This is a genomic window from Streptomyces sp. NPDC005648 (genome assembly GCF_040605395.1).
Lineage (GTDB): Bacteria > Actinomycetota > Actinomycetes > Streptomycetales > Streptomycetaceae > Streptomyces.
In genome coordinates this window covers 57672-115190 of sequence record NZ_JBEXCS010000013.1, presented here as the reverse complement: position 1 = coordinate 115190, position 57519 = coordinate 57672, and the positions used below count along the sequence as shown (strand labels likewise).

Here is a 57519-nt window from a genome sequence, read left to right as displayed (position 1 = left end):
GTCCACACGACCGTCCAGATGAAGTGCGACCAGAAGCGGTCGTACGAGAGCGGACCGAACAGGATGTCCTTGTAGTTGTCCAGCCCGATGAACTTGTACGTGGCGTCGATGTGGTTGACGCCGATCGTGCGCGCGGTGTTGAGGCTGTTGGCGTCGGTGAGGGTGAGGTAGAGGCCGTACACCAACGGGTAGAGCACGAGGACGCCGAGGACGACCGCGACCGGGGCGATCATCGCGTACGCGTACCAGTGCTTCTGGTAGCTGTGCTTGAGGCGTTGGCCCAGCCCGGGCCGCGGCGCGCGGTCACCGTACCGTTTGCCGGTGGCGCGGTCGATGGCGACTGTCATGTTCGACACCTTCTGGAAGTTCTGCGGCTCTGAGAAGTGGCTGGGCACAGACCGGTGACCGCCGGTTCCCCTCCCCCCATGTCCGGAGGGGACCCGGCGGTCACTCGGGGCTCACTTACTGAAGTCCGGCACCAGCTTGGCGATGGCGAGCTCAGCGTTGCTCAGGCCCTGGTCCAGGGACTCCTTGCCGCCGGCGATCTTCGGCAGCTCGGTGTCCAGCGGGCCCCACAGGGAGCTGTACTCGGGCAGCGCGGGGCGCGGCTGGGCGGCGGCCAGGACGCTCTGGAAGCCGGCGATGCCCGGGTCGGCCTTGACCTCGGCGGTGTAGGCGTCGTCGCGGGTGGGCAGCGTGGAGTTCTTCAGGGCGATCTGCGTCTGGGACTTGGCGGAGGTCATGAAGTTGACGAACTTCAGCGCGGCGGCCTGGTGGGCCTTGTCCGAGCCGGCGTAGACCGAGAGGTTGTGACCGCCGGTGGGGGCGCCCGACTTGCCGGTGGAGCCGGCCGGGACGGTGGCGATGCCGAGGTTGGACTTGTCCTTGAAGGCCGAGCCCTTGTAGAAGTTCGTGATCTCCCACGGGCCCTGGATGATGGCGCCGACCTGGCCGTTGACGAACGCGTCCTGGATGTGGGCGTACGCGTCGGCGGTGACGTCGGCCTTGTGCAGGCCCTGGCCCTTGAAGAGGCTCAGCCAGGTGCCGTAGGCCTTCTTCGCGGCGTCCGAGTCCACGGTGATCTTCTTGGCGGAGGCGTCGACGGTGTCGGTGCCCTCGCCGTAGAGGAAGGTCTGCGCGTAGTAGGCCTGGGTGGAGCCCCAGTAGCCGTAGACGTGCTCCTTGGCGTCGATCTGGAAGGCGTCGGCCTTCAGCTCGTCCCAGGTCTTGGGCGGCGTGGTGAAGCCGGCCTTCTGGAAGATCGCCTTGTTGTACACGAGCGCGAGGGTGTCGGTGACCAGCGGGACGCCGTAGGTCTTGCCCTCGTACTGGGCCTGGGTGATCAGGCTGGGCTGGAACTTGTCCTTGTCGGCGAGGGCCTCGGTGCCGTCCAGCGGCAGGAAGTAGCCCTTCTTGGCGAAGGCGGGCGTCCAGCCGACCTCGGAGCGCAGCACGTCCGGGGCGCCCTTGGAACCGGCGGCGGTGTCGAACTTGTTCTGCGCCTGGTCGAAGGGGACGTTGACGTACTTGACCTTGATGTCCTTGTTGGCGGCCTCGAACTGGCTGACCAGGGCCTTGTACGTCGGCGCCTCATTGGTGGCGTTGGAGGTGTCCCACCAGGTGATGGTGACCGGACCGTCGGCCTTGTCGCCGCTGTCGCTTCCGCCGCAGGCCGTCGCCGCCAGGGCGAGGGACGCCACCAGCGCGGTGGCCGCTATGCCACGCCGCATGAGTTCTCCTTGAGGGTGAGCCCGTGTTACTGCCGACAGCGCCGTCGCGGCGGCCGGGCGTCAGGGAACGTAACAGCGATGCAAGCGTTGCGAAAGACCTTGCAGAAAAAAACCGCAAGACATGGGGGAAGTTACTTCGCCGTGACCCCTTGTCGACCCCCGCGAGATCGCAGTTCTGGGCGGTGAGCGGTCTCGGGCGGCTTATGCAAGACTCTGCAAGCTCTTGCCATCCAGCTCCGGCACAGGAATCATCCCCTTGCGGGACAAGATGCACCGACCAGAACAGAGGGACCGCGATGACGATACGGCCGGTACAGTCCGGTGCCGTGACCACACGGCTTGCCGACATCGCCGTCCAGGCGGGGGTGAGCGAAGCGACCGTCAGCCGCGTCCTCAACGGGAAGCCGGGCGTCGCCGCCACCACTCGCCAGTCCGTGCTCGCCGCGCTGGACGTGCTCGGCTACGAGCGCCCCGTCCGGCTGCGGCAGCGCAGCGAGGGCCTGGTGGGCCTGATCACCCCGGAGCTGGAGAACCCGATATTCCCCGCCCTGGCCCAGGTCATCGGCCAGGCGCTGACCAGGCAGGGCTACACCCCGGTCCTGGCCACCCAGACCCCGGGCGGGTCGACGGAGGACGAACTCACCGAGATGCTCGTCGACCGCGGGGTCGCCGGGATCATCTACGTCTCCGGACTGCACGCCGACACCACGGCCGACATGGAGCGCTACGAGCGGCTGCGGGCGCAGGGCGTGCCGTACGTGCTGGTGGACGGCTTCTCGCCTAAGGTGCAGGCGCCGTTCATCTCACCGGACGACCGCGCGGCGATGACGCTCGCGGTGACCCACCTGGTCTCCCTCGGTCATACGCGGATCGGTCTCGCCCTCGGCCCGAAACGGTTCGTCCCCGTCCAGCGGAAGATCGAGGGTTTCGTACGGTCGATGCAGGACCAGCTCGGCCTGCCCGCGGAGAAGGTCGAGGCGGACCTCGTCCAGCACTCGCTGTACACCCTGGAGGGCGGTCAGGCCGCCGCCACCGCCCTGATCGGCCGTGACTGCACGGCGGTCGTGTGCGCGAGCGACATGATGGCGCTCGGCGCGATACGCGCCGCCCGGCAGCACGGTCTGGACGTGCCGAAGGACGTCTCGGTGGTCGGCTTCGACGACTCGCCGCTCATCGCCTTCACCGATCCGCCGCTGACCACGATCCGCAAGCCGGTGCCGGCGATGGGACAGGCCGCGGTGCGGACGTTGCTGGAGGAGATCGGGGGGACGCCCGCGCCCCACAGTGAGTTCGTGTTCATGCCGGAGCTGGTGGTGCGGGGTTCGACGGCTTCGGCGCCTGGGGAACGGAATCGGCCGTGACTCGTCCGCAGGGCGGAGATTCCGGGAATTCGCGCAGTGCTTCGGGAGTAGGCGCGGGAGTGCGTCCGTTGTAGAAAGTGCGACCTGAACCCGACCGAGGGATGATCGGTGGCGGAAGGCATTTCTGGCAGACTTTGTGCCTATGGGTGACACGACCGTGACCAGTCTGGAAGACCGTGAGAAGACGGCCGTTCCGGACCCCGGCACGGCCTCGGAAAGCCCCCGCCTCCTACGGCGGCTGCGCACTCCGCGCCGCCCCCGGCTGTGGTTCGAGATCCTTCTCATCGCGGTCAGTTACTGGACGTACTCGCTCATCCGCAACGCGGTCCCGGAACAGCGCGGGCAGGCGCTGCGCAACGCCGACTGGATCTGGAAGGTCGAGCACCATCTGGGCATCGCCGTCGAGCAGTCGGTCAACCACGGGATCAACTCGGTGACTTGGCTGATCGTCGGGATGAACTACTACTACGCCACGCTGCACTTCATCGTGACGCTGAGTGTGCTGGTGTGGCTCTACCGCAGTCATCCGGGGCGTTACGCGGCGACCCGGCTGGTGCTGTTCGCGACCACGGGTGTGGCTCTGGTGGGCTACTACCTGTATCCACTCGCGCCTCCGCGTCTGATGAACGGCAGCCACTTCATCGACACGGTCACGGTCCATCAGACCTGGGGTTCGATGGCCTCCGGCGACCTCAAGCACATGTCCAACCAGTACGCCGCGATGCCGTCGATGCACATCGGCTGGTCCCTGTGGTGCGGGCTGACCATCTTCGCGCTGGCCAAGGTGCCGTGGGTGCGGGTGCTGGGGCTGCTGTACCCGGTCGCGACGCTGACCGTCATCGTGGCGACGGCCAACCACTTCTGGCTCGACGCGGTCGGGGGCATGCTGTGCCTGGCCTTCGGGTTCACGGTGGCGCGGGTCTGGTACGGACGGCTGCCGTACGCGTTGCCGCAGATGGTGCCGTAGTCGGGGGCTCAGTCCCCCCTGTGCACCACGTGACCGCCGGTCACCGTCAGGCGTACCTCCGCCTCCGCCAGCTCGTCGGCCGGGGCCTTCACCGGGTCCAGTGCCAGGGCCGTGAGGTCGGCCCGGTGGCCGACGGCGATGCGGCCCGCCAGGTCCGTCTCCCCCGCCGCCCGTGCCGCGTGGCTCGTGCAGCCCTCCAGGGCCTCCAGACCCGAGAGACCGGCCCGTCCTGACGCCGCGCCCTTCGGTGTCCGGGCCGTGGCCAGTACCGCGCGGACGTCGTAGGGGGCGATCGGCCAGTCCGAGCCGAGGGCCACCGTCGCACCCGCGTCGCGCAGGTCCCGCAGGCGCCAGGCGTGGGAGGCGCGGTCGGGGCCCAGGCGGCGGCTCCACTCGTCGGTGCCGTCGGCCCGGGTGTACGCGGTGTGCGGGGGCTGCATGGAGGCCGCCACACCGAGCTCGGCGAACCGGGGCAGGAGGTCGTCCGGTGCCGTCTCGATGTGCTCGATCCGGTGCCGGTCCCGGGCGTCCGGCCCCAGCCCCGCCACCACGTCCAGGACGTGCCGCACCGCCGCGTCCCCGATGGCGTGCGTGGCCGTGCGGACGCCGGCCGTGTGCAGACGCCGTACGGCGGCCCCGTACGCCTCGGGGTCCGGCCAGAAGGCGTCGGTGCCCTGGCCGTGGCAGTCCGCGTGCTTCAGCCACGCCGTGCCGCCCTCCACGGTGCCGTCCATGAAGAACTTCACCCCGCCGACCACCCAGTGCCGGCCCCCTCGGCCCTGGAGAGCGATCAGCTCCTCCAGGCCGGCCGCGTCCGCTCCCGGCATGCACCAGGGCGCGAACCGCAGCCGCACCGGAAGCACCGTCTCCCGCGCGACCGAGTCGACCAGCTCCACATCCCCCGCGTCCATGACATGCGCCCCGGTCAGCCCGGTCGCCGCCATCGCCGCGAGGAGCTCGACGAGGCGGGTGCGGCGGGCCTCGTACGACGGCCGGGGCACCACCTCCGCCAGCAGGTCCATCGCCGCGTGCTCGACGAGATGCCCCGTGGGCCGGCCCGCGGCGTCGCAGACCACCTCCGAGCGCTGGGCGAACGACCGCGGCCCGGTCACTCCCGCCGCGGCCAGCGCCGCGCCCGTGGCGAGCGCGGAGTGGCCGTCGTAGAGGCGGAGGAAGGCCGGTGCGCCGGACAGGACGTCCTCGACGAGCGCGCGGTCGATGGGGCGGCCCTCGAAGGCGTTGTGGTCGAGGCCGTACCCGATGACCCAGCCGTCGATCCGCTCGGCCCCGGCGACGGCCGCCCGCAGCCCCGCCAGGTCCGTCACCCCCGACAGATCCAGCCCGGTGGCCATCTCCAGCCCCCACACGGGGTGACTGTGCGCGTCCACGAGCCCCGGCACGAGGTGCGCGCCCGCCAGGGTCACGACCTCCGTGCCCGGCCCGCGCCATTCACGTACGTCCGTCTCGTCGCCGACCGCCGCGATCACCCCGTCGCGCACGGCGACCGCGGTGGCGTACGGGCGTTCGGGGTCGAGGGTGCGGACCTCGGCGCCGGTGAGGATCAGGTCGGGGGTGGGCATGGTTCCACGAACTCCCTTGCTCGGTGGGGCTATTCGGCGGGCTCGGCGGCGAACTGGGCGTACACCTCGGGCCGTTCGCGGCGCAGCCACCACGCCAGGACCAGGCCGATGAGGAAGACCGCGGGCGCGATGACGATCAGGACGGTGTTGATGACCGTGGAGGCGCCGGTGAACAGGTCGATGTGGGTGATGACCAGCCCTATCGCCGCCGCGAGCAGGATCGCGGCCGCGATCGGCGCGACGACCGTGCGCAGGACGCCCTCCTGGTGGCTCACCCTGCGGAAGTAGCAGGGCACGGCGATCGCGGCAAGGAGCTGGAGGATGAACAGGGCGATCATTCCAGGGGTGTTGACCCACAGAAGCAGCTGTTGGTAAGGGTCGGCGCCGGCTGCCCAGAAGGCGATGACGATGACCGCGCCGAGGACGGTCTGGGCGATCCCGGCGACGTACGGGGAGCGGTGGCGCGGGTGGATGCGGCCCAGCGACCTGGGCAGGACGCCTTCCTCGGAGAGCGCGAGGGCGTACCGGTTGATCGCGTTGTGGAAGGCGAGGAGGGAGGCGAGGACGCTGGTGACGATGAAGATGTGCATCAGGTCGGCCGCCCAGCCGCCGACGTAGGTGGTGATGGCGGAGAAGAACAGGCCGCCGGGGTTCTTGGCCGCGGCCGCGATGACTCCGCTGTCGCCGAAGGCCTGGATGACGATCCAGACCATGAAGGCGTAGAAGAGGCCGAGGAAGCCGATCGCCACATAGGTCGCGCGGGGCACGGTGCGTTCGGGGGCGCGGGCCTCACGGCGGTAGATGACCGTCGACTCGAATCCGGTGAACGCGGCGAAGGCGAAGGCCAGGACGACCGCCGTACCGGAGACGAAGACGTGTCCCGGCGCGAAGGAGGTGACGGACAGCCCGTGCGCGCCCCCCTTGACCAGCACCCCGCCCGCGAGCAGCACGAGGATGCCGGTCTCGGCGACCAGGAGCACACCCAGCACCTTGGCGCCGAAGTCGATCGAGCGGAAACCGCCGTAGCCGATGAGGAGGAGGCCGGCGAGGGAGATCGGCAGCCAGGGGACGTCGGCGGAGAAAAGGGCGTGCAGGGTGTCCTTGGCGGCGAAGGCCAGAAGGCCGTAGACGCCGATCTCCATGCCGTAGTAGCCGATCAGGGCGAGCAGGGCGGCGCCGATGCCGACGGGGCGGCCGAGGCCGCGGGTGATGTAGGCGTAGAAGGCGCCGCCGCTCTTCACATGACGGCTCATGGTGGTGAAGCCGACGGCGAAGACCGCGAGGGTGATGCCGGCGATGAGGTAGCCGGCGGGGGCGCCGATGCCGCCGAGCAGGATCGCGAGCGGGGCGACGCCGGCCATGACGGTGAGCGGGGCGGCGGCGGACACCACGAAGAACGCGATGTCGGCGGTACCGAGGGAGCCTGAGCGGAGTGTCGCGGCGCCGGGTGGCGTGCTCTCCGCGGAGGCATCGGGGGTGGTGACGGACATGGGCGAAGCCCTTCGAGCGCGGCGGACGGGGAGGGTTCCGGGCGTGCGGGATGGCCGGCGTTCCCGGGGCGCACGGTGGTGACGTGGTGACCCGGGCCCATAAACCTAAAGGCTTTCGGTTTTGGCAATGTAGCCTCCTCCTGGACATCCGGGAAGACCTGTCTCGCAACCAAAGGGGAGAAGACACGCATGGGACGGCCGCGCACACCGCTCCTCGACCGTGAGCGCATCACGGCGACGGCACTGCAACTCGTCGATGAGCAGGGCGATTTCAGCGTGCCGCAGATCGCGAAGCGGCTGGGCGCGCAGACCGGCTCCGTGTATCACCATGTGGACGGCAGGGAGGGCATCGTGGAGCTCCTGCGGGAGCGGGTCGCGTCCACGATCGACCCCGGGACGCTGGACCTGACCCCGTGGGACACGGCCCTGGAGGCCTGGGCCCGCTCCTACCGGGCGGCGTTCGCGGCCCACCCGAAGGCGATCCCGATGCTGATGACCTCACCCGTACGAGCGCCGGGCGTCCTGGAGCAGTACGAGCGCGCGGTCACCCTCCTGCTGGACGCGGGCTTCGCCCCGGCCGAGGTGATGCCCCTGCTGATCGCCCTGGAGAACCTGATCCTGGGCTCGGCCCTGGACCTGGCGGCACCGGAGACGATGTGGGAGCTGACGGAGGAGGTGGCCACCCCCCGGCTGGCTCAGGCCCTGTCAGCGGTGGGCGAGGGCCGGGCGGACCGGGCGTTCGAGGTGGGGCTGGCCGGCTACCTCCGTCACGCGCGGGCACTGCACCAGGCCTACGCCCCGTAGAACAGCGTCTCCACGACCCCCCGAGCCCTCCGCGCCGTCCGCCGGTAGGCGTCGAGCATGTCTCCCACATGCCCGTCGGCGTACCCCAGGTAGCGGCCCACCGCGGCCACCTCCCGGCCGTCCGACGGGAAGGTGTCGCCCGCCCTTCCCCGCACCAGCATCACCGCGTTGCGCACCCGGGTGGCCAGCACCCATGCCTCGTCCAGGATCTCCGCGTCCTCGCCGGAGATCAGCCCGGCCGCGTGCGCCGCGGACAGCGCCGCCCGGGTCCGGGTGGTCCGCAGGCCCGGCTCGGCCCATCCGTGCCGCAGCTGCAGCAGCTGCACGGTCCACTCCACGTCGGACAGGCCGCCCGGCCCCAGCTTGGTGTGCAGCTTGGGGTCGGCGCCGCGCGGCAGCCGCTCGGACTCCATCCGGGCCTTCAGCCGCCGGATCTCGCGTACGGCGTCGTCGGCGAGCCCCTGTGCCGGGTAGCGCAGCGGGTCGATCAGCTCGATGAAGGCGCGGCCCAGCTCCTCGTCCCCCGCGACCGGTTCGGCCCGCAGCAGCGCCTGTGACTCCCAGACGAGCGACCAGCGGCGGTAGTACGCCTCGTAGGACTTGAGCGTCCGCACCAGCGGCCCCGACTTGCCCTCGGGCCGCAGATCGGCGTCGATCAGCAGCGGCGGGTCCGCGCTCGGGAGCTGGAGCAGTCGCCGCATCTCGGAGACGACCTTGTTCGCCGCCTCGGAGGCCTCCTGCTCGCTCACGCCGTCCCTGGGTTCGTGCACGAGGACGACGTCCGCGTCGGAGCCGTAGCCCAGCTCGTGCCCGCCGAAGCGGCCCATGCCGATGACCGCGAACCGGGTCGGCAGTTCGTCGCCCCAGCCGTCGCGCACCACCGCCCGCAGGGTGCCGGCCAGCGTCGCCGCCGTCAGGTCGGAGATCGCGCCCCCGACCCGGTCGACGAGCGCGCCCTGGTCGGCCTCGGCGGGCTGGGTCTCGGTGCCGTAGGAGCCGACGATGTCCGCGGCGGCCGTACGGAACAGCTCCCGGCGCCGCACCCCGCGCGCGGCGGTCACGGCCTGCGTCGCGCCCTGGGCGCGTCCCACCGCCGCGAGGATCTCCTGCTCCAGGTGCTCGCGCTCGCGCGGCTCCAGACCCCCGCCGTCCCCGTCGCCGAGCAGGGCCACCGCTTCCGGCGCCCGCATCAGCAGGTCGGGGGCGAGCCGTCCGGCGGACAGCACCCGCGCGAGGTTCTCGGCGGCGGCGCCCTCGTCCCTCAGCAGCCGCAGATACCAAGGGGTCTTGCCCAAGGCGTCCGACACCTTGCGGAAGTTCAGCAGCCCCGCGTCCGGGTCGGCGGAGTCGGCGAACCAGCCGAGCAGCACGGGCAGCAGAGTGCGCTGGATCGCGGCCTTGCGGGTGACCCCGGAGGCGAGGGCCTCCAGGTGGCGGAGGGCGGCGGCCGGATCGCCGTAGCCCAGCGCGACCAGCCGCTCCCGCGCCGCCTTCGGGCTCAACCGGGCCTCGCCGGGCGCCAGTTGGGCCACGGCATCGAGCAGCGGCCGGTAGAAGAGCTTCTCGTGCAGCCGGCGTACGACGCTGCCGTGCCGCTTCCACTCGCGGTTCAGCTCGGCGACGGGATCGACGCGCAGCCCGAGGGACCGGCCGATGCGCCGCTGGTCGGCCTCGTCCTCGGGGACGAGATGGGTGCGCCGCAGCCGGTAGAGCTGGATGCGGTGCTCCATGGACCGCAGGAAGCGGTACGCGTCGTCGAGCTGCACGGCGTCCTCACGGCCGACGTAGCCGCCGGCCGCGAGTGCCTGGAGCGCGTCGAGGGTGGTGCCGCTCCTGAGTGAGGTGTCCGCCCGCCCGTGCACCAACTGCAGGAGCTGTACGGCGAATTCGACGTCCCTGAGGCCGCCCGGGCCGAGCTTCAGCTCGCGGTCGATCTCGGCGGCGGGGATGTTCTCGACGACCCGGCGGCGCATCTTCTGCACGTCGACGACGAAGTTCTCCCGCTCGGCGGCCTTCCAGACGAGGGGTTCGAGCGCGGTGACGTACTCCTCGCCGAGCTCGATGTCGCCGGCCACCGGGCGGGCCTTGAGCAGCGCCTGGAACTCCCAGGTCTTGGCCCAGCGCTGGTAGTAGGCGAGATGGCTGGAGAGGGTGCGGACCAGCGGGCCGTTGCGGCCCTCGGGGCGGAGGTTGGCGTCCACCGGCCAGATGGAGCCCTCGACGGTGGTCTCCGAGCAGACCCGCATCATGTGCGAGGCGAGCTTGGTGGCGGAGCGCAGGGCCTTGCCCTCGTCGGCGCCGTCCGTCGCCTCGCCGACGAAGATGACGTCCACGTCGGAGACGTAGTTGAGCTCATGGCCCCCGCACTTGCCCATCGCGATCACCGCGAGGCGGCACGCGGCCGCGTCCTCGGGCGCGGCGGCGCGGGCGATGGCGAGGGCGGCGCGCAGGGTCGCGGTGGCGAGGTCGGCCAGCTCGGCGGCGGTCTCGGCGACATCGGTGGTGCCGCAGACGTCACGGGCGGCGATGGACAGCAGACAGCGGCGGTAGGCGACGCGCAGCGACACCGGGTCGGCCGCCTCGGCGAGACCCCGCTCGAACTCCTCCACCCCGGGGTGCAGGTCCCGGGGCTCGTACATGACGAGCGCCTCCCAGTCCCGCGGGTGCCGGGCGAGGTGGTCGGCGAGCGCCACGGAGGCGCCGAGCACGCCCAGCAGCCGGTCCCGCAGCGGCTTGGCCGCTATCAGCGTGTCGAGCAGCTCACGGCGGGCCGTGGGGCCCGGCTGTGCTTCGAGCAGTCGTACGAGACCCAGCAGTGCCTGGTCGGGGTCGGCGGTGGCGCCCAGGGCCTCCAGCAGCACCGGGTCGCTGCGCACGGGCATCAGCTCGGTGCTGTCCAGGAGCCGCTCGGCGGCGGAGGGATCGGTGAAGCCGTGCCGCAGCAGCCGTGAGAAGGTGCTGCTCCTGCGCCCCGGCACCGTCATCCCCGGCCCTCCCGTCGGTCCACCGTCGTACGGCCGTCGGATCAAGGTCGTACTCGCCCGAGCCTAACCGCAGCCACGGACAGAAGCGCCTGGGCAGGCATCGACGAGTTCTCGGTGGCGCACCGGACCGTTTTCGGCTTCGGTAGGGGGAGCTGTTGGGCCAGACGCGGGGGCGGTTCGTACGACGTCCGCCCGGCGCACGACGAAGGAGTCGTTTTTCATGGACCTGAGCCTCGAAGTGATCCTGCTGCCGGTCTCCGACGTGGACCGGGCGAAGGAGTTCTACCGGGACAGGGTCGGCTTCCATGTCGACCTCGACGGTGAGGTGATGCCGGGGGTGCGGATCGTGCAGCTGACGCCGCCCGGATCGGGCTGTTCGATCGCCCTGGTCGACGGCCTCCAGGTGCCCACGGGCACCCCGCGGCCGGGCACCTACCACGGCATGCAGCTGTGCGTCACGGACGCGAAGGCCGCCTACGACGAGCTGACCGCGCGGGGTCTGGAGGTGAGCGAGCCGCAGCAGTTCGCGCCGCAGGACGGTGCGACGTTCATGTACTTCAAGGACCCGGACGGCAACGGCTGGGCGATCCAGGAGTACCGGCGCCGGGCGACCGAGCCGCTGCACCAGGTGCTGGCCCAACAGGCCGCCGACCGACAGTAGTTCATCCGATCTTCACCGTCCGGGTTGGACAGGGCGGGGCGGGGGCATCTTGGCGTGTGCATGCTCTGTCCGCACCGCACCCCCGCCCCATCCCCCCATCCGGAGGTTGATGTGTCCGGCAGTTCTGCTCGTGCTGGCCGTTCGACGAGACGGCGCGGTCGCGCCGCCGTCGCGTCCACGCTCGCGTTCACGGCCGCGGCCGTCGGTCTGTGGACCGGCCTCGGCGGCTCCTCGTCCGCCGCGTCCGGTGTGCCGACCCCGGACCACGTGGTCGTCGTGGTCATGGAGAACCACGCCTACAGCCAGGTGATCGGCTCCTCCAGCGCCCCGTACATCAACTCGTTGAAGACCGGCGGCGCCAACCTGACCCAGTCGTACGCGATCACCCACCCGAGCCAGCCCAACTACTACGCCCTGTTCTCGGGCTCCACCCAGGGCGTCACCGACGACAGCTGTGTCACCCCCGGCTTCTCCTCGGCGGCCAACCTCGGCTCCGAGCTGATCGCCGCCGGGAAGACCTGGGCCAGCTACAACGAGTCGCTGCCCAGCCAGGGCTCGACCACGTGCAGCAGCGGCAACTACGCCCAGAAGCACGACCCGTGGTTCGGCTTCGGCAACGTCCCGACCTCGTCGGCGAAGACCTTCACGCAGTTCCCCACCGACTACTCGACGCTCCCCGACGTCTCCTTCGTCACCCCGAACCTGTGCAGCGACATGCACGACTGCTCGGTGTCGACCGGTGACACCTGGATCAAGAACAACCTCGGGGCGTACGCCACCTGGGCCAAGACCCACAACAGCCTCCTCGTCATCACCTTCGACGAGGACAACCGTCTCTCCGGCAACCGCATCCCGACGGTCCTCTACGGGCAGCCGGTGACCGCCGGATCGTCCAGTGCCACCACGTACAACCACTACAACCTCCTGCGCACCCTGGAGGACTCCCAGGGCCTGACCTCCCACGCGGGCAACGCGGCCTCCGCGTCCGACATCACGGGGATCTGGGCCTCCTGACCCGTACGTCGCGGACAGCCGCGCGAGCAGTCCCGTCGCACCGGCGTCCGCGGCGTTCCTCCGGCACCCGACCGGGCTCCCCACCGCCCGCCCCACCGCCGCCCAGGAGGCGACCGTATGACCGTCCGCAACCGCCTTCTCGTCCTCCTCGCGGCCGTGCTCGCCCTCGCGGCGGTCGCGGTGGCGTCGGTCCTGCACGCGTCGGCCCGCGCCGAACGCCGTGACCAGACCCAGCCGGGCGGTCCGAAGGTGACGCCGGGGGTGGTCGACCTGACGGCGGGCGGCCGGATGATCTTCCGCAACATGGCGTGGGGCCCGCACCGCGACGAACTCACCACGGTCCCGGCGTCCGACCCGTCGGGCCCGAGGACCGCCTCGGGCGTGAAATGCCTGCGCTTCTACGCCGCCTCGGGCACGGGGGTCTGCCTGCAGGCCGTGCACGGCGCCGTCTCGGACACCTACCGGGCAGTGATCCTCGACGCCCGCCTCGAGGTGAGGTACCGCTACGACGTCCCCGGCATCCCCTCCCGCGCCCGGGTCTCCCCCACCGGCCACTACGCGGCCTGGACGGCGTTCGTCGGCGGCGACTCCTACGCGGGCACCGACTTCTCGACGCGGGCGGCGATCGTGGACGTACGCACGGGAAAACTGACGTCCACCCTGGAGGCGTACCGCGTCGTCAAGGACGGCCGCGCCTACCACGCGGCGGACGTGAACTTCTGGGGGGTGACGTTCGCCGCGGACGACCGGACCTTCTACGCGACGATGGCGACCAAGGGAAAGACGTACCTGGTCAGAGGCGATCTGCGGGCGCGCACGGTCACCACGCTGCACACCAACGTGGAATGCCCGTCCCTCTCCCCCGACGGCACACGCATCGCCTTCAAGAAACGGGTGCCGGGCCTGTCGAAGGACGCGCCGTGGCGCCTGTACGTCCTCGACCTGCGAACGATGCGTGAGACGGCCCTGGCGGAGTCACGCAGCGTGGACGACCAGGCGGTGTGGAAGGACGACCACACCCTCGTCTACGCCCTGCCGGGAGACTACGGCGCCGATCTGTACTCGGTGCCGGCGGACGGTGGGGGGACGGCACGGCGCATCAGCACCGCGGCCGTCTCCCCTGCTTTTGTCCGCTGAGGTTGTGGTTGCCTTCGTCCGCTGAGGTCGGCTTCGTCCGCTGAGGCGGAGGCGCGTCACTCAGACCGTTTCCAGCGCCTTGAGCAGTTCGACGCCGACGGGCACCCCGAAGCCGGTCACCGCGTCGTAGCCGCTGCGGACCTTGTAGCCCCGGCCCGGGAAGGGGAACGAGGCGTTGTCGTGGCCGGTGTCGATGTCCCGGCAGATGTGCCGGCCGAGCGGCGTGCCGTCGGTACCGGTCCGGTACAGCAGCGGTGTGAGGAACCGCTGCTGCTTGCTCGCGGGGAGCAGGGCGTTGACGCGTGCGACGAGGGCGGCCCACAGGGGCGCGGAGGCGCTGGTGCCGCCGTTGGGCTGGGAACCGCCCGCGAACGTCAGGTCGTAGAAGGGCGGCCCCGCCAGCGCGGCGACGTCCGGGACGACCCGTCCCTTGATGGCGCCCGGGTTGAGGGAGTCGACCTGGACGGTCTGCCAGGCGGGCCGCTTGAAGACGTCGCTGACCCCGCCGCCGGTCGCTCCACCGCCGCCCCGGCGGTCACCGGGCGAGACCCACCAGGACTTCTCCACTCCCGGGCTGACGATGACGGTGCCGCCGACGCTCAGCGTGTGGGGGCTGGACGAGGGGAAGTCCACATGGCAGTCGTGGTCGTCCATCTGGTCGCCGGAGCCGTCGTCGCCCGAGGAGATGCAGACGGTGATGCCCTTGGCCGCCGCGCCGGCGAGGCGCTTGTTGATCTCCGTCAGCCCCAGCAGCGACCAGTCGGGGTGGTCCTCGGCCAGTCCGTAACTGATCGACACCGAGACGGGCTTCTCGAGGATGACCCGGTCGAGCAGATCGATCCAGCCCTTCTGGTCCCACTCGGCGAAGTACACGGAGATGTCGGCCTCGGGGCACAGCCCGATCAGGATCTCCACGTCCATCATGACCTCACCCGCCACCTCGAACGCCAGGCGCCGTGCCTGGAGGGGAAGCTGCTTGAGCTCCTGGAGGCTGCGCGGCGGGATGTATCCCACCGGCACGACCTCCACGGCCGGGGTGTTCAGCCCGTGGTTCTGGCAGAAGATGTCGATGTCGTCGTCGAAGAGGGCTCCGTTGAATTCGAGGGTGACGATCTTCTGGCCTTCACCGGCGCCTTCCGGGAACTGGTACTGCTCCTCCAGGTCCGCGGGCGTGAACGATCCGTGATCGCCGGAGCCGGGGAACACCTTGCGCCGGGCCACCCGCCGCTTGTCGAGTCCGAAGACTCCGGCGACGATGCCGTCGAGGTCGGCGGGGATCCCGAGTTCCCCTTCCCGTCCCCGGAACTCGCCCTGCCGCTCCCCGTGATAGAGCTTGAGTTCGGTCTGGAAAGCGGTGTTGAGGTCCTTCGCCTTCCCCTTCATCTCGATGCTGCCGACCTCGAGACGCTCGTCGGTCACCCGGAGCCCGTAGCGCCCGAGGGATTCCTTCACCTTCTCGGCGTCCGCCCGGCGCCGCTCCGGATGCTCGTTCTTTCCCGCGTCGCGCAGGGAAACGGTGACCGCGATCTCCTCTTCCGGATCGACGGCCTTCGCGAGCGGCGCGGACCCCGTGGGGTGGGGCCGCTTGCTTCCATCGAGGAGGACATGCTGCTGCTCGGGCATGAGGGACCCCTTTCCACGAGATCACACACTCAGGTGGGCATAGTCATCACAAGGGGACGCCGCTGAAGTGGTCGGCACGGGGACGCGGCCGTAGTGGTCGGCACGGGGATGCGGCTCAAGTGGTGGGAACGCGCGGCACATCGGACTCTTCCGGTGCCGTGCCACTCGCCATCGCTGCCCGGCCCAAACGCCTCACTTCCATGCAATCACCGGCCCGGTGATGCCGCCAGTCGAGGGGGCGGATCATGCCGGGCGGCGCCCAACCGCACTGCGGTACGAGGCGGTTGACCTGAGGCCCGGACGGCCCGGAACACACGGACGGGGCCGGCGGTCCACGACCGCCGGCCCCGTGTCGATCCGTGTCGACCCGCCCCTACAGCACCGGCAGGTTCTTCCGCAGCTCGAACGCGGTGACCTCGCTCCGGTACTCCTCCCACTCCTGGCGCTTGTTGCGCAAGAAGAAGTCGAAGACGTGCTCGCCTAGGGTCTCGGCGACCAGGTCGCTGCGTTCCATCAGGGTCAGGGCCTCGCCCAGGTTCTGGGGCAGGGGCTCGATGCCCATGGCGCGGCGCTCGGCGTCCGAGAGGGCCCAGACGTCGTCCTCGGCGCCCGGCGGGAGTTCGTAGCCCTCCTCGATGCCCTTGAGGCCGGCGGCGAGGAGGACGGCGTAGGCCAGGTACGGGTTGGCGCCGGAGTCCAGGGAGCGGACCTCGACCCGCGCGGAGCCCGTCTTGCCGGGCTTGTACATCGGGACGCGGACCAGGGCGCTGCGGTTGTTGTGGCCCCAGCAGATGTAGGAGGGAGCCTCACCGCCGGCGCCGGCCGTGCGCTCGGAGCCGCCCCAGATGCGCTTGTAGGAGTTGACCCACTGGTTGGTGACCGCGGAGATCTCCGCCGCGTGCCGCAGCAGGCCCGCGATGAAGGAGCGGCCGACCTTGGAGAGCTGGTACTCGGAGCCGGACTCGTAGAACGCGTTCCGGTCGCCCTCGAAGAGGGACAGGTGGGTGTGCATGCCGGAGCCGGGGTGCTCCGAGAAGGGCTTGGGCATGAAGGTCGCCTGGACCCCCTGCTCCAGCGCCACCTGCTTCATGACCAGGCGGAAGGTCATGATGTTGTCGGCCGTGGAGAGCGCGTCGGCGTAGCGGAGGTCGATCTCCTGCTGGCCGGGGGCGCCCTCGTGGTGGGAGAACTCGACCGAGATGCCCATCGACTCCAGCATGGTGATCGCCTGGCGGCGGAAGTCCATGCCGATGTTCTGCGGGGTGTGGTCGAAGTAACCCGAGTTGTCGGCGGGCGTCGGGCGGGTGCCGTCCAGCGGGCGGTCCTTCAGCAGGAAGAACTCGATCTCCGGGTGGGTGTAGAAGGTGAAGCCCAGGTCGGAGCCGCGGGTGAGGGCGCGCTTGAGGACGTAGCGCGGGTCGGCGAAGGACGGGGAGCCGTCCGGCATGAGGATGTCGCAGAACATACGCGCGGTGCCGGGGGCCTCGGCGCGCCAGGGCAGGACCTGGAAGGTCGACGGGTCCGGCTTGGCGATCATGTCGGACTCGTACACCCGGGCGAATCCCTCGATGGCCGAGCCGTCGAAGCCGATGCCCTCATCGAATGCCTGTTCCAGCTCGGCGGGGGCCACGGCGACGGACTTGAGGAAGCCCAGCACGTCCGTGAACCACAGCCGTACGAACCGGATGTCGCGCTCCTCCAGTGTCCGGAGCACGAACTCCTGCTGCTTGTCCATCTTCCGCTTCCCCATCCTTGCTGGTCAGGCCGCCTGTCTCCTTGTCCCAGAGGAGGCGGTCGGGCACCTGAGCATCACACCACAACAGCATTTCATGCGCGTTGCGGACCATGATCGGCCGTCCGACTCCGGTCTGAACGCCTCACCAACGGCAGGTGCACTGCTCACCGCCCATCTTGCCTGCTCGCACCGACATCCGTAATGGGCGGCCCGGCAGAAGGACCTACGGCCCTCCATTCCGTCCGGCGGTCCTACTAGGATCAGCGGGCCCAGCAGTCCCTTTTCCCCCAAGAAGGACACCCGATGGCCACCGGCAACAAGACCAGCAACGCGGCGCGCAAGGCGCGTATAGAAGAGATGCGGCGCGCCGAGCAGGCCCGTGAGCGGCGCAACCGCATCCTGGTGATCGCGGGCAGCGTGGTCGCCGTGGCGGCGCTGGTGGCCGGCGGGGTGTTCGTCGTGAAGTCGCAGGACGGCAAGAAGGACGACACGGCGAGCGACTCGAAGAGCTCGGGTGACTCCGGTCACTGGTCCGCGGCCAAGGACGGCGTACGGACCTGGACGGGCAAGCTGTCCCGCACCCATGTCGAGGGCACCGTGAAGTACCCGATGCACCCGCCGGTCGGCGGCAACCACAACCCGGTCTGGCTCAACTGCAACGGCAACGTGTACACCAAGGCCGTCAAGGACGAGAACGCGGTGCACGCGCTGGAGCACGGCGCCGTCTGGGTGACGTACACGGACAAGGCGTCGAAGTCCGACGTGGACACGCTCGCGGCGAAGGTGAAGCAGACGCCGTACTCGCTGATGAGCCCGTACGCCGACCAGAGCGCGCCGATCGAGCTGTCGGCCTGGGGGCACCAGCTGGGCGTGACGAGCGCGAAGGACCCCGAGGTCGCCAAGTTCTTCGAGACCTATGTGCAGGGCGACCAGACCCCCGAGCCCGGTGCCTCCTGCACCGGCGGGACGATGTGACATGAAGAAGCACATCGGCTGGGTCGCGGGGGCCGCGGCGGCGGTGCTCGTCGCGGCCGGCGCGGTCACCTACGCGGTCGCCGAGGACGACGGACCGGGCGCCGTGCGGACACCGACCGCCGACTCCGCGGACGCCGGGTTCGCCCGGGACATGGCGGTGCATCACCAGCAGGCCGTCGAGATGTCGTACATCGTGCGCGACCGCACGAAGAACGAGGAGGTACGGCGCCTCGCGTACGACATCGCGCAGACGCAGGCCAACCAGCGGGGCATGCTGCTGGGCTGGCTGGACCTGTGGGAGCTGCCGAAGGTGTCGGCGAAGCCGCCGATGTCCTGGATGGGCATGGGCGACATGCCCGAGCGCGGGAACGGCTCACTGATGCCCGGCATGGCGACGGACACCGAGATGAAGAGGCTCGGCACCCTCAACGGCAAGCAGGCCGAGGTCTTCTACCTCCAGCTCATGACGGACCATCACAAGGGCGGTATCCACATGGCCGAGGGCTGTGTCGCCAAGTGCACGGTCGGGGTGGAGAAGCGGCTCGCGCAGGGAATGGTCGACGCACAGCAGTCCGAAATTCAACTGATGGCCGGGATGTTGAAGGAGCGGGGCGCGAAAGCGCGTTCCTGACAGGGCTTGTTACAACGCCGTAAGAACGAAAGCCGCAAATCGCCCCGCCTGACGGTTACTTGGGTTTCTCTTGGTGTGCGGTTTCCCCTGGCATGAACGGTTCATCGCAAGAGTGGCCAGCATCGCTTGATCCAGTGCCCGCGCCTCCGCCGCGGAGCGGGTTGTCTACGCGGATCACGGCGACGACCGACCACACGTGCGAAGAACCGCATCGCAGGGGGTTCAATGAGATCCAACCGCGCCAGACTGCGTGCCACGAGCATGGCGGCAACTCTGCCCATGCTCGCCGGCGCGCTGGCGCTCGGCATACCCGCGGCGCACGCCGCGGACAACCCGGGCCGGGACGCCCTCGCGGGCACCAAGCCCGCGTGGGCCACGGCCAAGGCGGACAAGGGCGACGCCTCGAACGGCGCCCAGGTCCACCTCCGGGTCTACCTCGCGGGCAAGGACGCGGACGGCCTCGCCCGTTACGCGAAGGCCGTGTCCGACCCGAGCTCGCCGCTGTACGGCAAGTACCTGAGCGCCAAGAAGGCGCAGGCCGCGTTCGGCGCGACCAAGGCACAGGTGGCCGCGGTCAAGTCGTGGCTGACGTCCAACGGCCTGAAGGTCACCGGTGTCTCGCAGCACTACGTCTCCGTCACCGGTGACGTGGCCGCCGCCGAGAAGGCGTTCGGCACCCAGCTGCACAACTACACCAAGGGCTCGAAGACCTACCGGGCGCCGTCGAAGACGGCCTCGGCGCCGGACAGCCTCAAGGGCGCCGTCCTGACCGTCACCGGCCTGGACAACGCGCCGCACAAGGCGAACCACGACGACCAGCTGCCGCCGCCGGAGACCGTGTTCCGCAACTCCGGGCCGTTCTCGTCGTACTTCGGCTCGAACATCGCGAGCACGCTGCCGGACGCGTACGGATCGAAGATCCCGTACGCGATCCAGGGCTACACCGGCAAGCAGCTGCGCGCCGCCTACGGTGCCGGCCAGTACACCGGCAAGGGCGTCAAGGTCGCCATCACGGACGCGTACGCCTCGCCGTACATCGCCTTCGACGCGCAGACGTACGCCGGCAAGCACGGTGACGCCAAGTGGTCGACGAGCCAGCTGCACCAGGTGCTGCCCAAGAAGTACACGAACACCACGGACTGCTCCGCCGCCGGCTGGTACGGCGAGGAGACCCTGGACGTCGAGGCCGTGCACGCGGTCGCGCCGGCCGCGGACGTGACGTACGTGGGCGCGGCGTCCTGCATGGACGACGACCTGCTGGACGCGCTGAGCAAGGTGGTCGACAACCACCTCGCCGACATCGTGTCCAACTCGTGGGGCGACATCGAGGCCAACCAGACCCCGGACCTCGCCGCCGCGTACGACCAGGTGTTCCAGTTCGGCGCGGTCGAGGGCATCGGCTTCTACTTCTCCTCCGGTGACAACGGCGACGAGGTCGCCAACACCGGTACGAAGCAGGTCGACACCCCGGCCAACTCGGCGTGGGTGACGGCGGTGGGCGGTACCTCGCTGGCGGTCGGCAAGAACGACACGTACCAGTGGGAGACCGGCTGGGGCACCGAGAAGGCCAAGCTGTCCGCGGACGGCAAGAGCTGGACCGACTTCCCCGGCGCGTTCACCTCGGGTGCGGGCGGTGGCACCAGCAAGACGGTCGCCGAGCCCTACTACCAGAAGGGCGTCGTCCCGAACGCGCTCGCCACGGCGAACAACGCCACCGGCAACCGCGTCGTTCCGGACATCTCGGCGATCGCCGACCCGAACACCGGCTTCAAGGTCGGCCAGACGCAGACCCTGCCGGACGGGACGCTGGGCTACGACGAGTACCGCATCGGCGGCACCTCGCTCGCCGCTCCGGTGATCGCGGCCGTCCAGGCGCTGGCCCAGGAGGCCCGGGGCGGCAAGGCCATCGGCTTCGCCAACCCGGAGATCTACGCCCGCTACAACAAGGGCGTGTACCACGACGTCACGGACAAGCCCACGGGCAAGGACCTGGCGGTGGCACGCGTCGACTTCGCCAACGGCTACGACGCCACCGGCGGTCTGCTCACCTCGGTGCGCAGCCTCGGCAAGGACAGCTCGCTGTCCGCGGTGAAGGGCTACGACGACGTCACCGGCGTGGGTACGCCCGCGAACGGCTACGTGGAGTCCTACCGCAAGCACTGATCCTCGCGGTGACCGTGCGCCCGTTCCCTTCCCGGGAGCGGGCGCACGCGCATACCCGGTGGGGGTAGGGTGCGGGGTATGGACCGGTCGAGGAGTCAGACGTACGGACGGCTGCTGCTGTTCGCCGTACTGCTCCTCGGCGTCCTGACCATGCACACACTGGGGCATCCCTCGGAGGAGGGCGGCGGGGCTCCGTCGCCCGTCGCGGTGCATCTCCAGGTCGGGACGGCGCACGGGACGAGCGCCGGGTCCCCCGCGATGGACGGCATGGATCCGTCGTCCGTGTGCCTGGCGGTGCTGGGCACCTTCACGCTCGGTCTGCTGCTCGCAGCGGCGCTGACCGGGGGCGCCACGACGGTCGTACGACCCGTCCGCCCCGCGCTTCTCCTACGGGCCCTGTGGCCCAACCCTCCCCCACCGGGGCTTCTCCTCTCCCGTCTGTCGGTGCTGCGCATCTAGGCCTGCGCACCGGCTGCTTCGGCCTGCTCGCACGGATCACCCTTTCGGGGTGGGAACCTCCGTGCCCCGAGCGGTGTACCAGAAGCAGCAGATGCGTCCAGGCCATTCACCAGCACCACTCAGACGAGGTGTCAGCACGTCATGCGTACTCCCACGCGCCGCTCCGTACTCGGCGCATCCCTCGCCGTCGCCGGGACGGGCATCCTGGCCGCCTGCTCGGGCTCTTCGGGCTCGACCGCGAGCACCCCCGCCCCCAAGGGCTACGTCGACCCGGCCGGCACGCAGGTCGCCGCCGCCGAGAAGAAACGCGCCGCGGGCGCGAGCGGCACCGCCCGCGAGATCCGCCTCACCGCCGCCGAGACCCCACTGGACCTCGGCGAGCGCACGGTCAGGTCCTGGTCGTACGGCGGTGAGCTGCCCGGCAAGGAGATCCGTGTCACCGCGGGCGACCGCCTCGCCGTGACCCTGGCCAACCACCTTCCGGCCGCCACCTCCCTGCACTGGCACGGCCTCGCCCTGCGCAACGACATGGACGGCGTGCCCGGCCTCACCCAGCGCGCGGTCGCGCCGGGCGCCGAGTTCACCTACCGCTTCACGGTCCCGGACCCGGGCACCTACTGGTTCCACCCGCACACGGGCGTCCAGCAGGACCGCGGGCTGTACGCCCCGCTGATCGTCGAGGACCCCAGGGAGCCGCTCTCCTACGACAAGGAGTGGGTCGTCGTCCTGGACGACTGGGTCGACGGGGTGGCCGGCTCGACGCCGGACGCGGTGCTCGCCCAGCTCCGCGGGGGCATGGGCGGCGGCATGGGAATGGACGCGGGCGGAGGCATGGACATGGGCGGAGACATGGACATGGGCGACTCCGGGCACGGGATGTCGGGCATGTCCATGGGCGGTCAGGCCTCATCGTCGCCCTCACCCTCACCCTCCACCTCCGCCTCCCCCTCCGGCCCCTCCCGCATGCTGATGGGGGGCACCAGTGACCTGCTGGGCGGCGACGCCGGCGATGTGGCGTACCCGTACTACCTGGTCAACGGGCGTACGGCGAAGGCGCCTTCGGCCTTCCGGGCCCGCCCCGGGGACCGTATCCGCATCCGGTTCGTCAACGCGGGCGGTGACACCGCCTTCCGCGTGGCCCTCGGCGGCCACCGAATGACGGTGACACACACGGACGGCTTCCCGGTGCGGCACGCGACGACGGACGCGCTGCTGATCGGTATGGGCGAGCGGTACGACGTGCTGGTGACCGCGGGCGACGGCGTCTTCCCGCTCACCGCGCTCGCCGAGGGCAAGAAGGCGGCCACGATGGCCCTGCTGCGCACCGGCGGCGGTACCGCGCCCACCGCCTCGGCCCGCCCGAGGGAACTCGACGGCAGACTCCTGACCGCGGACCGGCTCACCGCCGATGCCACCGTGGCGCTCGCGCGGAGGGAACCGGACCGGACGGTCAGGCTCCGGCTGACCGGCGGGATGGCGCACTACGACTGGGCGTTCGACAAGAAGCCGTACACGCCCTCTCAGCGGCACCCCGTGCTCGCCGGAGAGCGGGTGAGGCTGGAGTTCGAGAACTCGACGACCATGTGGCACCCGCTCCATCTGCACGGGCACACCTTCGCGCTGGCCGATGCGGTGGGCGGCCCGCGCAAGGACACGGCGCTGGTGCTGCCGAACGGCACGCTCAAGGTCGACTTCGACGCCGACAATCCGGGGCTGTGGATGATCCACTGCCACAACGTCTACCACGCGGAGGCGGGAATGATGACGGTTCTGGGGTACCGCGACTGAGGAGCGTGAAGGTGCGGGGTCTGGCGACGTCCCGACCCCGCACCCCCCATCGTGTCGGTCTGACGATTACACTGGACGGGTGCCTGCCTTGAATTTCTGGTCGATCTATCAGCACGGCTTCGCACGCGTCGCCGCGTGTACGGGTCACACCGTCATCGTCGAGCCGCATGCCAACGCCGCGGCGGTCCTGCGCCATGCGCGGCGGTGCGCCGAGGAGGGGGTGGCGGTCGCCGTCTTCCCGGAGATGGTGCTGTGCGGTTACTCGATCGAGGACCTGCTGCTGCAGGACGCCCTGCTCGACCAGGTCGAGGAGGCGCTCGGGGAGGTGGTGGCCGGGTCGGCGGAGCTGCTGCCGGTGCTGGTCGTCGGGGCCCCGCTGCGCCATCGCGACCGGGTCTACAACTGTGCGGTGGTCGTGCACCGCGGCCGGGTCCTCGGTGTCGTGCCGAAGTCGTACCCCCCGAACTACCGGGAGTTCTACGAGCGTCGGCAGATCGCCGACGGCGCCGACGAGCGCGGCGGTTCGATCCGCGTGGGCGGCGAGACCGTCCCCTTCGGCGTGGATCTGCTGTTCTCCGCCGAGGACGTCCCCGGGCTGGTGCTGCACGCGGAGATCTGCGAGGACATGTGGGTGCCGGTGCCGCCCAGCGCGGAGGCCGCCCTCGCCGGTGCGACCCTCCTCGTCAACCTCTCCGGCAGCCCGATCACGGTCGGGCGGGCCGAGGACCGCAAGCTGCTGTGCCGCTCGGCGTCCTCCCGCTGTCTCGCCGCGTACGTCTACGCGGCGGCCGGCCTCGGCGAGTCGACGACCGACCTCTCCTGGGACGGCCAGGCCATGGTCTACGAGAACGGCGTGCTGCTGGCCGAGACCGAGCGCTTCCCCCTGGGCGACGAGTACGCGGTGGCCGACGTGGACCTGGATCTACTGCGGCAGGAGCGGCAGCGGATGGGCACGTTCGACGAGAACCGCCGTACCCACCGGGCGCGGACCGGTGACTTCCGGACGGTGGGGTTCGAGCTGGACCCGCCGCTCACCGATCTGGGGCTGCGCCGTCGCCTGGAGCGCTTCCCGTTCGTGCCGGCCGACGCCGAGCGGCTCGCACAGGACTGCTACGAGGCGTACAACATCCAGGTCGCGGGGCTTCAGCAGCGGCTGGCCTCCATCGGCGGGCCGAAGGTGGTCATCGGGGTCTCCGGTGGCCTGGACTCCACACACGCATTGATCGTCGCCGCGCGGGCGATGGACCGCGCGGGGCGCCCGCGCAGCGACATCCTGGCCTGGACGCTGCCCGGGTTCGCCACCAGCGACCACACCAAGGACAACGCCCATGCGCTGATGCGGGCGCTCGGGGTCACCGCGGCCGAGCTGGACATCACGCCGACGGCGCGGCTGATGCTGAAGGAGATGGGGCACCCCTTCGCGTCCGGCGAGCCGGTGTACGACGTCACCTTCGAGAACGTGCAGGCGGGTCTGCGCACCGACTATCTGTTCCGGCTCGCCAACCAGCGCGGTGGCATCGTGCTGGGCACGGGTGATCTGTCGGAGCTGGCGCTCGGCTGGTCGACGTATGGCGTGGGCGACCAGATGAGCCACTACAACGTCAACTCCGGTGTGCCGAAGACGCTGATCCAGCACCTCATCCGCTGGGTCATCAGCAGCGGGCAGTTCGACGAGGAGACGGGGAAGATCCTCGCGGCGATCCTCGACACCGAGATCAGTCCCGAGCTGGTGCCGGGCGAGGAGATGCAGTCCACGGAGTCGAAGATCGGGCCGTACGCGCTGCACGACTTCACGCTGTTCCACGTGCTGCGGTACGGCTTCCGGCCCTCGAAGATCGCGTTCCTGGCGTGGCACGCGTGGCACGACGTGGAAAGCGGTGCCTGGCCGCCGGGGTTCCCCGAGGCCAAGCGGGTGACGTACGACCTAGCGGAGATCCGGCGTTGGCTGGAGGTGTTCTGCCGGCGGTTCTTCGCCTTCGCCCAGTTCAAGCGCTCGGCGATGCCGAACGGCCCGAAGGTCTCGGCGGGGGGCTCGCTGTCACCGCGCGGCGACTGGCGCGCACCGTCGGACAGCTCCGCAACAGCGTGGCTACGGGACCTGGCCCGCTTCGACTAACCCACCCGCACCTCGCGCCAACCAGCCGGGCCGGACCCCAGTTCGACCGGCCCGGCCGACCAGCCCGACCGGGCCCCTCATCGCCCAGCCCGGCCGGACCCCGCTACGGTCGGTCCGGCCCGAGCGGGACCCTCATCGGCTAGCCCGGGCGGACTCCAGTTACTGGCCCGGCCGACCAGCCCGGCCAGGCCCCTCATCGCCCAGCCCGGCCGGACCCCGCTACGGTCGGTCCGGCCCGAGCGGGACCCTCATCGGCTAGCCCGGGCGGACTCCAGTTACTGGCCCGGCCGACCAGCCCGGCCGGAACCCGCTTCGACCAACCCCGCCGGACCCCTCATCGGCCAGCCCGGCCGGACCCCAGTTCGACCGGCCCGGCCGACCAGCCCCGCCGGAACCCGCTTCGACCAACCCCGCCGAACCCCTCATCGGCCACCGGTCCGGCCGGAGCCCTCCTCACCCGTCACCGAACCCCCGCTTCGGCCATCTCGGCCGCCCCCTTGGCCGGCCCGGCCGAACCCCGTCCGGCCCAAGGACCTCGCCCTCGCACTCCCCCTGGCCCCCCAGCGCACTCCAGCGCACCTCAGCGCTGGAAAGCCTCCGTCCGCTGCGGGACATGGGAGGCGACCACACGCTGTCGTGCGACGGCGGCGGTGACGGCGGGCCGGGGCCGAGAGGCGCCGCGTCGCACATCCACCGTGTACGCGACCCCCGCGACGCCCAGCCCCAGCAGCGCCAGCACCGCTCCCGCGAGGGCAGGTGAGGTGACACCGAACCCGGCGGCCAGGGCGAGGCCGCCGATCCACGCTCCCCCGGCGTTCGCCAGGTTGAAGGCGGCCTGGTTGGCCGAGGACGCCAGGGAGGGGGCGGCCGAGGCCTTCTCCATGACCATCAGCTGGAGGGGCGAGCCGGTGATGAAGGCCGCCGCGCCGAGCAGGACCACCGCCACGGCCGCGCTCCACTGCGACGCCATGAACAGCGGGAACAGGGCCAGTACGGCACCCAGAGAAACCAGCCCACCGAAGAGCGTCCCCCGCAGCGAGTGGTCCGCGAGGCGGCCGCCCACCAGGTTGCCCACCGTCGCGCCCACTCCGAACAGGGCGAGGAGCAGCGTGACGCTGGAGTGGGCGTAGCCCGCCGCGTCGGTGAGCATCGGGGTGATGTAGCTGTAGGCGGCGAAGAGGGCGCCGAAGCCCGCGACCGTCGTGCCGAGGGCCAGCCAGACCGGCACCGACCGCAGGGCCGAGAGCTCGCGGCGCAGACCCACCGCGGGTGCCTGCGCGTGGTCGTGCGGGATCAGCAGCGCGAGCGCGGCTATGGCCGCCAGGCCGATCGCGCTGACGCCGAGGAAGGTGGCCCGCCAGCCCAGATGCTGTCCCATGAGCGTGGCGACCGGCACACCCGCGACATTGGCGACCGTCAGGCCCAGGAACATCAGGGAGACGGAGCGTGCCTTGCGCTCCGGCGCGGCCATGTTCGTGGCGACGACCGCGCCGACACCGAAGAAGGCGCCGTGCGGCAGGCCGCTGAGGAAGCGGGCGGCCAGCAGGGAGTCGTCGCCGGGGGCGAACGCCGAGAGCGCATTGCCGACGACGAACAGTGCCATCAGGCCGATCAGGACCGTGCGCCGGGACATCCGCGCGGTCAGCGCGGCGAGCAGCGGGGCTCCGATCACCACGCCCAGCGCGTACGCCGAGACCAGGTGACCGGCGGTGGGGAGGGAGACGTTCAGGTCGTTCGCGACGTCGGGCAGCAAGCCCATCATCACGAACTCGGTCGTACCGATCCCGAATGCGCCGACGGCCAGAGCGAGCAGGGCCAGAGGCATGGAGAGGCCTGTTCCTTTCGGGCGCGGTGGTCCGCGCGAAGAGGGGTGGATGTTCCGCGAGTATATGTTCACTCGCGGAACAAAGCCTCTCAGGCCCAGTATTCCAACGGGTTACGAGGTGGTGTCGAGGTTCACACGGGCGGCCACCGGGAGGTGGTCGCTGCCGGTCTCGGGCAGGGTCCACGAACTCACCGGCTCGATGCCCTGGACCATGATCTGGTCGATCCGCGCCATCGGGAACGAGGCCGGCCAGCTGAAACCGAAGCCGTTGCCCGCCGCGCCCTGGGTGGAGCGCATCTGGGAGGTGACGGCGTTGAGCGAGCGGTCGTTCATGGTGCCGTTGAGATCACCGAGGAGGACCTTCCGCTTCAGCGGTTCGTCGGCGATGGCCTCGCCCAGCGCGTCGGCGCTCTTGTCACGCTGCCGGGCCGTGAACCCGGCCTCCAGCTTCACCCGCACCGACGGCATATGAGCGACGTAGAAGGCGACCTGGCCCTCCGGAGTGGTCACCGTGGCGCGCATGGCGCGCGTCCAGCCGAGCTTTATGTCGACGGCCCTGACGTCACTCATGGGGTACTTGCTCCACAGACCGACCGTGCCCTGCACCGAGTGGTACTTGTACGTGGAGGCCAGCGCCCGCTCGTACACCGGGACGGCCGTGGCCGTGAGCTCCTCCAGGGCCAGCACGTCCGCGCCGGACGCGGCCACGTCACGGGCGGTGCCGGCCGGGTCCGGGTTGTCGGCGTTGACGTTGTGGGTGGCGACGGTGAGGTCGCCGCCGGTGCCGGTCTTGTCGCTGAGCAGGCCTCCGAAGAGGTTGAGCCAGACGGCGACCGGGAGGATCAGGGCGATCAGCGCCGTCGCCGATTTGCGCACCAGCGCGAGCAGCAGGAGGAGCGGGACCAGCAGGCCCAGCCAGGGCAGGAAGGTCTCGGTGAGGCTGCCCAGGTTGCCGATCCGGTTGGGCACACGCGCGTGCAGCAGCAGCACGAGCGCGAGGGCGACGGAGAAGGCGGCGAGGACGACGCCCCGACGCCAGATTCTCGGATCGCCGCGCCAGCCGGAGAAGAGGCGGTTCATCAGGCGCCGGAAGCGGTCTCCCCGGCGCTCGGGTCCCGAGCCTCCGTTGTCCGTCTCCGTCATGTACGCCTGCTGCGCCATACCGCGTCGCCTCACTGCCTGCCGTGCATCCGGTCCGTCCCCGTGGTCAAGGGGGAACCCATAAGACCCTAGGGGATGATCGGCTCCGTTCCCGCCGTCCTCGACGGCCGTACAGGACGTGTGACGTGCGGGCCGGGGCGGAGGGTTCCGGTTACCGGCGCGGAAAGCGCGGTCTGTGACGCAACGCGCACATTCGGGTTACGCGGTCGGCGAACTGACGGGGCGTAGCCCTTCGAGGAGTGTGTCGACGATCTGTTCGGACAGACCCTCGGGCAGGTCGGCGTCCGGGCGCATCACGGTGCGCAGCAGCATCGGGCCGACGAACATGTCGTTCATCAGCTCGACGTCGAGGTCCGTGCGCAGTTCGCCGTCGGCCTGACCGCGGCGCAGGATCTCCACCTGCAGCCTGCGCCGCGGTTCGACGACGTTCGCCTGGTACGCGGCCCAGATCTTCGGGCTGCTCTTCATCTGGGCGAAGACGTTGTGCAGCAGGGCCGAGGTGCGGGCCATCACCCCGCGCCGGCGCAACTGCTCCAGGATGGCCACCAGGTCGTCGCGCATCGACGTGCCGGGCAGCTCCGGGCCGGGGGGCTCGGCCGTGCGCACGACGTCGACGAAGAGCTCCTCCTTGCCGCTCCAGCGCCGGTAGATGGTGGCTTTGCCGACGCCCGCGGTACGGGCGATGCGCTCGATGGAGAGATCGGCCAGCGGCACGCCCTCCTCCAGGAGGCCGATCACCCCGTCCATGATGGCGCGCTCCACGGCCTCGCTTCGGGGGCGGCCCCTGGCCGGGGTCCGCTCGGGAGCGGCTTGGCTGTCGGCGAGGCTCACTTCACTGCGTCCCTTCGCTCTCCTGCGCGGATTCTCCTACGGCGCCCGGGTGCTACTCGGTCGCGGCCACCAACTCCTGCTTGTCCTCACCCTGCTGACGGGCCGTCGGCCTGCCGGGCAGGAAGAGGAAGGCGACCAGCGCGCCGATCAGCGCCACGCCGGTGCCGCACAGGGCGGTGACGTGCATGGCGTGCAGGAAGGCGTCGTTGGCGGGGTCGACGAGGGACTTGCCGCGCGGGCCGAGCTTCGCGGCGACACCGAGCGTGGCCTCGATGGACTCGCCCGCCGTCTCCCTGAGGCCGGCCGGGAGGAGGCCGAGCTTGCCCTCGATGCCGTTGCGGTACGAGGTCGACAGGACCGAGCCGAGGACGGCGATGCCGAGGGCGCCACCGACCTGGCGGAAGGTGTTGCTCAGCGCGGACGCGGAGCCGGCCTTCTCACGCGGCAGGGCCTGCATGATGACGACGGAGGTCGGGGTCATGACGTGTGCCATGCCGGCGCCCATGAGGAAGAACACGACCTCCAGGACCCAGATCGGCGTGTCCGCCTCGAAGCCCGCGAACGCGGCGAGCATGCCCGCCAGGACCAGCAGGCCGACCCCGGTGGTGACGCTGTTGCCGAAGCGGTCGACCAGCAGCCGGGCACGCGGCGCGAAGATCATCTGCGCGGCGGCCAGCGGCAGCATCAGCAGACCGGCCTGCAGCGGCGAGTAGCCGCGCACGCTCTGGGTGTAGAAGACCGAGAAGAAGGTCACCCCCATCAGCGCGAAGAACACCAGGCAGATCGCGGCCATGGCGGCCGAGAACACCTTGTTCTTGAAGTACGTGACATCGAGCGAGGGGTGGTCGCTGCGCTTCTCGAAGACGACGAACGCGGCGAGTACGACGACGCCGGCGCCGATGGTGGCCAGCACCTGGGGGTCCGTGAAGTCGGCGAGCTCGCCGCCCTTGATGATGCCGTAGACGAGCAGGACCAGGCCGACGACGGACAGGACGACACCGATGGGGTCGAGACGGCCGGGCCTGGGGTCGCGGGAGTCGGGGACCAGCCACACCATCAGCGCGAGCGCGAGGAGCACGATCGGCACGTTGATGAGGAAGACCGAGCCCCACCAGAAGTGGTCGAGGAGGAGGCCGCCGGTGATCGGGCCGATGGCGATGGCGAGGCCGACGCCGCCGGCCCAGATGCCGATGGCCTTGGGCTGCTCCTCGCGCTCGAAGACGTTCATCAGGACGGCGAGGGTGGCCGGCATCACGAAGGCGGCGCCCAGGGCCATCAGGGCACGGAAGGCGATGAGCTGGCCCGGCGAGCCGGACTCGGCGGCGAGCGCGGAGCCGATGCCGAACACCACGAGGCCGCCGAGCAGCACCTTCTTGCGGCCCACCCGGTCGCCGATGAGACCGGCGGTGAACAGCAGGCCGGCGAAGACGAGCGTGTAGGCGTTGATCGCCCACTCCAGCTCGCTCTGGGTGGCGCCGAGGCCGGTCGGCGCCGGGGTGGAGATCGTCTTGATGGCGACGTTCAGGATCGAGTTGTCGAGCACCACGATCAGCAGGCTGAGCATCAGCACGCCGAGGATGGCCCAGCGGCGCCGGTGCACCGCCTCCGGGATCCGGGGGGCGGCGGGGACAGGTGGAGTGGTCATGGGGACAGCCTAGATAATTCCGATACGGATCGGTCTCGTATCGTAAATGTTTTTACCTGCTCCTTACGCTGCCCATGACGTGAGCCCTTACGTGACGGACGTCCTCTTGGCTGCGCCTGGCACGAGGTGCCACCATGGGAGTGATCCGGGGACGCCGTGAGGGCGCCTCGAGATGACTGAAGGAGCCGTTGCAATGACGCAGCTTTCGGCTGCCCAGACAAAGCCCTCCGACGGCAGCAAGGCGCTGTACGGGGGCAAGGGCACACGCCGTATCACCGTTCGCGACATCGCCCTCGCCAAGGAACGCGGCGAGAAGTGGCCCATGCTCACCGCCTACGACGCCATGACCGCGTCGGTGTTCGACGAGGCCGGCATCCCGGTGCTCCTCGTCGGCGACTCGGCGGGCAACTGCCACCTCGGGTACGAGACGACGGTCCCCGTGACCATGGACGAGATGACCATGCTGTCGGCCGCGGTGGTCCGCGGCACCCAGCGTGCCCTGATCGTCGGCGACCTCCCCTTCGGCTCCTACCAGGAGGGCCCGGTGCAGGCGCTGCGCTCGGCGACCCGGCTGGTCAAGGACGCCGGGGTGGGGGCCGTGAAGCTGGAGGGCGGCGAGCGGTCGCACGAGCAGATCCGGCTCCTGGTGGAGTCCGGGATCCCGGTCATGGCCCACATCGGCCTGACCCCCCAGTCCGTCAACGCCATGGGCTACCGCGTCCAGGGCCGCGGCGAGGAGGCGGCCCAGCAGCTGCTGCGGGACGCCAAGGCGGTGCAGGACGCGGGCGCCTTCGCGGTGGTCCTGGAGCTGGTGCCGGCTGAGCTGGCGGCCGAGGTGACCCGGGTGCTGCACATCCCGACGGTCGGTATCGGCGCCGGGCCGGAGACGGACGCACAGGTGCTGGTGTGGACCGACATGCTGGGGCTGACCGGCGGCCGTGTCCCGAAGTTCGTCAAGCAGTACGCGAACCTCCGCCAGGTCATGGGCGACGCGGTGAAGGAGTTCGCCGAGGACGTGGTCGGCGGAACGTTCCCGCTGGAGGAGCACTCCGTCCACTAGAGCCATAGCGGCACAGAGGCAGCCCGCCGATCATCCCCCGTCGGCGGGCTGCCGTTTTCTGTCGGCTTGCGAGTCGGCGTGCGTGTCGGCGTATGTGTCGGCAGGGGTGTCGGTGTGCTGTCGGTACCGGCATATCGCTGTCGGTCGTCTGTCGGTCGTTTGTCGGTGGGCCCTGGCACCGTTCTCGGCATGACGCGAATCGACAAGAACTCCAGCGGCGGCGGGAACGCCGTCACCGTACGGGGGATGGTCAAGCACTACGGCGAGACCAAGGCGCTGGACGGCGTCGACCTGGACGTGCGCGAGGGCACCGTGATGGGTGTGCTCGGGCCGAACGGGGCCGGCAAGACCACCCTCGTACGCATCCTGTCCACTCTGCTGGCCCCCACCGCGGGGCAGGCCACCGTCGCCGGGTACGACGTCCTGCGGCAGCCGCGGCAGCTGCGCCGGGTGATAGGGCTCACCGGGCAGTACGCCTCCGTGGACGAGAAGCTCCCCGGCTGGGAGAACCTCTACATGATCGGGCGGCTGCTCGACCTGCCCCGGAAGGAGGCGCGCGCCCGGGCCGACGAGCTGCTGGAGCGGTTCTCGCTGACCGACGCGGCCAAGCGGCCGGCGAGCACCTACTCCGGCGGTATGCGCCGCCGACTCGACCTCGCCGCCTCGATGATCGGGCGCCCCGAGGTGCTCTTCCTCGACGAGCCGACCACGGGCCTGGACCCCCGTACCCGCAACGAGGTGTGGGACGAGGTCAAGGCCATGGTGGGGGACGGTGTGACCGTCCTGCTCACCACGCAGTACATGGAGGAGGCCGAGCAGCTCGCCTCCGAGCTGACGGTCGTGGACCACGGCAAGGTCATCGCCGGCGGCGCGATCGACGAGCTCAAGGCCAGGGTCGGAGGCCGGACCCTGCGGGTACGGCCCGTCGATCCCATGCAGTTGCGGCCGCTGGCCACCGCGCTCGACGAGCTCGGCATCACCGGGCTCGCGACCACCACCGTCGACACCGAGAGCGGGACCGTACTGGTGCCGATCCTCAGCGACGAGCAACTGACCGCCGTGGTCGGCGCGGTGACCGCGCGCTCCATCACCATCAGCTCCATCACCACCGAACTCCCCAGCCTGGACGAGGTGTTCCTGTCCCTCACCGGCCATCGGGCCAGTGCCCCGCAGGACACCGTCCCCGCCCACGACACCCGCGAGGAGGTCGCCGTATGAGCGCCGCAACCGCCACCGCCGCCGCCACTCCCACCGCCGCCGACGCGCGCATCCCGCTGCGCGGCCATCTGCGCCACACCGGTGCCCTGATCCGCCGCAACCTGCTGTGGATCAAGCAGGACCCCGAGTCGATGTTCGACGCGCTGCTGATGCCGGTCATCTTCACGCTGCTGTTCGTGTACGTCTTCGGCGGCTCGATCGGTCAGGCACTGGGCGGCGGACAGGACGGGTACGTCCAGTACGTCATCCCCGGCATGATCGCGATGATGAGCATGTCGCTCTCGCAGGGCGTCGGCACCGGGTTCAGCCAGGACTTCAACTCCGGTGTCATGGACCGCTTCCGGTCCCTGCCGATCGGACGCGGCTCGGTCCTGTTCGCGAAGATCGCGGTGGAGCTGGCGCGGATGCTGTTCGCGACGACCGTCCTGATGATCGTCGCCGTGCTCGTCGGCTTCGACATCGACAACTGGGCCGGCCTGTTCGCCGCGGTGGGCCTGGCCACCGTGTTCGCCTCCTCGATCATGTGGGTGTTCCTCACCCTGGGCGTGGTCCTGAAGAACGCGCAGTCCGTGCAGGCGATGGGCTTCCTGGTGCTGTTCCCGCTGCAGTTCGGCTCGTCGATCTTCGCTCCGACGAACTCGATGCCGGGCTGGCTGCAGGCCTTCACCGACTACAACCCGCTGTCCACGCTGGCCGACGCGGCCCGGGGACTGATGATCGGCGGCCCGGTCGCGCACGACCTGTGGGTGACGCTGGCCTGGTCGGTGGCGATCACGGCGGTGGCGGCGCCGTACGCGATCCACAAGTTCCGCACCAAGAGCTGAGATCCACGAGTTCCGCACCACCAGCGGACGTTCACCGATACGGTGAGTCACACCAGGGCGGCGGCCTCCGCGAGGGAGAGGCCGCCGCCCTCGGTGTGCGCGGCCTCGAACGCCTCGTCGCCCAGTACGGCGCGGGTGTGCCGCTCGGCCCGGTCGTAGACCTCGCGCTCCATCGAGGTCGGCACATGACGCGGCGGGAGCGCCGCCCGCGCGGCCCCCACGCACCGGGCGCCGTCCCCGGCCCGGCGGCCGCCCTCGGTCTCGGCGAGGCCGATGGCGGCCAGGGCCAGATAGAGGGGCCGCATATGCGGTGCCATGTGGTCGGCGAGCGGGTCGGCGGCCCGGCCCAGGGCCTGGCGGGCCTTGTCCAGGGAGAGTTCGTAGTGGCCGGCGGCCGCCTCCACGCACCCCTCCATGCCGAGGATGAACGCGTCGAAGATGACGAAGTAGGCGATCTTGAACTGCTCGCGCAGCAGCCTCAGTTGCTCACGCGCCTCGTCGGTCCGCCCGGTCATGGCGAGGCGGCCCGCGAGGAACAGCCGGGCGGCGGGCATGGCCTCGTTGTGCGCGCCGGCCGAGGTCCGGATCACCTCGCGCAGGATCTCCTCGCCCCGCTCTCCCTCGCCCGACTCCATCAGCGCGCAGCCGAGCCGGGCGCTGAGGACGGTCACCTGGGCGCGGGCGCCGAGCCGATCGGCCTCCTCGATCGCCGCCGCGTAGTCGGCGGCGGCGGCCTGGTGATCCCCGCGCCGCTCATACGCCTCGCCACGGGCGGACAGGGCCTCGGCGGTGCCCCACAGATCCCCGATCCGCCGGTAGATCTCCAGCGACTCGTCGGCGTCGCGCCGCGCGTCGCCCGCCCAGTCGCTGCGGTTGGCCAGGAGGTTGGCGCGCATCTGGAGGGTGGCGGCGAGCTCCCACTCCATACCGGGGGTCGCGCGACAGGTCCGCACATTGGCGTCGAGGATCTCGGGCAGCCGCTCCACACCGCCGGTCAGCATCACCGCGAAGAACCAGATCATGCCGGGGGTACGGCAGGTCTGCGGCAGCCCCGGCTCGTAGACCTCGCTGATCAGGCGCAGCTTCGCCTTCGCCTCCTCGGACTCCCAGGCCTCCAACTCGGTGTCCATACAGGCGAGATGGGCGAGATGGACACCGCGGCGGGCCTCGGCCAGGACCTCGCCGGACCAGGGGGGCGGGGTGTCGGTGCAGCGCTCCCAGACCGGCTCGGCGCGACGGACGAGCGCGGTGAAGGGGTCGGGGCCGAGGGCCATCACCTCGACGCACCAGTTGCGGGCCTCGATACGGACGTCACGCATCTGCCAGTACCAGGCCAGCGAAAGGACCAGGCAGAGGCCCTCCTGCTCGTCCCGCTCGGCGACCGCGAACCGCAGGGCGCTGCGCAGGTTCTCGTACTCGCGCTCCAGCAGTCCGATGGCGGCGAGTTGACCGGGGCCGCGGAGCAACGGGTCGGTGGCACGGGCGAGTTCGCGGTAGTACGTGAGATGCGCGCGCTGCGTCCCGGCCCTGCGCCCGGTCTCCCCGAGCCGTTCACCCGCGTACTCGGCGACGGTCTCCAGAAGCCGGTAGCGCATGCCGCCGTCACCCGAAGGGGCGGCCACCACAAGGGACTTGTCCACCAGCGAGCCGAGCGCCTCCAGGGCCAGGGGGCCGCAGACGGCCTCGGCGGCGGCGAGGTCACAGCCGCCCGCGAAGACGGAGAGCCGCCGCAGGACGTCCCGCTCCTCCTCGTCCAGCAGGTCCCAGGACCAGTCGACGACGGCGCGCAGGGTCTGCTGGCGGGGCAGGACGGTACGGCTGCCGGAGGTGAGCAGCCGGAAGCGGTCGTCGAGCCGGTCGGCGATCTGACGCGGTGTCAACATCCGTAGCCGGGCGGCGGCGAGCTCGATGGCGAGGGGCAGTCCGTCGAGCCGGCGGCAGATCTCGGCGCAGGCCTCCGGGTCCTCGTCCACCCGGAACCCGGGCCGCGCGGCAGCGCCCCGGTCGGCGAGCAGCCGCAGCGCGACCGGTTCGGGGAGCGGCTCCACCGGGCGCAGCAACTCTCCCGGCACGCCCAGGGGTTCACGGCTGGTCGCCAGCACGGTCAGCTCCGGACACCGCTCCAGGAGCTCCTCGACCAGTCGCGCGGCGGCCTCGACGACATGCTCGCAGTTGTCGAGGACGATCAGCATCCGACGTCGCCCGCAGTGCTCGGCGAGCCGCTCCACGGGGTCGTCGTGCCGGTCGGCCCCGGCCACCCGCATGGCCTCGGCGCCGGCGCCGTACAGCACGGTCTCGCGGGCGCCGACGGCGGTGAGCACGGCTTCCGGTACGGCGTCCGGGTGGTCGACGGGAGCCAGTTCGGCCAGCCACACCCCGTCCCGCGCCGCGTCCCGCACGCCCTCGGCGGCCTCCTGCGACAACCGCGTCTTCCCGGCACCCCCGGGCCCGAGCAGGGTCACCAGCCGAGCGGACGCCAGGTCACCGCGGATGACCTCGATATCCCCTTCCCGCCCCACGAAGGAGGTGAGACGGGCACGGAGGTTGCCGGGTGGTCGGTCGCCCGTCACCGAGGTGACCGGGGTGTGCGGGCCGGGAGCGGCGGGCCGGGCCGGAACACCGGGTGAGGTGACGGGCCGGCCGGCACCGGAACCGGGGCCGGCGTCGGAACCCGCGGGCGCGTCGGACACGAGCCGGTGGCCACCGGCCGACGCGCCCACGCCCGCCCCGTGGCCGTCCTCCCTCGGCGCACCCCGCCCGTTCCCGTGCCCCCGGGGCTCCCCGATGTCGTCCGGGCGGAGCAACTCCCCGTACACGGCGCGGAGTTCGGGGCCCGGGTCCGTACCCAGACGGTCGGCCAGCAGTTGGCGTACGGTCTCGAAGGTGGCCAGGGCCTCGGCGGTGCGGCCCGCGTCGCGGAGGGCGCGCAGGCGCAGGGCCTGGAGGGGCTCGTCGAGGGGGTGGGTGTCGCAGAGGGCGGCCAGTTCGGGCAGGGACTGTTCCGCGTGGCCCAGGGCGAGCGCGGCGGTGTGCCGGGCGCGGAGGGCGTCCAGGCGCCGGGCCTCCCAGCGGGCCGCCTCGGCGGTGCGGTCGGGGAGGTCGGCGAGGGCCGGCCCCTGCCACAGGGCGAGGGCGTCGTCGAGAACGACCCCGGCCTTCGCGGGGTCGCCGTCGGCGAGGGCGCGGACGCCTTCCCCGGTGAGCCGCTCGAAACGGTGCAGGTCGACGTCGTCGGCCGGGGTGGCGAGGCGGTAACCGCCCTCGGCCGAGGCGATCGCGTCGGCGCCCAGGGCCCGGCGCAGCCGGCCGACGAGTGCCTGCAGCGCGCCCGGCGCGTCCGCGGGCGGTGCGCCGTCCCAGACCTCGTCCACGAGCAGGGTCACGGGCACGGTACGGCCGGCCCGCAGGGCGAGCACGGTCAGCAGAGCGCGCAACCGCGCGCCGCCGACCGGAACGGGCGTCCCGTCGGGCCGAAGTGCCTGAGCTGTGCCGAGGATGCGATAGCGCACGGGGTCCATTGTCTCCGGTCGGGTCGGGGCCGGTCACGCGATTCGGTACGGCGGGGCGTCGGTGCTGTGGGGCGTCGGTACGGCGGGGTGTCGGTACCGTGCGGCGTCGATGCTGTGCGGCGGCAGCGGCAGCCGTGTCCCCCACTGTCCCCCCGATCTCCCCCACCTTCTCCGGAACCCGACCCCGGCCGCGAGACGTTTTCCCCTACGACCGGTACGGTCGGGCAGTCCCACCGTGTGCACATACGACTATCAGCAGTCCAGGGAGTTCCATGACCACCGCTGCCACCCGCCACAGCGACCGGCGGATCAGCCCCGTCTTCGTCGGCATCCTGGCCGTGACGGCGGTGACCGGCTGGGCCACCTGGTCCGGTTTCGCCGAGCAGCCCGGTGTGGCCGTGTTCCTGTTCGTGACGGCCGCGTGGATCGTCTCCCTGTGTCTGCACGAGTACGCGCACGCGCGCACGGCCCTGCACAGCGGCGACATCACGATCGGCTCGAAGGGCTATCTGACCCTGAACCCGATGAAGTACACCCACGCCCTGCTCAGCATCGTGCTGCCGGTGCTGTTCGTGATCATGGGCGGGATCGGCCTGCCGGGCGGCGCCGTCTTCATCGAACGCAACCGCATCCGGGGCCGCTGGCGGCACAGCCTCATCTCGGCCGCGGGCCCGCTGACGAACGTGCTGTTCGCCGCCGTGTGCACCGCCCCGTTCTGGCTGCACGCGCTGGACGGCGTCCCGGCCGACTTCCAGTACGCGCTCGCCTTCCTCGCCCTGCTCCAGGTCACGGCGGCGATCCTGAACTTCCTGCCGGTCCCGGGCCTGGACGGCTACGGCGTGATCGAGCCCTGGCTGTCGTACGGGATCAAGCGGCAGGTGGAGCCCTTCGCGCCGTTCGGCCTGCTGTTCGTGTTCGCGCTGCTGTGGGTGCCGTCGGTGAACAGGGAGTTCTTCGACCTGATCGACGCGGTCCTGCGCGGACTCGACGTCACGGAGTGGCAGACCTCGGCCGGCTTCAGCCTCTACCGCTTCTGGGAGTAGACGGCCCGGTCCCGGCTGCGCTTCACGTAGTACCAGCACATGTTGGACGAGAGGCTCGCCAGCAGCACCCAGACGACCCCCAGCCAGCTGCCCTGTACGAAGGACACGACCGCCGCGGCCACGGAGAGCAGACAGACGGCGAGGGCGTAGAGGGCGAGGCGGGGCATGTCGTTCGGCTCCTGTAAGAGGGCTGGGCGGGCTCGGCGGGCTTGACGGACTCGGCGGGGGGACACCGCCGGAGACCAGACCAGTGTCCCCCACCCGCTCACACGTCCGTGACGCGGAGCCCGGCGTGTGCCTTGTAGCGGCGGTTCACGGAGATCAGGTTGGCGACCAGCGACTCCACCTGGTGGGCGTTGCGCAGCCGCCCGGCGAAGACGCCGCGCATGCCGGGGATGCGCCCGGCCAGTGCCTGGACCACCTCCACGTCGGCCCGCTCCTCCCCGAGCACCATCACATCGGTGTCGATCTCGTCGATCGCGGGGTCCTGCAGCAGTACCGCCGAGAGGTGGTGGAAGGCCGCGGCCACCCGCGAGTCCGGCAGCAGGGCGGCGGCCTGCTCCGCCGCGCTGCCCTCCTCCGGCTTGATCGCGTACGCGCCCTTCTTGTCGAAGCCGAGCGGGTTGACGCAGTCCACGACCAGCTTCCCGGCCAGCTCCTCGCGCAGGGACTCCAGCGTCTTGCCGTGCCCGTCCCACGGTACGGCGACGATCACGATGTCGCTGCGGCGCGCGGTCTCCGCGTTGTCGGCGCCCTCCACGCCATGGCCCAGCTCCTCGGCGGCGGCCTGCGCGCGCTCCGCCGCACGCGAGCCGATGATCACCTTCTGGCCGGCCTTGGCGAGCCGGTAGGCGAGACCCTTGCCCTGCGGGCCGGTCCCGCCGAGGACGCCCACGACGAGCCCGGAGACATCGGGGAGGTCCCACGGGTCCTTGACGGGAGCCTTCGCGGGGGTCTGTGCAGCACTGTCGGTAGAGGTCATGGGCCCGACTTTACGTCCGCCCCGGCCACCCCCGCCGGTCAGGTGAGCCGCGTCACGGGCAGCCGCCGGTGCACGATCCGCTCGTACGCCCCGAAGTCCCCGGTCTCGTAGAGGATCCCGACGGTCGAGGCGTCGATCCGGACCAGGTCGGAGTAGGCGGCGGGCAGGCCGTCGACGGTGTGGACGGGCCGCCAGGTGGTGCCGCCGTCGGCCGAGGCGCGGACGGTCATCAGGGCGCGGGCGTCGGGCAGGGCGGGCCCGGAGAAGAGCAGGACGTCCGGGTCGCGGAGCTGGAGCAGGCTGCCTTCGCAGACGGGGCCCGCCAGGCCCGCCTGGGGCCGGAAGGGCGTACGCAGGGTCCTGCCGCCGTCCTCGGAGTGGGCGTCGGCGCGGTTGCCGGGGGACGGGGAGTCGTTGCGGGTGTTGAAGTAGACGGTCCCGTCGGGGAGTTCGGCGGCGGTGGTCTCGTTGGCGTTGATGTAGCCGTCGGTGTTGTCGTCGACGTAGCCGATGGACCAGGTCTCGCCGAGGTCCTCGCTGAGCAGGCAGTGACCGCCGTTGTACCGGGCCTCGGTGCCGAGGTCGGTGCCGGTGGGGGCGAGGCTGTGGTTGGCCGGGACGACGACACGGCCGTCGCCCAGCTGGAGGGCGTGGCCGGGACCGGTGGCGTACCACCGCCAGCCCGTCCGCTTCACGGAGCCGGTGATCTCGGCCGGCTCGGACCAGGTGACCCCGTCGTCGTCGCTGTGCCGCACCCACACCCGCCGTCCGTCGGCGTCCTTCACGTTGCCCTGCCGGATGAGGTCCTCGGTGGCGGAGGCGGCCGCGCGGACATGGACGAGGAGGACGCGGCCGGTGTTCAGGGCCACCGGCGCGGGATTGCCCGCGAGTCCGGTGCCGTTGCTCGCGACGACCTGGAGCGGGCCCCAGGTGCGGCCGCCGTCCGTCGACCGCTTGAGCACGATGTCGATGTGGCCGTGATCGCTAGCGGACCGCACCCGTCCCTCGCAGAAGGCGAGCAGCGTGCCGTTCGCGGTGGCGACGATCGCCGGGATCCGGTGACTCGCGTATCCCTCATGGCCCGCGCGGAAGGGGACGGTCACGTCTGCCATGGACGCTCCTCGTGGTCGATCCCGGTCTCCGAAAACACCGGTGGGGCACGTGGGTGAGTCGGGTGGATCCCCAAGTCGGGCGAATTCGTGGTGAACTCCGGGTCACGAGTGGCCGATTGGTGCAGGATGCGGCCCCATGGACGCCGTACGGGTCGCGCTGCTGCGTGAAGTGCTCGCCGGGACCGAGTGGTTGGGGGCCACCCGGAGATTCGCGGGCGCGCTGCGCGGTTCGGTGGTGTCGCACGGGGGCGGCCTGCTCCTGGTGGGCACCGAGGAGTACGAGCCCTGGCATCTCGCGGCCCATCTGGTGGACGAGGCCGCGTGGTCGGGCACACCCGAGCTGGCCCCGACTCTCGTACGGCATGACGCGCGTCCCTCCGATCCGGCCCATCTGGCCGTCGGACCGGGCCGGTTGGCGGCGGCGCGGCGCGGTGAGACGCTGCTGGTGGTGTCGCCGACCGGGCCGGCGGCCCCGCTGCTGGAGCGCGTGCACGACGCGCGCCGGGCCGGAGCGACGGTGCTGGCGCTCGGCCCCGCCGAAGGGGATCTGACGTCCATGGCCCACGAGTCCCTGACCGTCCCCGACGGCTCCGAACTGGACCTGGACACGGTGCAGCACCTGGTCAGCGCGGCGGCCGGCGAGAACGCGGTACCGGTCGCGAGGGGCAGCCGCCGAGTCCGCGACCGCCTCTCCAGACTGGCCGAACTCCTGACGGCTCCCCCACCGACCGCCTGGTGACACGGCATGGTGACCGGCGCCACCCTTTGCCTTTCCTTTGCCCTTACTGTGAGACCGTTGGGTAATGTTCAAAAAGGTGCGATCTTGGGAAATGTTGGTAGGTATGCCGTAGATGAACGTGGAACCCGGGAATCTGCCCACCTCGTTCACGAGCTTCGTGGGTCGGCGACGTGAAATTGCCGAGATCCGCCGACTGGTGAAGGCGGGACGGCTGGTGACCCTCACCGGGGTGGGTGGGGTGGGCAAGTCACGGTTGGCGCTGGAAACGGCCCGCACCTGCGGGGAAGCGTTCCCGGACGGGATCTGGCTGGTGGACCTGGCCCCCGTCGACGACCCGTCGGCCGTGCCGGCCGCCGTGGCCGGTGCGCTGCGGTTGCCGGACCTCGGCGCCCGGCCCGTCATCGACCGGCTGACCGACTTCCTGCCGCGACAACGGTCCCTGCTGATCCTGGACAACTGCGAGCACCTGATCGACGCCTGCGCCGAACTGGCGCAGACGCTCCTGTCCAAGGCGCCACAACTGCGCATTCTGGCCGGCAGCCGCCGCACCCTGCGGATCAGCGGCGAGCACATCCTGACCGTTCCACCGCTGCCGCCCGACGACGCGGCCGAACTGCTGCGGGACCGGGCGAGCGCCGTCCGCCCGGAGTTCACCGTCGACCCGCCCGATCACGCCGCAGCGACCCAGCTCTGCGCCGACCTCGACGGACTGCCGCTGGCGATCGAGCTGGCCGCGTCCCGGCTGCGAAGCCTCAGCGTCGAACAGCTCGTGGACCGGCTGGAGGACCGGTTCACGCTGCTCGCCGACGGCAGTGGAACCGCCTCACGCCAACAGCGCACCCTGCGCGCCATGATCGACTGGAGCTACGAGCTGTGCACCCCGGCAGAACGGCTGCTGTGGCAGAGGCTGTCGGTGTTCGCCGGCGGGTTCACTCTGGAGGCGGCCGAAGCGGTATGCGCCGGGGAGGGAATCAATCGGAGCGAGGTGGCGGACCTGCTCGACCGGCTGGTGGCCCAGTCCGTCGTCATGACCGACGAGGTGGAGGGCCGACTGCGCCACCGGCTGCTGGGACTCGTCCAGCAGTACGGCCGCGACCGGCTCGCGGACTCCGGCGAACAGCACGGACTGCGGTTGCGTCACCGCTTCTTCTTCATCGCCATGGCCGAGCAGGTCGACCGGAACTGGTACGGATCCGGACAGGTGGAGAGCCTGGCCCGGCTGCGCGCCGAACACGCCAACCTGCTGACCGCCCTGGACTACGACGCCGATGCGCGGACCAGGCTCCGGCTGGTCACGGCGCTGAGTTTCCACTGGGGCGCGGGAGGCTTCCTCAGCGAAGGGCGTGCCCGGTTCGAACAGGCGCTGTCGGCCGCGCCCGAGCCGACCCCGGAACGCGCACGGGCACTGCTGGCCGCCACCTGGGTGGCGCAGACCCAGGGCGACCTGGCGGCGGCCGACCGCTGGCTGGACGAGGCCGAGTCGCTGGGCGAGCTGCTGGACGACCCGGCCCTACGGGCCACAGCGGGTGGGTTTCGCGGGGTCTCGGCGCACTACCGGGGACGTCCGCAGGAGAGCATCGAACGGTACGAGGAGGCGCTGGCCGTGATGACGGCACTGGGTGACGAGCGCGAGGCGACAGGCTGGCTCCTCGCGCTGGCCTGCGTCCAGGCCTACGCCGGCGATGCCCGCGCAGCCGTCACGGGCCGCCGGCTGATCACGGCCGGCGAAGCGAGCGGGGAGCGGTGGGGCAGGGCGCAGGTACTGATGGCGCTGGGCCATGAAGCCTGGGCCCGCGACGACCGGAGGACGACCGAGACGCTGGTCAGGGCCGCGCTGGAGTGCATGCGCGGCTTCAACGACTACGCGATGGTGGCGCGCATGCTGGAACTGCTCGCCTGGGCCACCGCCGACGGCGGCGCACCCGCGCGGGCGGCCGGACTGCTGGGTGCCGCTGACGCGCTGTGGCGGGATGCCGGAAGCTCGATCTCCGCGTTCGGTCCGCAGATGGCCGCTCACCACGCGCGGTGCGAGCGGGCGGCCGTCGATGCACTGGGCCCGGCGGCCTACGCCGAGGCGTTCGCGGACGGCGGCCGGCACGGCGGCCCCGTCCGGGCGCTCGACTTCGCCCTGGCCGAAGAACCCGGTCCCAGTCCGGACACCGGAACCTCCGACGGCCCCTGCGACGATCCGTGCCCCCTGTCCCGCAGGGAGCGCGAGGTGGCCGCCCTCGTGGCCGAGGGGCTGAGCAACCGGCAGATCGCGGCCGTGCTGGTGTTGTCGCCGCGCACCGCCGACCGTCACGTGGAGAACATCCTCGGAAAGCTCGGCTTCCGTTCGCGGGCACAGATCGCGGCGTGGTGGGCGGCGAACCAGGTCGTCGCGTCGTAGCGGGAGGGACCCGAACCGTCCGGGCCCCTCCCTTTCCGTTACCGCGTCACCGCGTCACCGGCTGCCGTCCCGGGTCACCAGACCGGGTTCCAGCCGTCGGTGCCCGCCAGGTACTTCTGGGCGGTGTAGTTGGCGGCCTCGGAGTCGGACATCTGCGGCGCGTTCGCGCCGACGGCCGCGCCGGCGCCGGTGTTCTTGTACTCCTTGAACCGGGCCTGCGACCACGAGTAGTCCGGGGTCATGTCCGTCCACGGGTGAGCGGCGTTGATGCCCGAGTTCAGCGTGCTGTCGCGGACCACCGCCTGGGGCGACACGTCAGCCGAGTTGTGCCACGGCCGGCCGAGGTACATCGTGTTCGCCGGCACTCCGTTGGTGTAGATCGTGCTGCCGGTGATCAGGGTGCCGTACTTCTGGCTCTTGTCGGTGTTCGGCGCGAGCACCGTGCCGCCGACCCAGTTCTGCATGGCGATGTTGCAACGGTCGTAGACGGCGGTGGCGTTGCCGAAGATGAAGTCGATGTCACCCTCGATGTAGTCGGCGATGAAGTACTGCCGGTACTGGCCGGTGGCCACCGGCGCCTTGTTGAGGACCGTGTCCTGGGTACTGATGATCCTGTCCCTGACGTAGGTCTGCCGGTCGCCCTCGGCGGCCAACGCGACCGCCTGGGTCGAGTATGCGTCGACCTCCGGGTGGGCCTTGGGGTTGAAGGTGTTCTGGACGGTGACGTCCGCGAGCGTGGTGCCGCTCGCCTTGAAGGTGGCCACGGCACTGCCCTGCGTTCCGTACGGCGCACCGGTCGCGGGGTTGATCGTTCCGTGCGCCCGGTCGGCGGTGATGACGACGTCATTGGCCTTGCCGGTGGCGCCCTTGATGAACAGGTTGGTCTTGTTCGCCGGGACGGTGATCGCCTCGTGGTAGACGCCGGGCTCGATGAGGATCACGTACTGGATCCCGTCCGTGGGGGCGGCGTCGATCGCGTCCTGGATGCGGGTGTAGTCGCCGGAACCGTCGGGTGCCACCACGATGGTGTTGTCATCGTCGGTGAGCTGACGCCGCTTCACGTACCCGGGGTAGCCGTTGACGACCATCACGATGCGCGCGTAGTCGCGGGCGAGGTTGAGCGACAGCTCCACGATGTCACCGAAGCCGTTGCGGAACCAGCCGGTGAGCGGGATGGGGGTCTGGTCGGTACCGACCAGCTGAACCTGCTGGAACCGATCGCTCATCTGGCCCCAGTCGGTCTCCTGCTCGACGAGACGGGGGTCGAGTGTCGTGGACTCCGCATACGAGGCGTCGCCCGTGGCGGCGAACCCCTCCTGGGCGATCGTGTCCTGGATGCCGCGGAACCGGGCGGCCTCAGCGGTGAACTGCGTGAAGTACAACACCGCCGCGGCCATCGCCTGGGTGCTGGAGGCCTTCCACAGGCTCAACGCGTGGGCATTGGTCTGGATCCGGCCGAACCCCAGGGCCGTACGTTGCACGCCGGCCAGGCGTTCGAGGGTGCCGTAATCGGCCCCCGCGCTCAGTTGCTGAGCGTCGGGGGCGTCCTCCGCCTCGACGCGCGCCTGGCCCTCCGGACCGATGTAGTGGTAGTGGCTGTTGCTGTCGAACCAGCCCACCAGATAGAGGTCGCTCGTACGGAACCGCAGCCGGACCGCGTGTCCGTCCTCGGTCATGATCACGGCCTCGGTGTAACCAAGGGCAGTGGGGTTGGTGTGGTCGATCAGGTCCGAGGTGCCCGAGACCGTGTTGTCGAGATCGTTGGTCTCATAGTCCACGTTGGCGCGGAGCGCGCTGAGGAAGGAAAGGTAGTTGGCGATGGTGGCGCCGTTCTCGGTGTCCAGCCGGAAGATCGGAGTGGTGTTCGCCGCGGCCGGAGAGGCGGTGACCAGGGCACCGCCGAGGACTCCCGCCATGATGATGGCGACGGACGTTACCGAGGCGACGAGGGCGTTGACCCGTCTCGGCCTCTTGCGTGTGTCGTGAGCAGCCATGAGCCCTTGCTTTCGTCTCGGCGCTCCGCGGGGCTGTTGCGCGAAGGGGGCTGTCTTCCCCCGCGGAACACGTGGTGGGTGGCGCTCAAAGGCTGCCGTGACGCCACCGGGGCCCACATGCGCAGTGCTACCCATTTCCGGCCCGGACCCCGAAAACCGGTTGCCTGTTACAGGTCTCCTGCTCACCATGACCGGTCGTGACCGAAGAAGCCCCCCACCGCGCCCCTTCCCGCCTCCGCGCCCTCCTGCCCGACCTCACGCCCTGGCACGCCTCTGTCGACTTCCGGCGTCTGTGGGTCTCCGGGACGGTGTCGAACTTCGGGAGCTTCCTGACCTTCGTGGCGTTGCCCGTGCAGTTGAAGGAACTCACCGGGTCGGCGGCGGCGGTCGGCGCGATCGGCGCCGTGGAACTCGTCCCCCTCCTCCTCTTCGGCCTGTACGGCGGCGCACTGGCCGACGCGCTCGACAAGCGGAAGCTGATCCTGTGGACGGAGGCGGGCCAGGGCTTCCTCTCCGCCGCACTGCTCCTCGACGCGCTGCTCCCCCACCCCGCCGTCTGGCCGCTGTACGTGGTCGCCGCCCTCTCGTCCGCCCTGGTCTCGGTCCAGCGCCCGGCGATCGACTCCCTGTGGCCCCGTATCGTCGCCCACGAGCACCTGCCGGCCGCGGCCGCGCTGAACTCCCTGCGCTGGACGGTCGGCGGGGTGGCCGGCCCGGCGCTGGCTGGCGTGGTGGTGGCGTACGCGGGCCTCGGCTGGGCCTACGGCGCGGACCTGCTGACCTTCGCCGTCTCGGTCGCCCTGATCGTCCGCATCGCCGCGTCCCCCGCCTCCCACGAGGCCGCGAAGCCGTCCCTCGGGGCCATCGCCGAGGGCGCCCGTTACGCCTGGAGCCGCAAGGAACTCCTGGGCACCTACGCGGTCGACCTGGCGGCGATGTTCCTGGCGATGCCCCTCGCCGTCCTGCCGTTCCTGGCAGACGAGCTGCACGCCGACTGGTCCCTGGGGCTCATGTACGCGACCGTTCCCCTGGGCTCGATGCTGGTGAGCCTGACCAGCGGCTGGACCTCTCGGGTGCACCGGCACGGACGGATGGTCGTGGTCTCGGCCGCCCTGTGGGGCCTGGCGATCGCGGGCGCCGGCGTCGTCGGCAACGTATGGCTGGTGCTGCTGTTCCTCACCGTGGCCGGCGGCTGCGACATGGTCAGCGGGATCTTCCGGGGCGCCATGTGGAACCAGACCATCCCCGACGAACTGCGCGGCAGGCTGGCCGGGATCGAGCTGCTGTCGTACTCGGTGGGCCCAACCGTGGGCCAGGTCCGCTCGGGCGGCTTCGCGGCCCGGTGGGGCGTACGGACGTCGATCTGGTCGGGCGGCCTGCTCTGCGCGGGCGCGGTCGGCCTGCTGGCGCTGTGCCTGCCGAAGCTGATGACGTACGACGTCCGCACCAACGAGCACGCGGTACGGCTGCACGCCCAGCGGACGGCAGCCGCACCGGCACGCACCTGACCCGCTCAGTCGTCGTCGGCGCTTCCCGCGGGCGCGTCATGCCACTTCGGGTCGTTCTCCCACTGGAGGTTGCGCTCGCGGGCGGTCTCCATCGCGTGCTGGGCCTCCTGCCGGGTGGCATACGGCCCGAACCGGTCCTTGGCGGGACACTCCGGCCCTTCCTCCACCTTCTTGTGCTCGAGGCAGTAGAACCACTCCCCCGGCTTCCCGACCGTGCGCTTCTTGAACAAGGCCATGACCTGCTCCTCTCGCCTACGACATGTTCCCCCACCCCGGCTCGTTAGACTCGCTGGCATGTCTGGCCAGTCGCTGCTCGTACCAGGGGAGCTCTCCCCCACCCGCTCCGTCCCCGGAAACATCCGCCGTCCCGAGTACGTCGGCAAGCCCGCGCCGACGCCGTACACCGGACCGGAGGTGCAGACGCCCGAGACGATCGAGGCGATGCGCGTCGCCGGCCGGATCGCCGCCCGCGCGATGGAGGAGGCCGCCCAACTCATCGCACCCGGGGTGACCACCGACGAACTGGACAAGGTGGCGCACGAGTACATGTGCGACCACGGCGCCTACCCCTCCACGCTCGGCTACCGGGGCTTCCCCAAGTCCCTGTGCACCAGCGTCAACGAGGTCATCTGCCACGGCATCCCGGACTCCACCACCCTCCGGGACGGCGACATCGTCAACCTGGACGTGACGGCGTACATCGGCGGGGTGCACGGCGACAACAACGCGACATACCTGGTCGGCGAGGTCGACGAGGAGAGCCGTCTGCTGGTGGAACGCACCCGCGAGTCCCTGACCCGGGCGATCAAGGCGGTCAAGCCGGGCCGCCAGATCAACATCATCGGCCGAGTCATCGAGTCGTACGCCAAGCGCTTCGGCTACGGCGTGGTCCGCGACTTCACCGGCCACGGCATCAACTCGTCGTTCCACTCGGGGCTGATCATCCCGCACTACGACAGCCCGCACGCGACCACCGTCATGCAGCCCGGGATGACCTTCACGATCGAGCCGATGCTCACCCTGGGCACCCACGAGTACGACATGTGGGACGACGGCTGGACCGTGGTCACCAAGGACCGCAAGCGAACGGCCCAGTTCGAGCACACGCTGGTGGTGACGGAGACCGGCGCCGACATCCTGACGCTGCCGTAGCGGCCCGCCGGGGCTCACCGCTCCGGCTGGCGCTCCAGATAGACCCGTCCGCCGATCTCCACCCATCCGTAGGGCTGCGGGGCGGTGAGTATCTGCGACCCGGCGCCCTGGGTGATGTTGAGCGCCCGCCCCAGCCGGTCCGTCAGCAACAGGGCGGCCGCCCCCGTGGCCTCGTCCTCGTCGATGCCGTCGTCACGCCCGGGAAAGCCCCGCGCGCGGATCCGCCCCGCGGGCTCGTCCTCCCAGGCCCAGGCGTAGATCCACTCGCCCTTGGCGGGCACGGGCAGATCGTCGACCTCGGCGGCGGTGGCGTACTGACGCAGGGTGCGCGGCGGAACCCACTCCGCCCGCGCCTCGATCCAGCTGAACTCCCCGTCCTGACGGGCCCCGACGACACCGGCGGGCGTCACCAGCTCCTCCACGTCCAGCAGCCAGGCGGCACCGACACACGGGTGCCCGGCGAAGGGCAGGCGCAGCGTCGGCGTGTAGATGTCGATGATCCCCCGCTCAGGGTCGTCGACGAACACGGTCTCGCTGAATCCGAGCTTGGCCGCGAACCCCTGCCGCTCCCCCGGATCGGCCATCACCGATCCCTCCCGCACGACACCGAGTTCATTGCCGTAGCCGCCGTTGGGAGCACAGAAGACGCGGAGCACGTCGTAGTCAGTCACGGAGGAATTGAAGCACCGCCCCCACGTCGCAGGTCAGCCGCGGGTGAGTGGGGGCTGGTCACGCCCCGCGGCGAAGCCGTAGGTCCCCACGGCGCGCCCTTGAATCTCTCTTGACCGCTCCATGGGTCCTCTTTTAAGTCGGCGTGATCATTCCGTGCCCCTACGGCGTCCATGAGAGCTGAATCACCGCATGGGCGGGTATCACCCAGGTAAGCCTTAGGTAAGTTAGGCGAGCCTCACCATGCCTGTGAGTCCCGACACGCGATTTTTCGCCACCTCTTGGAGCCTGAATGCGAGCCGCCAGACTCTCCGTCCTCACCGCAGTCGCCACGGCCGCGGCCCTCACCGCCGTCACGGGGTGCACGGAGAAGAGCAAGGGCGACGGTGACGCCGCGATCAAGGTGACCGCCGCCGACTCCAAGTGCGACACCTCGGCCAAGTCGGTGCCGGCCGGCCAGGTGACCCTGAACATAGAGAACAAGGGCTCCAAGGCGACCGAGGTCGAGATCCTCTTCCCGGACGACCGGATCGTCTCGGAGAAGGAGAACATCGGTTCGGGCACCAAGTACACGCTGACCGCCGAGGTGAAGGCGGGCAGCTACGAGATCGCCTGCCGCCCCGGCATGAAGGGCCACGGCGTCCGGCAGAAGCTGACCGTCACCGGCTCCGGCGCCGTCGCCAAGCGCGACCCCCAGCTCGACAAGGCCGTCGCCGACTACCGCGAGTACGCGCAGGAGCAGGCCGACGCCACGATCCCGAAGGTCGAGGTCTTCGCCGAGGCCATCAAGGCCGGCGACCTCAAGGCCGCCCAGAACGCCTTCGCCCCCTCCCGCGTCGGCTGGGAGCGCACCGAGCCCATCGCCGAGTCCTTCGGGGACATCGACCCGAAGACCGACACCCGCGCGGACGGCCTGGAGAAGGGCCAGAAGTGGACGGGCTGGCACGCGCTCGAGAAGGCGCTGTGGCAGGACAAGAAGATCGGCGCCGAGCAGAAGACCCTGGCCGACCAGCTGGTCACCGATCTGAAGGACTGGCAGGAGCGGGTCGGCAAGGCCGTGATCACCCCGACCTCCATGGCCAACGGCGCCAAGGAACTGCTCGACGAGGTCGCCACGGGCAAGGTCACCGGCGAGGAGGACCGCTACTCGCACACCGACCTGAGCGACTTCAAGGCGAACGTCGAGGGCGCGCAGAAGGCGTACGAGCTGCTGAAGCCGGTGGCGCAGAAGAACGACAAGGCGCTGACCACCGAGCTGGACAAGCAGTTCGCGGCGCTGGACACGACGCTCGACAAGTACCGCACCGACAAGACCTCGGACGGCTTCGTGTCGTACGACAAGGTCACCGAGGAGCAGCGCAAGGAGCTCTCGGACGCGGTGAACGCGCTCGCCGAGCCGCTGTCCAAGCTCGCCGCCGCCGTCGTGAAGTAGAAGTAGGGGACGACGACCATGACGGACACACAGGAAGCCACCGCCGCCGACGCCGGCGACAGGCAGGCGCCCAGCCGGCGCTCACTGATCGGCTGGGGCGGCGCGGGCCTCGCGCTCGGCGCCGCCGCGGCCGGCGGCGCGGTCGCGATGACCCGCGTCGTCGACGACGTGGACCCGACCGCCGCCGAGTCGGGCGCCGCGGTCGCCTTCCACGGCGCCAACCAGGCCGGCATCGCCACCCCGGTGCAGGACAGGCTGCATTTCGCCGCGTTCGACGTACAGACCGACGACCGCGCGGAGTTCGTGCGGATGCTGAAGGACTGGACGGAGGCGGCCCGCCGGATGACGGCGGGGAAGGCGGTCGGGGAGGGCGCGTACGGCGGCCTCGCGGAGGCCCCGCCGGACGACACCGGCGAGGCCCTGGGCCTCAAGCCCTCCCGGCTGACGCTCACCATCGGCTTCGGCCCGTCCCTCTTCGAGAAGTACGGCGAGAAGTTCAGAATCGACGGCAGGCGCCCCGACGCCCTCGTCGACCTCCCGCAGTTCGCCGGGGACGCCCTGGACAGGGCCCGCACCGGCGGCGACCTGTGCGTCCAGGCCTGTGCCGACGACCCGCAGGTCGCGGTGCACGCGATCCGCAACCTGGCCCGCATCGGCATGGGCAAGGTCAACATCCGATGGTCGCAGCTCGGCTTCGGCAAGACCTCGTCGACCACCCCGGACGCGCAGACCCCGCGCAACCTGATGGGCTTCAAGGACGGCACCCGCAACATCGCGGGCACCGAGACCGACCGGCTGAAGAAGTACGTGTGGGTCGACGGCAAGGACGTGACCGGGACGTCGGACTGGATGACGGGCGGGTCCTATCTCGTCGCGCGCCGCATCCGGATGCACATCGAGACCTGGGACCGTACGTCCCTTCAGGAGCAGGAGGACGTCTTCGGACGGGACAAGGGCGAGGGCGCCCCGGTCGGCAAGGCCAAGGAGCACGACGAGCCGTTCCTGAAGGCCATGAAGCCGGACGCGCATGTCCGTCTGGCGCACCCCGACTCCAACAACGGGATCACGATCCTGCGCCGGGGCTACTCCTTCACCGACGGCACGGACGGTCTCGGCCGCCTCGACGCGGGCCTGTTCTTCCTGGCCTACATGCGCGACGTGCGCAAGGGATTCATCCCGCTGCAGCGCAAGCTGTCGGCGCAGGACGCGCTCAACGAGTACATCCAGCACGTGGGTTCGGCGGTCTTCGCCGTCCCGCCGGGCGTCCGCGACAAGGACGACTGGTGGGGCAGCACGCTGTTCTCCGAGGAGGCGTAGCCCGTGTTCTCCAACTACCTGATCGGTCTGCGCGAGGGACTGGAAGCCAGCCTCGTCGTCTGCATCCTGATCGCCTATCTGGTCAAGACGGGCCGCAGGGACGCCATCCGGCCCATCTGGATCGGTATCGCCGTCGCCGTCCTGATCGCGATGGGCTTCGGCTGCGTCCTCGAATTCGGCTCCCAGGAGCTGACGTTCAAGGCGCAGGAGGGTCTCGGCGGCTCCCTGTCGATCCTCGCGGTCGGCCTGGTGACCTGGATGGTCTTCTGGATGCGGCGCACCGCCCGCCACCTGAGGAGCGAGCTGCACGGCAAGCTGGACGCGGCCCTGGCGATGGGCACGGGCGCGCTGGTCGCCACCGCGTTCCTCGCCGTGGGCCGTGAGGGCCTGGAGACGGCCCTGTTCGTGTGGGCGTCCGTCCACGCGGCCAGCGACGGCACCCCGCGCCCCCTCATCGGTGTGGCCCTGGGCCTGGCGACCGCGGTCTTCCTGGGCTGGCTGTTCTACCGCGGCGCCCTGAAGATCAACCTGGCCAAGTTCTTCACCTGGACCGGCGGCATGCTGGTCGTCGTGGCGGCGGGCGTACTGGCGTACGGCTTCCACGACTTGCAGGAGGCCGACATCCTGCCCGGCCTGACGCGTCTGGCCTTCGACATCAGCGACACGATCCCGCCGGACAGCTGGTACGGCACCCTCCTCAAGGGCGTGTTCAACTTCCAGCCCGACCCGACCGTCCTTCAGGTCACGGTGTGGCTGCTGTACTTGATCCCGACGCTCGCGCTGTTCCTCGCCCCGGTAGGGTTCGCCTCCGGGAAGGCGAAGGTGAAGGGACGCGATGAGCAGGGATCGCAGCCGTCCGAGGCGACGAAGGCTTGACCGTCGGGTACTGATAGCGGCCTCGGTGACCGCTTTGTCGTTGACGGCGAGCGGTTGCGTGGTGGTGCACGGGGAGCGCGAGGTGCTCCCCTCCGCCACCCGCGCCGAGGCCGCCAAGGCGCTGACGGCGTTCACGACCGCGTACAACAAGGCGGACAAGGCGTACGACAGTTCGCTCGACGCCGGCCATGTCACGGGCGCCCTCGGTGACATCGACGAGGGCCGGCTGAAGGCCGGCCACAAGAACTACCCGAGCGGCAACCCGGGTTACTCGCCGCTGGAGTTCTCCGACGCGAAGTTCACGATCCCGAAGAAGGCGGGCTGGCCCCGCTGGTTCGTCGCCGAGGCGCGGGGCAACAAGGGCGGCGACGCGCACTGGCTGCTGGTGTTCACCCGCGACGACCTGGGCGACCCCTGGCAGGTGGCGTTCCTCACCCTCATCACGCCCGGTTCGCTGCCTCAGCTGAAGAAGGACAAGGACGGCTGGGCGGAGGCCGTACCCGCGAACTCCACCGAACTCGCCGTCCCGCCCGCGGACTTGAGCCGGGACTACACGAACTACCTGAAGAACGGCGGCAAGACCTTCGCCGACGGCCCGCACACCAGCAACTGGCGCGCACAGCGGGCGAAGGCCGCCAAACAGCCGGGTCTGGCCACGCAGTTCATCGACGAGCCGCTGACGAGCGGCGACTACGCCCCGCTGGCGCTGCGCACGCAGGACGGCGGCGCGCTGGTGTTCTTCGCCCACCGCCGCTACCAGAAGCTGACGGCGGCCGCGAACGCCTCGATCCCGGCCCAGAAGGCGGATGTGCTGGCCCTGGTGAGCGGTGAGATCAAGCAGTCGCTCACGATGGAGTTCATGTCGAACGAGGTGGCCCTCGACCCGCAGAGCGGCGGCCAGGTGTCCGTCCTGGCCCGCCTGGAGGGCATGACCTCCGGCACCGGAAGCTAGGTCCCTCCCCCACGGGAGGCGCGACCGGACCGCTCCGGGAGCCCTGCCTACCGGCGCAGGGGCCAGGCCGCGCTCGCGTGGTCGGGCTCCTCGCCGGCGTAGCGGGCGCAGGCGTCGGTGAGGATCTCCAGCAGGCTCAGCGGGTCGGGCAGCGGATGCTCCGGGCCCCGTACCCAGTGCACGCTCTGGTCACCGGGCAGCCGGGCGGGCGGCACGAGGACGTAGGAGCCCCGGCAGTGCCAGCGCAGCCCCGGGTGCTCGTCCATGGTCTCCGGGTGGCAGTCCAGCTCGCAGGGCCACCACTCGTCCTCGTCCTCGGGGGTGCCCCGGGTGAGGGTGAAGAACATCAGCCGGCCGTCGTCGCTCTCGGCGACGGGGCCGACCTCGATCCCGGACGCGAGGAGCCGCTCCAGCGCCTCCCGACCCGCCTCCAGCGGCAGGTCGAGGACGTCGTGCACCATGCCGGTCGCGGTGATGAAGTTGGCCTGTGGTTGGTGCCGGGCCCAGCGCTCGATCTGCGCGCGGTCGGTGGTGGACTGCGTCTGCCAGGCGAAGGAGACGGGATGGCGGGCGGGTGTGGGGCAGCCGACCCGGTCGCAGGAACACCGGTACCCGGGCGCGGGGTGCGCGGCGGGCGCGAGCGGCAGGCCCGCCCCGGCGGCGGCCACCAGCAGGGCCTCCCGACCGCCGTCGTCGGCGGCCTCCTTCGAGCGGCGGCCTCCGCGCAGCCACTGGGAGAGTTTGCCCTGCAGGCCGGTAGGGCCGCCTACGTCCGCGCTCATCTATCCCCTCGCCTCGCTGTCGTGCGGAACAGCATGCCCTATGGTCCCACCCTTCCGTGCCCCGGGGGGCCAGAGCCGACATCCGGGGCAGGTGGTACAAGGCGTCAGCGGGACGCGAGGCCGTAGAGGGCGTGGTCGACGAGAGTGTCCGTGCAGTCGTGGGAGATCGGTCCGGTGTGCGGGCGCAGCTGCCCTGCGGCACACATCTGCGGCCGAACTCCTCGTTGACCAGGCCCTCGGCGGCGAGGTCCCCGGTGTCGGCGACGGCGTACAGCTCGGCATCCGCCTCCCGCGCCCGCCTGCCCGCTCGGATCGAGAAACGCCTCCAGCAGGACGTCCGCCTTCGACGCCCACCACCCATGGGCCGACCGTACCGTCCGGCGGCTCCACGGCTCCTTCGGCGGGTCTACGACTCCGGTGTGTACGGCGGCCAGGGGTCGCCCCAGTCCGCGTCCCGGGCGGCCTTGTAGAGGTCGCCGTGGCGTTTGGTGACCGTGGTGCGCCGCAACCGCTCGTCCCGCTCGCAGAGGTCGAGGAGGACCTGGCCCTTGCGGATCTGCGGGCGGCGGACGACCCGGGAGAGGGCGGGGGCGACGGTGGGCAGGCGGGTGGCGGCGACGTAGCTGAACTTCTCGTCCTCGTAGGCCAGGGAGCCGCCCTTGACCTTACGGTGCAGGGAGGAGCGGCTGACCCGGGCCGAGAAGTGGCACCAGTCCTCGCCGGGGACGATCGGGCAGGCGGCGCTGTGCGGGCAGGGGGCGGCGACGCGGAATCCGGCGGCGATCAGCCGGTTGCGGGCCTCGATGACCCGGGCGTAGCCGGCGGGGGTGCCGGCCTCGACGATCACGACGGACCGGGCGGCGGAGGCGGCTCGGTCGACGAGGGCGGCGCGGTCGGCTTCGGCCAGCTCGTTGAGGACGTACGACACGGTGACGAGATCGGTGCTCTCGATGGTGAGCGCTGCTCCGATTCGAGAGCGCTGCCAACTGGCGTTACGCAGGGCCGGGTTGGCGGCGGCGAGCTCCCTGCCGAGGGCCAGGGCCGGTTCGGCCCAGTCGAGCACGGTGACACCGCGCTCGCCGGGCCAGGTGGAGGTGACGGCCCAGGTGGCGGCGCCGGTGCCGCCACCGACGTCGACGTGGCTCGCGGGGACCCACCCGGGAACGCTGTCGGCGAACGCCTCCAGCGCCGACCGCACCGCCTCGAAGGTCGCCGGCATCCGATAGGCGGCGTACGCGGCGACGTCCGCCCGGTCCCGCAGGATCGGCGCGTCCGTGGGGGTGGCGCCCCGGTAGTTGGCGATCAGCCGCTCGACGGCGTGCGCGGCCTGCTTGGGCGGAAGACCGTCGAGGACGGTGGCGAGGGCCGAGCGGAGAGCCTCGGCCGACGAGGCGGGGTCGTTCACCGGGCGATTCTAAGCGGACGACACCCCACCGACACCGACCCCCGACTTCGTACCGCCCAGCAAAGGGTCGGCCGAGGCCGCCCAGCGACCGAAGCCCGCCCAGCGAAGGACAAGGCCGCCCGGGGAGCGAGGCCCCCCGGCGGCCCAGGACGTGGCTCCCTCAGGGTCGCTGGGGGTCCGGGGGTGGGGCTCCCAGTACGGCGTGCGCCAGACGCGTCGCCGCGGTCGCGCGGGGGGTGTTGTCGGCCCGGCGTCGTACTGGGTGCACCGTGTTCGCCAGTAGCACCAGGAACGTGTCCGTGCCCGGGTCGAGGACCACCGACGTGCCCGTGAAGCCCGTGTGCCCGGCTGCCCCCCGGCCCGCCAGCTCCCCCATGAACCAGGGCTGGTCGATGGCGAAGCCCAGCCCGGGCGGCGTCAGCAGGAGCTCCACGAAGTCCGGGCCGAGGATGCGGGCGGGACCGTAGGATCCCCCGGCCAGCAGTGTGCGGCAGAAGATCGCCAGGTCACGGCCCGTCGAGAACAGGCCCGCGTGTCCGGCGACGCCCCCGAGCGCCCAGGCGTTCTCGTCGTGGACGACCCCGCGGAGCATCCCCCGGTTCACCTTCGCCCAGGGCTTGCGCTGGTCCTCGGTGGCCGCCGCGCCCGGGGACGGCCCGAAGTCCGTGGACGTCATGCCCAGCGGCCGGGTGATGCCCTCGTGGATCAGGACGTCGAGCGGGCGGCCGGTGAGGCGCTCCAGGACGTACTGCAGGAGCAGCATGTTCAGGTCGGAGTAGGTGTATGTGCCGGGCACCCCGATGGGGGCCTCCTCACGCAGCAGCGCCATGCGTGCGGTGTCGTCGGCACAGTCGTAGAGCGGGAGTTCCGGCCGCAGACCCGAGGTGTGCGTCAGCAGTTCGCGGATCGTGATGTCGTGGCGGGCCGCCGCCCGGAACTCCGGCAGATACGCGCCGACCCGCGCGTCGATGCCGAGCGTGCCGCGCTCGATCTGCTGCACGGCGGCGACGGAGGTGAACAGTTTGGTCAGGGACGCGATGTCGAAGGGCGTACCGACGGTCATCGGGACGCGGGATCTCTTCGGCAGCTGGATGCCCCGGTCCGTCTCCGGGTCGTACTTCGCGTAGCGGACCGCCCAGCCCGCCGCCTCCTCGACGGCGATCACGGGTCCGCGCCCGGCGACCACGACGGTCCCCGCGGCCCAGGGACGCTCCCCCAGCGTGAGGTCATGGACCTCTTGGACGAGATGACGGAGTTCCTCGGGGTCGAGCCCGGCCTTGTCCGGTGTGTCCCCACGCAGTCTCGGCGCGCTCAGCTCCCTGCTCCCTCCGCACCCGCACGTCTGTTCCAAGGACGGCACATTCCCATGAAACAGGCCAGCGCTACCACTGCTGCCGCCAGTTGGACGACGGCCATCGGGACGGCGGTGTGCTCGCCCGCGATCCCGACCAGCGGGGAGGCGACGGCACCGATGAGGAACGAGGACGTGCCGAGCAGCGCGGACGCGGAGCCCGCGGCGTGCTTCGTGCGCATCAGGGCGAGGGCCTGCGCGTTGGGGAGGGTGACGCCCATCGCCGACATGAGGACGAACAGGGCCACGGCGACGGGAGCGAGCCCCACCTCGCCGAACACGCCCGTCGACATCAGCAGCAGCGCGCTCGCCGCCGCGACGACGACCGCCAGCCCGGCCCCCATCGCCTTCTCCAGGCTCACCCTTCCCACCAGCACCTTGCCGTTGATCTGGCCGACCGCGACCAGTCCGACCGAGTTCACGCCGAACAGCAGGCTGAACGTCTGCGGGGAGGCGCCGTAGATCTCCTGGATCACGAAGGGCGAGGCCGAGATGTAGGCGAAGAGCGCGGCGAAGGCGAAGCCG

At 70.8% G+C, this 57519-nt stretch carries 46 protein-coding genes (2 of these 46 running past the window's edge); 24 read left to right on the top strand and 22 right to left on the bottom strand.

From position 1 onward, the window contains the following. On the bottom strand, positions 1–347 hold the 5' portion of the coding sequence (locus tag ABZT17_RS10610; RefSeq protein ID WP_356346400.1) for a sugar ABC transporter permease. The gene continues 658 nt to the left of window position 1, outside the view; the window shows 347 of its 1005 coding nt (coding positions 1–347); the start codon lies at positions 345–347; its stop codon lies beyond the left edge, outside the window. Between the two features lie 111 nt (positions 348–458). Continuing rightward, on the bottom strand, positions 459–1730 hold the full coding sequence (locus ABZT17_RS10605) for an extracellular solute-binding protein (RefSeq protein WP_356346398.1): 1272 nt from the start codon (positions 1728–1730) through the stop codon (positions 459–461). 326 nt (positions 1731–2056) lie between these two features. On the opposite strand from ABZT17_RS10605, the gene ABZT17_RS10600 reads away from it, so the two are divergent. Both ABZT17_RS10600 and ABZT17_RS10595 read left to right on the top strand, forming a co-directional pair. Continuing rightward, positions 2057–3091 (top strand): LacI family DNA-binding transcriptional regulator, encoded by a 1035-nt coding sequence (locus ABZT17_RS10600; RefSeq protein WP_356346395.1) that lies wholly within the window; start codon positions 2057–2059, stop codon positions 3089–3091. A 142-nt stretch (positions 3092–3233) separates the two neighbouring features. Beyond that, on the top strand, positions 3234–4058 hold the full coding sequence (locus ABZT17_RS10595; protein WP_356346393.1) for a phosphatase PAP2 family protein: 825 nt from the start codon (positions 3234–3236) through the stop codon (positions 4056–4058). Between the two features lie 8 nt (positions 4059–4066). On the opposite strand, the gene ABZT17_RS10590 is transcribed toward ABZT17_RS10595, so the two are convergent. Next, the gene (locus ABZT17_RS10590) at positions 4067–5638 is read right to left on the bottom strand and encodes an amidohydrolase (protein WP_356346390.1); all 1572 of its coding nucleotides are present in this window, start codon (positions 5636–5638) and stop codon (positions 4067–4069) included. A 29-nt stretch (positions 5639–5667) separates the two neighbouring features. Next, positions 5668–7128, bottom strand: coding sequence for an APC family permease (locus ABZT17_RS10585; protein WP_356346388.1), 1461 nt, complete (start codon positions 7126–7128; stop codon positions 5668–5670). Positions 7129–7317: 189 nt separating this feature from the next. Between ABZT17_RS10585 and ABZT17_RS10580 the strand changes: the two genes are divergently transcribed. Continuing rightward, positions 7318–7932 carry a TetR/AcrR family transcriptional regulator C-terminal domain-containing protein gene (locus ABZT17_RS10580; protein WP_356346385.1) on the top strand — a complete coding sequence of 205 codons (615 nt, stop codon included), beginning with the start codon at positions 7318–7320 and terminating at the stop codon, positions 7930–7932. Here the strand turns inward: ABZT17_RS10580 and ABZT17_RS10575 are convergent. Further along, positions 7920–10916, bottom strand: coding sequence for a bifunctional [glutamine synthetase] adenylyltransferase/[glutamine synthetase]-adenylyl-L-tyrosine phosphorylase (locus ABZT17_RS10575; RefSeq protein WP_356346383.1), 2997 nt, complete (start codon positions 10914–10916; stop codon positions 7920–7922). The two genes, ABZT17_RS10580 and ABZT17_RS10575, sit on opposite strands and share 13 nt — an antisense overlap. A 220-nt stretch (positions 10917–11136) precedes the next feature. Here ABZT17_RS10575 and ABZT17_RS10570 point away from each other — a divergent pair, with 220 nt between their 5' ends. The 3 genes from ABZT17_RS10570 to ABZT17_RS10560 all read left to right on the top strand — a co-directional run bounded on the left by ABZT17_RS10570 (position 11137) and on the right by ABZT17_RS10560 (position 13728). Beyond that, a complete protein-coding gene (locus tag ABZT17_RS10570; RefSeq protein ID WP_356346380.1) occupies positions 11137–11577 on the top strand; it encodes a VOC family protein in 441 nt (146 codons plus the stop codon). A gap of 111 nt (positions 11578–11688) precedes the next feature. Further along, entirely contained in the window at positions 11689–12591 is a 903-nt protein-coding gene (locus tag ABZT17_RS10565) for an alkaline phosphatase family protein (RefSeq protein ID WP_356346378.1), read from the top strand. Between the two features lie 117 nt (positions 12592–12708). Further along, positions 12709–13728, top strand: a complete 1020-nt coding sequence (locus ABZT17_RS10560) for a TolB-like translocation protein (protein ID WP_356346376.1) — start codon at positions 12709–12711, stop codon at positions 13726–13728. Between the two features lie 60 nt (positions 13729–13788). Here ABZT17_RS10560 and ABZT17_RS10555 read toward each other — a convergent pair whose 3' ends face one another. Both ABZT17_RS10555 and ABZT17_RS10550 read right to left on the bottom strand, forming a co-directional pair. Beyond that, complete coding sequence (locus ABZT17_RS10555; RefSeq protein ID WP_356346373.1) at positions 13789–15351, bottom strand: S53 family peptidase; 1563 nt, start codon at positions 15349–15351, stop codon at positions 13789–13791. Between the two features lie 373 nt (positions 15352–15724). Further along, positions 15725–17086: a glutamine synthetase family protein gene (locus ABZT17_RS10550; protein ID WP_356346371.1), complete on the bottom strand. Its 1362-nt coding sequence runs from the start codon at positions 17084–17086 to the stop codon at positions 15725–15727. Between the two features lie 303 nt (positions 17087–17389). Between ABZT17_RS10550 and ABZT17_RS10545 the strand changes: the two genes are divergently transcribed. The 6 genes from ABZT17_RS10545 to ABZT17_RS10520 all read left to right on the top strand — a co-directional run bounded on the left by ABZT17_RS10545 (position 17390) and on the right by ABZT17_RS10520 (position 25218). Continuing rightward, a complete protein-coding gene (locus ABZT17_RS10545) occupies positions 17390–18061 on the top strand; it encodes a DUF3105 domain-containing protein (RefSeq protein WP_356346369.1) in 672 nt (223 codons plus the stop codon). A gap of 1 nt (position 18062) precedes the next feature. Further along, positions 18063–18692 (top strand): DUF305 domain-containing protein, encoded by a 630-nt coding sequence (locus ABZT17_RS10540; protein WP_356346366.1) that lies wholly within the window; start codon positions 18063–18065, stop codon positions 18690–18692. 225 nt (positions 18693–18917) lie between these two features. Continuing rightward, positions 18918–20855 carry a S53 family peptidase gene (locus ABZT17_RS10535; protein ID WP_356346364.1) on the top strand — a complete coding sequence of 646 codons (1938 nt, stop codon included), beginning with the start codon at positions 18918–18920 and terminating at the stop codon, positions 20853–20855. 78 nt (positions 20856–20933) lie between these two features. After that, positions 20934–21314 carry a hypothetical protein gene (locus ABZT17_RS10530; protein WP_356346362.1) on the top strand — a complete coding sequence of 127 codons (381 nt, stop codon included), beginning with the start codon at positions 20934–20936 and terminating at the stop codon, positions 21312–21314. A gap of 141 nt (positions 21315–21455) precedes the next feature. Then, a complete protein-coding gene (locus tag ABZT17_RS10525; RefSeq protein ID WP_356346358.1) occupies positions 21456–23102 on the top strand; it encodes a multicopper oxidase family protein in 1647 nt (548 codons plus the stop codon). Between the two features lie 79 nt (positions 23103–23181). Next, positions 23182–25218, top strand: coding sequence for an NAD(+) synthase (locus ABZT17_RS10520; RefSeq protein WP_356346356.1), 2037 nt, complete (start codon positions 23182–23184; stop codon positions 25216–25218). Positions 25219–25798: 580 nt separating this feature from the next. Here ABZT17_RS10520 and ABZT17_RS10515 read toward each other — a convergent pair. From ABZT17_RS10515 to ABZT17_RS10500, 4 genes are all read right to left on the bottom strand, one after another. Further along, positions 25799–27043 (bottom strand): MFS transporter, encoded by a 1245-nt coding sequence (locus tag ABZT17_RS10515; RefSeq protein ID WP_356346354.1) that lies wholly within the window; start codon positions 27041–27043, stop codon positions 25799–25801. Between the two features lie 111 nt (positions 27044–27154). Beyond that, positions 27155–28204 carry an endonuclease/exonuclease/phosphatase family protein gene (locus ABZT17_RS10510; RefSeq protein WP_356346351.1) on the bottom strand — a complete coding sequence of 350 codons (1050 nt, stop codon included), beginning with the start codon at positions 28202–28204 and terminating at the stop codon, positions 27155–27157. Positions 28205–28402: 198 nt separating this feature from the next. Further along, positions 28403–29035, bottom strand: a complete 633-nt coding sequence (locus tag ABZT17_RS10505; RefSeq protein WP_356346348.1) for a TetR/AcrR family transcriptional regulator — start codon at positions 29033–29035, stop codon at positions 28403–28405. Positions 29036–29087: 52 nt separating this feature from the next. Next, positions 29088–30680, bottom strand: a complete 1593-nt coding sequence (locus ABZT17_RS10500) for an MFS transporter (RefSeq protein ID WP_356346345.1) — start codon at positions 30678–30680, stop codon at positions 29088–29090. A 193-nt stretch (positions 30681–30873) separates the two neighbouring features. Here ABZT17_RS10500 and panB point away from each other — a divergent pair, with 193 nt between their 5' ends. From panB to ABZT17_RS10485, 3 genes are all read left to right on the top strand, one after another. Then, entirely contained in the window at positions 30874–31740 is an 867-nt protein-coding gene (panB, locus tag ABZT17_RS10495) for a 3-methyl-2-oxobutanoate hydroxymethyltransferase (RefSeq protein WP_356346343.1), read from the top strand. A gap of 189 nt (positions 31741–31929) precedes the next feature. Then, on the top strand, positions 31930–32958 hold the full coding sequence (locus ABZT17_RS10490; RefSeq protein ID WP_356346341.1) for an ATP-binding cassette domain-containing protein: 1029 nt from the start codon (positions 31930–31932) through the stop codon (positions 32956–32958). Further along, positions 32955–33782 carry an ABC transporter permease gene (locus ABZT17_RS10485; RefSeq protein WP_356346339.1) on the top strand — a complete coding sequence of 276 codons (828 nt, stop codon included), beginning with the start codon at positions 32955–32957 and terminating at the stop codon, positions 33780–33782. Before ABZT17_RS10490 ends, ABZT17_RS10485 begins: the two co-directional genes overlap by 4 nt. Positions 33783–33829: 47 nt before the next feature. Here ABZT17_RS10485 and ABZT17_RS10480 read toward each other — a convergent pair whose 3' ends face one another. Beyond that, a complete protein-coding gene (locus ABZT17_RS10480; RefSeq protein WP_356346337.1) occupies positions 33830–37300 on the bottom strand; it encodes a BTAD domain-containing putative transcriptional regulator in 3471 nt (1156 codons plus the stop codon). Positions 37301–37563: 263 nt separating this feature from the next. Between ABZT17_RS10480 and ABZT17_RS10475 the strand changes: the two genes are divergently transcribed. Beyond that, positions 37564–38334, top strand: a complete 771-nt coding sequence (locus tag ABZT17_RS10475) for a site-2 protease family protein (protein WP_356346335.1) — start codon at positions 37564–37566, stop codon at positions 38332–38334. Here ABZT17_RS10475 and ABZT17_RS10470 read toward each other — a convergent pair. From ABZT17_RS10470 to ABZT17_RS10460, 3 genes are all read right to left on the bottom strand, one after another. Then, complete coding sequence (locus tag ABZT17_RS10470) at positions 38316–38501, bottom strand: hypothetical protein (RefSeq protein ID WP_356346332.1); 186 nt, start codon at positions 38499–38501, stop codon at positions 38316–38318. The genes ABZT17_RS10475 and ABZT17_RS10470 overlap by 19 nt on opposite strands. A 98-nt stretch (positions 38502–38599) precedes the next feature. After that, a complete protein-coding gene (gene npdG / locus ABZT17_RS10465; RefSeq protein ID WP_356346330.1) occupies positions 38600–39316 on the bottom strand; it encodes an NADPH-dependent F420 reductase in 717 nt (238 codons plus the stop codon). Between the two features lie 38 nt (positions 39317–39354). Beyond that, positions 39355–40428, bottom strand: coding sequence for a sialidase family protein (locus ABZT17_RS10460; RefSeq protein WP_356346326.1), 1074 nt, complete (start codon positions 40426–40428; stop codon positions 39355–39357). A 136-nt stretch (positions 40429–40564) separates the two neighbouring features. Here ABZT17_RS10460 and ABZT17_RS10455 point away from each other — a divergent pair, with 136 nt between their 5' ends. Both ABZT17_RS10455 and ABZT17_RS10450 read left to right on the top strand, forming a co-directional pair. Further along, positions 40565–41167: a hypothetical protein gene (locus tag ABZT17_RS10455; RefSeq protein WP_356346324.1), complete on the top strand. Its 603-nt coding sequence runs from the start codon at positions 40565–40567 to the stop codon at positions 41165–41167. Between the two features lie 112 nt (positions 41168–41279). Next, positions 41280–43556, top strand: coding sequence for a LuxR C-terminal-related transcriptional regulator (locus ABZT17_RS10450; RefSeq protein WP_356346322.1), 2277 nt, complete (start codon positions 41280–41282; stop codon positions 43554–43556). Between the two features lie 74 nt (positions 43557–43630). Here the strand turns inward: ABZT17_RS10450 and ABZT17_RS10445 are convergent, their stop codons facing one another. Continuing rightward, positions 43631–45550 (bottom strand): pectinesterase family protein, encoded by a 1920-nt coding sequence (locus ABZT17_RS10445; protein ID WP_356346319.1) that lies wholly within the window; start codon positions 45548–45550, stop codon positions 43631–43633. Between the two features lie 197 nt (positions 45551–45747). On the opposite strand from ABZT17_RS10445, the gene ABZT17_RS10440 reads away from it, so the two are divergent. Continuing rightward, positions 45748–47058, top strand: coding sequence for an MFS transporter (locus ABZT17_RS10440; RefSeq protein WP_356346317.1), 1311 nt, complete (start codon positions 45748–45750; stop codon positions 47056–47058). Positions 47059–47063: 5 nt separating this feature from the next. On the opposite strand, the gene ABZT17_RS10435 is transcribed toward ABZT17_RS10440, so the two are convergent. Further along, a complete protein-coding gene (locus tag ABZT17_RS10435) occupies positions 47064–47294 on the bottom strand; it encodes a hypothetical protein (RefSeq protein ID WP_356346314.1) in 231 nt (76 codons plus the stop codon). Positions 47295–47352: 58 nt separating this feature from the next. Here ABZT17_RS10435 and map point away from each other — a divergent pair, with 58 nt between their 5' ends. After that, positions 47353–48210 (top strand): type I methionyl aminopeptidase, encoded by an 858-nt coding sequence (map, locus tag ABZT17_RS10430; protein ID WP_356346312.1) that lies wholly within the window; start codon positions 47353–47355, stop codon positions 48208–48210. A gap of 14 nt (positions 48211–48224) precedes the next feature. Here map and ABZT17_RS10425 read toward each other — a convergent pair whose 3' ends face one another. Continuing rightward, positions 48225–48881: a PhzF family phenazine biosynthesis protein gene (locus ABZT17_RS10425; protein ID WP_356346309.1), complete on the bottom strand. Its 657-nt coding sequence runs from the start codon at positions 48879–48881 to the stop codon at positions 48225–48227. Positions 48882–49171: 290 nt separating this feature from the next. On the opposite strand from ABZT17_RS10425, the gene efeO reads away from it, so the two are divergent. The 4 genes from efeO to ABZT17_RS10405 are packed head-to-tail and all read left to right on the top strand — an operon-like array spanning position 49172 to position 53456. Continuing rightward, positions 49172–50311 carry an iron uptake system protein EfeO gene (gene efeO / locus ABZT17_RS10420; protein WP_356346306.1) on the top strand — a complete coding sequence of 380 codons (1140 nt, stop codon included), beginning with the start codon at positions 49172–49174 and terminating at the stop codon, positions 50309–50311. 18 nt (positions 50312–50329) lie between these two features. Beyond that, positions 50330–51628 (top strand): iron uptake transporter deferrochelatase/peroxidase subunit, encoded by a 1299-nt coding sequence (efeB, locus tag ABZT17_RS10415; protein WP_356346303.1) that lies wholly within the window; start codon positions 50330–50332, stop codon positions 51626–51628. A 3-nt stretch (positions 51629–51631) separates the two neighbouring features. After that, positions 51632–52504 carry an iron uptake transporter permease EfeU gene (gene efeU / locus ABZT17_RS10410; RefSeq protein WP_356346301.1) on the top strand — a complete coding sequence of 291 codons (873 nt, stop codon included), beginning with the start codon at positions 51632–51634 and terminating at the stop codon, positions 52502–52504. Continuing rightward, on the top strand, positions 52464–53456 hold the full coding sequence (locus ABZT17_RS10405; protein WP_356346299.1) for a hypothetical protein: 993 nt from the start codon (positions 52464–52466) through the stop codon (positions 53454–53456). The genes efeU and ABZT17_RS10405 overlap by 41 nt, the downstream gene beginning before the upstream one ends. Before the next feature lie 47 nt (positions 53457–53503). Here the strand turns inward: ABZT17_RS10405 and ABZT17_RS10400 are convergent, their stop codons facing one another. From ABZT17_RS10400 to ABZT17_RS10385, 4 genes are all read right to left on the bottom strand, one after another. Further along, the gene (locus ABZT17_RS10400) at positions 53504–54238 is read right to left on the bottom strand and encodes a bifunctional DNA primase/polymerase (protein ID WP_356346297.1); all 735 of its coding nucleotides are present in this window, start codon (positions 54236–54238) and stop codon (positions 53504–53506) included. A 406-nt stretch (positions 54239–54644) separates the two neighbouring features. Continuing rightward, a complete protein-coding gene (locus ABZT17_RS10395) occupies positions 54645–55643 on the bottom strand; it encodes a small ribosomal subunit Rsm22 family protein (RefSeq protein ID WP_356346295.1) in 999 nt (332 codons plus the stop codon). A 160-nt stretch (positions 55644–55803) separates the two neighbouring features. Then, positions 55804–57003 carry a serine hydrolase domain-containing protein gene (locus tag ABZT17_RS10390; protein WP_356346293.1) on the bottom strand — a complete coding sequence of 400 codons (1200 nt, stop codon included), beginning with the start codon at positions 57001–57003 and terminating at the stop codon, positions 55804–55806. Continuing rightward, positions 56955–57519: the end of a multidrug effflux MFS transporter gene (locus ABZT17_RS10385; RefSeq protein ID WP_356346291.1), read on the bottom strand. 734 nt of this gene lie beyond the right edge of the window; 565 of the gene's 1299 nt are visible here — the last part of the coding sequence; its start codon lies off the right edge, out of view; the stop codon is at positions 56955–56957. The genes ABZT17_RS10390 and ABZT17_RS10385 overlap by 49 nt, the downstream gene beginning before the upstream one ends.

Bases quoted from the DNA above. Each gene is read 5' to 3' on its own strand.
- ABZT17_RS10605 (WP_356346398.1), bottom strand. From the start codon at position 1,730: ATGCGGCGTGGCATAGCGGCCACCGCGCTGGTGGCGTCCCTCGCCCTG.
- ABZT17_RS10595 (WP_356346393.1), top strand. From the start codon at position 3,234: ATGGGTGACACGACCGTGACCAGTCTGGAAGACCGTGAGAAGACGGCC.
- ABZT17_RS10590 (WP_356346390.1), bottom strand. From the start codon at position 5,638: ATGCCCACCCCCGACCTGATCCTCACCGGCGCCGAGGTCCGCACCCTC.
- ABZT17_RS10585 (WP_356346388.1), bottom strand. From the start codon at position 7,128: ATGTCCGTCACCACCCCCGATGCCTCCGCGGAGAGCACGCCACCCGGC.
- ABZT17_RS10580 (WP_356346385.1), top strand. From the start codon at position 7,318: ATGGGACGGCCGCGCACACCGCTCCTCGACCGTGAGCGCATCACGGCG.
- ABZT17_RS10575 (WP_356346383.1), bottom strand. From the start codon at position 10,916: ATGACGGTGCCGGGGCGCAGGAGCAGCACCTTCTCACGGCTGCTGCGG.
- ABZT17_RS10570 (WP_356346380.1), top strand. From the start codon at position 11,137: ATGGACCTGAGCCTCGAAGTGATCCTGCTGCCGGTCTCCGACGTGGAC.
- ABZT17_RS10560 (WP_356346376.1), top strand. From the start codon at position 12,709: ATGACCGTCCGCAACCGCCTTCTCGTCCTCCTCGCGGCCGTGCTCGCC.
- ABZT17_RS10555 (WP_356346373.1), bottom strand. From the start codon at position 15,351: ATGCCCGAGCAGCAGCATGTCCTCCTCGATGGAAGCAAGCGGCCCCAC.
- ABZT17_RS10550 (WP_356346371.1), bottom strand. From the start codon at position 17,086: ATGGACAAGCAGCAGGAGTTCGTGCTCCGGACACTGGAGGAGCGCGAC.
- ABZT17_RS10545 (WP_356346369.1), top strand. From the start codon at position 17,390: ATGGCCACCGGCAACAAGACCAGCAACGCGGCGCGCAAGGCGCGTATA.
- ABZT17_RS10540 (WP_356346366.1), top strand. From the start codon at position 18,063: ATGAAGAAGCACATCGGCTGGGTCGCGGGGGCCGCGGCGGCGGTGCTC.
- ABZT17_RS10535 (WP_356346364.1), top strand. From the start codon at position 18,918: ATGAGATCCAACCGCGCCAGACTGCGTGCCACGAGCATGGCGGCAACT.
- ABZT17_RS10530 (WP_356346362.1), top strand. From the start codon at position 20,934: ATGGACCGGTCGAGGAGTCAGACGTACGGACGGCTGCTGCTGTTCGCC.
- ABZT17_RS10525 (WP_356346358.1), top strand. From the start codon at position 21,456: ATGCGTACTCCCACGCGCCGCTCCGTACTCGGCGCATCCCTCGCCGTC.
- ABZT17_RS10515 (WP_356346354.1), bottom strand. From the start codon at position 27,043: ATGCCTCTGGCCCTGCTCGCTCTGGCCGTCGGCGCATTCGGGATCGGT.
- ABZT17_RS10510 (WP_356346351.1), bottom strand. From the start codon at position 28,204: ATGGCGCAGCAGGCGTACATGACGGAGACGGACAACGGAGGCTCGGGA.
- ABZT17_RS10500 (WP_356346345.1), bottom strand. From the start codon at position 30,680: ATGACCACTCCACCTGTCCCCGCCGCCCCCCGGATCCCGGAGGCGGTG.
- panB (WP_356346343.1), top strand. From the start codon at position 30,874: ATGACGCAGCTTTCGGCTGCCCAGACAAAGCCCTCCGACGGCAGCAAG.
- ABZT17_RS10490 (WP_356346341.1), top strand. From the start codon at position 31,930: ATGACGCGAATCGACAAGAACTCCAGCGGCGGCGGGAACGCCGTCACC.
- ABZT17_RS10485 (WP_356346339.1), top strand. From the start codon at position 32,955: ATGAGCGCCGCAACCGCCACCGCCGCCGCCACTCCCACCGCCGCCGAC.
- ABZT17_RS10480 (WP_356346337.1), bottom strand. From the start codon at position 37,300: ATGGACCCCGTGCGCTATCGCATCCTCGGCACAGCTCAGGCACTTCGG.
- ABZT17_RS10475 (WP_356346335.1), top strand. From the start codon at position 37,564: ATGACCACCGCTGCCACCCGCCACAGCGACCGGCGGATCAGCCCCGTC.
- ABZT17_RS10470 (WP_356346332.1), bottom strand. From the start codon at position 38,501: ATGCCCCGCCTCGCCCTCTACGCCCTCGCCGTCTGTCTGCTCTCCGTG.
- npdG (WP_356346330.1), bottom strand. From the start codon at position 39,316: ATGACCTCTACCGACAGTGCTGCACAGACCCCCGCGAAGGCTCCCGTC.
- ABZT17_RS10460 (WP_356346326.1), bottom strand. From the start codon at position 40,428: ATGGCAGACGTGACCGTCCCCTTCCGCGCGGGCCATGAGGGATACGCG.
- ABZT17_RS10455 (WP_356346324.1), top strand. From the start codon at position 40,565: ATGGACGCCGTACGGGTCGCGCTGCTGCGTGAAGTGCTCGCCGGGACC.
- ABZT17_RS10450 (WP_356346322.1), top strand. From the start codon at position 41,280: ATGAACGTGGAACCCGGGAATCTGCCCACCTCGTTCACGAGCTTCGTG.
- ABZT17_RS10445 (WP_356346319.1), bottom strand. From the start codon at position 45,550: ATGGCTGCTCACGACACACGCAAGAGGCCGAGACGGGTCAACGCCCTC.
- ABZT17_RS10435 (WP_356346314.1), bottom strand. From the start codon at position 47,294: ATGGCCTTGTTCAAGAAGCGCACGGTCGGGAAGCCGGGGGAGTGGTTC.
- map (WP_356346312.1), top strand. From the start codon at position 47,353: ATGTCTGGCCAGTCGCTGCTCGTACCAGGGGAGCTCTCCCCCACCCGC.
- efeO (WP_356346306.1), top strand. From the start codon at position 49,172: ATGCGAGCCGCCAGACTCTCCGTCCTCACCGCAGTCGCCACGGCCGCG.
- efeB (WP_356346303.1), top strand. From the start codon at position 50,330: ATGACGGACACACAGGAAGCCACCGCCGCCGACGCCGGCGACAGGCAG.
- ABZT17_RS10405 (WP_356346299.1), top strand. From the start codon at position 52,464: ATGAGCAGGGATCGCAGCCGTCCGAGGCGACGAAGGCTTGACCGTCGG.
- ABZT17_RS10400 (WP_356346297.1), bottom strand. From the start codon at position 54,238: ATGAGCGCGGACGTAGGCGGCCCTACCGGCCTGCAGGGCAAACTCTCC.